This window comes from Streptococcus sp. SK140 (assembly GCF_000259525.1).
GTDB lineage: Bacteria > Bacillota > Bacilli > Lactobacillales > Streptococcaceae > Streptococcus.
The window spans coordinates 1-57,355 of the sequence record NZ_AJML01000026.1 but is presented as its reverse complement, the minus strand read 5'-3'; the positions used below and the strand labels follow the sequence as shown (position 1 = coordinate 57,355).

The following is a 57,355-nucleotide window of genomic DNA, read 5'->3' as shown; positions in this document are numbered from 1 at the left end:
TGGTTTATAATGGGCACAATATCTATAGTCCTCGTACGGATACAGTTGAATTACGTAAAGAAATTGGTATGGTCTTCCAACAACCCAATCCTTTTCCTATGTCTATCTATGAAAATGTCGTTTATGGCCTCCGTATAAATGGAGAAAAAGACAAGCAGGTCTTAGATGAAGCAGTGGAGAAGGCTTTACAACGTGCTTCAATCTGGGATGAAGTCAAGGACCGCTTGCATGATTCTGCTATTGGTCTTTCAGGTGGGCAACAACAACGTGTTTGTGTGGCACGTGTATTGGCGACTAGCCCTAAAATCATCCTTTTGGATGAACCAACTTCAGCCTTGGACCCTATTTCTGCTGGTAAGATTGAGGAAACCTTGTATGGTCTAAAAGACAAATACACCATGCTCTTGGTTACTCGTTCTATGCAGCAAGCATCTCGAATCTCTGATAAGACAGGCTTTTTCCTCAATGGAGATTTGATTGAATTTAACGATACCAAGGATATGTTCCTCTATCCTCAACATAAGGAGACAGAGGACTACATTTCAGGTAAATTTGGATAAGGAGTGAGAAGATGTTACGATCTCAATTTGAAGAAGATTTAGAGAAATTGCATAATCAGTTTTATGCTATGGGACAAGAAGTTCTTTCCCAAATCAATCGTACCGTACGTGCTTTTGTAACGCATGACCGTGACATGGCTAAAGAAGTCATTGAGGAAGATGCAGAAGTAAACGAATACGAAGTGAAACTTGAAAAGAAATCATTTGAAATGATTGCCCTACAACAGCCAGTTTCACAAGACTTACGTACAGTTTTAACAGTTCTAAAAGCTGTGTCAGACTTAGAACGTATGGGGGACCATGCAGTATCTATCGCAAAAGCAACGATTCGTATGAAGGGTGAGCAGCGTATCCCTGCAGTTGAAGAAGAAATTAAAAAAATGGGTCGTGAAGTAAAAAACTTTGTTGAAGCCGCATTAGAACTTTATTTGAATGGTTCTGTGGATCAAGCCTATGAAGTTGCAACCATGGATGAAACTATCAACCATTACTTTGATAATATTCGTGATCTTGCAACTGAAGAAATTAGAAAGAACCCAGAAGCTATCGTCACAGGTCGTGATTATTTCCAAGTCATTTCTTACTTGGAACGCATCGGTGACTATGCAAAAAATATCTGTGAATGGGTTGTTTACTTTGAAACAGGTAAGATTGTTGAATTGTAAGATTGATTAATTATGCAAAAAAAGGAGCTTGTTAGTAAGTAAAAGCTCCTTTTTTGAAACAAAAATTGAAAATTTTTCATAAAAATTTAGAATATGCTTGACAAACGAAGTAAATAGAGTTATAATTATACAAAATTAACAGAGAGGTTGTTTATTTATGAATTTTAAAAAATGGATATTTGTCTTATGTAGTTTTCTTGCAAGCTTCTTATTGGTGGCTTGCCAATCGTCTAGCTCAAGCTCGCAGTCTGCAGTGGAGGCCATCAAGCAAAAAGGAAAATTAGTGGTCGCAACTAGTCCCGACTATGCTCCCTTTGAGTTTCAAGCACTTGTGGATGGTAAAAACCAAGTCGTAGGTGCGGATATTGACATGGCGCAAGCAATCGCTGATGAACTTGGAGTGAAATTGGAAATTTCAAGTATGAGTTTTGATAATGTCTTGACCAGTCTTCAAACAGGAAAAGCAGACCTAGCAATTGCGGGAATCAGTGCAACTGAAGAAAGACAAGAAGTCTTTGATTTCTCAATTCCTTACTATGAAAATAAAATTAGCTTCCTTATCAGAAAGTCAGATCTTGAAAAATACAAGGATTTGGACTCTCTAGCAAGTACTAATATTGCAGCTCAAAAAGGGACTGTTCCTGAATCTATGGTTAAAGAGCAACTTCCAAAGGCACAGTTGACTTCTTTGACAAACATGGGCGAAGCAGTCAATGAGCTTCAATCAGGTAAGGTTGATGCTGTTCATATGGATGAACCAGTAGCACTAAGCTATGCTGCTAAGAACTCAGATTTGGCAGTAGCTACTGTAAGCTTGACTATGAAAGAAGGCGAAGCAAATGCGGTGGCTATCAAAAAAGGTAACTCAGATTTGAAGGAAGTAGTTGATAAGGTCATCCAAAAACTGAAAGATGACGGAACTTACCAAACTTATCTTGAAAAAGCTGCTAAGCTAACAGAAGTAGAACAATAAAAAATAACAGAGTTGGATTTCAGCCCAGCTCTGTTTTTAAATAGCTTAATGTTTCTTCAATATTTTCTAAAGGAACTTTTGCAAAGTGATAAGGACAGTTCGCTAGATAGGAAGATTCGAAGAAGTCAAGTTCTAGAGGACTGTGTTTAAGACTAGCGATGCTAGGATAGTTCCTGAGATCAAGTAAAAGCCCATCATGAAGTGGATAGCTTGGTAGGGAAATGGGATAGCTTTGTAAGAGCTGTTGGATGTGCTTCTGACTTTTTTCTTGCAGTGCCAATCGTGCTAGCCTGTTTTTCTCAAAGAGTTGACTATCAATATAAAGTGACAGGGCCTTTTGCATGATAAGGTTGTTGTCATAGTCGAGAATGTTTTTATAGGTTACAAAAGCTTCCTTGATAGTGTTTGGAAGAAGAAGGGCAGTGATTCGAAGGGCAGGAAATAGACTCGTAGAAAAGGACTTGATATAGATGACCAAATCATGTTGGTCCAAATAATGAAAGGTTTGTCCCATTTTAGGATCCAAGTCACCTAGATAGTCATCCTCAACGATATAAATCTGATATTTTGCAGCTAAGTCAAGGATAGCAAGTTTTTCCTCTTCAGAATAAGAATGGCCCAGAGGATAGTGGAAACGTGGAATGGTATAGAAGAACTTAATCTTTCCGCTTTTAAACTGTTCCTCAAGTTCTTTCAGGTCAATGCCGTTCACTCGACGTTCAATGGTTTGAAAGGGAAGATTTTGAGCTAGTAGCAGCTGGTTCATTCGATGATAGGTCGGTTGTTCGACCAGTATTTCCTGAGCTTGACCTGGAAAATCGATCTGAGAAAGAATAAACAGTGCCTGCTGGGTTCCAGACGTCATGACCAACTGGTCTGCCTTACTATAAATGGCTTGATCAAAGAGCAATGTCTGTACAGACTGACGTAATTCTTCTAAACCTTCTTGATGTTCATAGTAGTTGTAGAGATAATTTTCTCGCCCAATCAAGCTCTCATTGACACACAGACGAAAATCATCATAGGCAGCTGCGTGTTCATCATTGACTGAGATAATTAAGTCTTCATGACTGGTTTGTTGCTCCAAAACATAGTAACCACTTTGAGGTTTGGAGTAGATATATTTCTGGTATCGGAGTTCTAAGAGTGCGCGCTGTATAGTGTCTTTGCTACAGTGGAAATCTTGACTGAGTTTTCGGATAGATGGTAGGCGACTTCCAGTGGGAAATCTACCTGATTCTATCTCATTTTTTAGATAGTGAACGACTTGTTCATATTTGCTTTCTTGCTTCATCCCAGACCTCTCATGATTTTGTTACATTGTACCTTTTTTTTAGAAGTTTGGCAATGTTATACTCTTCGAAAATCTCTTCAAACCGCGTCAACGTCGCCTTGCCGTATATATGTTACTGACTTCGTCAGTCCTATCCACAACCTCAAAACAGTGTTTTGAGCTGACTACGTCAGTTCCATCTACAACCTCAAAACAGTTTTTTGAGCTGCCTTCGTCAGTTCTATCCACAACCTCAAAACAGTTTTTTGAGCTGCCTTCGTCAGTTCTATCCACAACCTCAAAGCAGTGCTTTGAGCTGACTACGTCAGTTCTATCCACAACCTCAAAACAGTGCTTTGAGCAACCTGCGGTTAGTTTCCTAGTTTGCTCTTTGATTTTCATTGAGTATTAAAAGGAAGTCTAGCATTCAATTCTAATCAGAAATGTGATATACTTAGTAAGTAAAATTTTCAAAGAAGAGTGAGATGATAAAGGTGCAAGAACCAGTTAAATTATTCCAATACAATACTTTGGGAGCCTTGATGGCGGGACTTTACGGTGGAACCATGACCGTTGGTGAATTGCTTGAACATGGTGATTTAGGATTAGGAACCCTGGATTCTATCGATGGAGAATTGATTGTCTTAGATGGGAAAGCATATCAGGCTAAGGGTTCAGGTGAGAAACCTGAAATCGTTGAAGTTTCACCAGATGCTTTGATCCCCTATGCAGCAGTTGTACCCCACCAGGCAGAAGTTATTTTCCGTCAGCGTTTTGAAATGACTGATCAGGAACTTGAAAAACGTATTGAATCCTATTATGATGGAGAAAATCTATTTCGTTCGATTAAGATTCATGGTGATTTTAAGCATATGCATGTTCGTATGATTCCAAAATCAACAACTGAAACAAAGTTTGCTGAGGTTGCGACTCATCAGCCTGAATATAGCTGTGACAATGTCTCAGGAACTATCGTTGGTTTCTGGACACCTGAAATTTTCCATGGAGTTAGTGTTGCTGGTTATCATTTGCACTTTATCTCAGATGACCTAACCTTTGGTGGCCACGTTATGGACTTTGTCATCAAGGAAGGGATTGTAGAGGTGGGAGCTGTTGACCAGTTGGATCAACGTTTTCCTGTTCAGGATCGTCAGTATCTATTTGCTAAGTTTAATGTTGACGAGATGAAAAAAGATATCGAACAGGCAGAATAAAAGGAGTCATATATGAAAATTCATGTAATAATAACGATGCTGGCTTTATTTGCCTTTCTCATTGCAGCAGTTTGGTATGCAAGAAAGCAATACAAGATTAATTTTGCAGTTTTGGGCCTTGGGGCAGTTGCATTTTTTGCCTCTTCTCAAGTCTTGGAGAAAATCGTTCATCTCTTGGTTCTCCACCCACAAAAGGATGGGACAGTTCCACTCATGTCAGAAAATCCTCTTCTCTATGTGATTTATGGCATTTCTATGGCTGCTTTATTTGAAGAAACAGCTCGACTTATTTTCTTTAAATGGTTGGAGAAGAAAAGAACTTTGGAAGATTCAGATGCTCTTGCTTATGGATTGGGACATGGTGGTTTAGAGTTGATTTATATCGGGATTGCAAGTTTACTCAATCTCTTCATCCTCTTTTCAGCAGTAGAATCTCAAAATCCAAACATTATGCAACTCTTGCCTGAAAGCACGCTTGCTACGATTAACAATCTAGCAGCATGGCAGATTTACCTTTTGGGACTAGAGAGAATCCTAGCCTTGCTTCTTCAAGTCGGCTTGACCTTCTGGGTTTATCAAGCAGTTCGCCAAAAGAAATGGATTTACCTAGTAGCTGCTTATGGTTTACACGCCCTATTTGATTTGGCTCCGAGCCTATCTCAAGTTGGTTGGTTGTCAAATCCCCTTCTAGTGGAGGTTATTCTTCTTGTAGAACTTCTGGCTTTTGTCTGGCTGACAAAATCTACATTTTGGAAAAAATCATCATAAAAAGAGGGAAACCTCTTTTTATTGTTCTCTGTTATCTCTGTTATTTGTCTGTTTATTAGCTCTTTGTAATTTTTTTTCGCTTACCTAAAATTTAAAGAAGTGACTACTGCAAGCAGATAGGAATTAGTTTTTACAAACTGTGCTTGGATAAGCTGCTTACTGGAAGATATACTATTTACCACCTCAACATCAACTCTGTCTAAGACCACAAAAAAATAAAATTTATTTCATTTTCCTCTTGACATGGAACGCGTTCCAGAATGTAAAATGGTATCAAAGGTTGGGAATGCGCATTTAAACCGACCTATCACACGCTAGCGGATAAAGAAGAAAAGAGGACAAGATTATGACCATCAAACGTATTTTTTCAGATATGGACGGCACCCTTCTAAATTCTGAGGGCCGCGTTTCTAGCGAGAATAGCAAGGCTATCCGTGATGCCCAAATTCCTTTAACTCTAGTTTCTGCTCGGGCTCCCATGGAAATGCGAGAGGCTATAGAGGAACTTCAGTTGACTGGACCTCAAGTTGCCTTTAACGGCGGTTTGATTTATCAACTTGTAGAGGGGAAAGTTAAGCCCCTTCATACAGATATCCTTCCTAGAAAGACAGCACAGACTATTTTACAGGCAGTTCGCAAGCATTTTCCACACATTAGTATCAGCTATTATGATATGACGTACTGGTATTGTGATACAATAGATGAAGGAATTCGTCTAGAACACAGAATCACGCGCCAAAAACCAACACTACAAACCGAGGCTGAGTTTCTTACTGCCAAAGATAATACTTTCAAGATTATGATGATTGCCCTAGATAATAATGACTTATTGTCTTTGGAAAAATATTTACAATCACTGGACTTGGGTGAGGTCAGCATTCTTCGATCTGGTCAGTATCATCTGGAAATTACCAGCAAAACCGCTAAAAAATCAAAAGGTATTGCCTATATTATCAAAAAAGAGGGGCTTGATAAGAGTCAGACTGCTGCCTTTGGTGATGGGCACAACGATATTCCAATGCTCGAGATGGTGGGTTATCCTATCGTGATGGACAATGCATTTCCTGACATCAAAGAGCTAGCTTATAAGGTTACGCGTAGTAATGATGATCACGGTGTCGGCTATGGCATACGTAAGTATCTTAAAAAATTGAACTAATCACGTGTTTGGAGGGCGTCAATCCTCCCATAGAAAGAAAACAATGACAAATATTCGAAAAATTGCCAAACTGAGTGGCTATTCTGTTTCTAGCGTATCACGGGTTATTAATAACCATCCTCATGTTTCAGAGGAAGCTCGCCAGAAAATTTTGCAAGTTATGGAGGAATTGGACTATCGTCCCAACATCCTAGCTCAGGAATTAAGTTCGGGTTCGACTCGTAGGGTTGGTGTTGTAATTCCCTACACAACACTCCATCCATATTTCAGTCAGTTACTGAATGGGCTTTTGGATGCGGCCTTGGCTCATAACCACACCCTACTCATCCTACCTTCTCGATATGATATAGATTTGGAAAAAAATTACCTGGAGCAACTTCGAGGACGGGCCTTCGACAGTCTGATTTTCACCTCTCGCAGTGTTGATATAGAAACCATTGCTTCTTACGCTAAGTATGGCAACATTGTCTGCTGCGAGGAAGTGCAGGAACACAATCTAAGCAGCGTCTATGTGAACCGGATCCATGCCTGCAAGACAGCCTTCAACTGGATTAAAGACCAGGGGAAAAGCAAGATTGCTTTGCTATTTACCCGAAAAGACTTAAAAAGTTCTACTTATCGTCTAACCATGGAAGCTTATAAGGAAGTCTTTGGTGAGAAAGAGGAACCTCTGATTTTGGACGGAATTTCCACTGGGGAGGATGCTTATGAACAAGGAGACAGCTTGATTAAGCATGATTTAGACTGTATTTTTAGCAATGGAGATGATGTAGCAACTGGTGTAGTTCGCTATTATCAGGAGAAAAATCTTGAATTACCCTTGTTGATTGGCCAAGAAAAGCAATTGACAGGAGAGGTACTGGGGATTCCTACCATTGATAACAAATCCTACCAACTCGGTCAGGAAAGTTTCAAACAAGCACTCTCGGACGAAAAACGGACCATTATCCTACAATCGGAGTTTATCATACGATGATAAAATAGGCTCAAGCGACAACCGTCACTTGAGACCTGTTTTTCTTTTATACAGTATCCGTAAACAAACTAGGATGCAGATGCTTAGGCAGGCAATTAAAACCAGACGATAAGGATCAAACTCTGAGCTAGAACTAGATAGGTGCACCAAGTTTCCAGAGAGATAAAAGACTAGTACACTAACAAGATAGGCAATTCCCTGATAAATATTCCAAATAGTAAAGGGGTTGGGGCTAGCTGCCTGGTGTTTGACTAGGGAAATGTAGAGTCCCCATAGAGCTCCGATAGCTCCATTTAATACGCCCCAACCGATGCTCCAAAAGACTGTATAGGATGTAGCATCATGAGGAAGAAAGAATATCAAGAGAATCTCGCATCCCGTCATCACTAACAATATTGTGAAAAACAAAGAACGTCTTTTCTCAAAACAAGGACCTGCAAGAGCAAGGGCCAGGACATTTCCCAACAGGCTCATACTCGAATACAAAGATACAAGTTTAGCGGATAGGTGCAATACTTGTACCATATAGAGGACATTTATGGTTAAGGTTATATATAAAATCAAGCTATCCAAAAGTAGGATACGTAGATGGTACCAGATTTGTTTTTTCAAAACTTGCCAATCCATCCGCCCTGTTTCTTGGTGATTTTGAAACAAATGATAGTCAGTCTGTAACTGTTTCAAAAGGATAAACTGCAAGATTAAACTAACAAGTGCAATCCCTAGTAGGCAACGATAATGGAATGAAGTCAGCTCCTTTCCTATATAAAAGGAAATAAGGAGAGTATAAAAGCTAGTTACCAGCTGAAATAAACCTAAGTGACTGAGAAATTTTGCACGGGATTTTTCTTCTGTTACCAATAGTATCAAAGGATTCCAAGTCAGTCCAAAGCCTAGCTCCACGGTTATCTGATACAGAACTAGAAAAACAGTGTAGATAGAAAAAGTCACCCTTTCATAGGGAATTACCACTAATATTGCTATCAAACACAGCTTAGACAGTACACTCCACCGCATTAAGTCAAGGAGATTTTTCCTTCGCATCAGATAAGACAAGGGAATGCGGACAAGGGCAATAATGGGCAGCATGGTAATCAGCCAGCTATTTTGCAAATCACTAAACCCTAAAATCTGACTCATAAAAAGAATCATGAAGTCACCTGTGATGGTGATAGAGATAATTTGATTACTGAGGCTGAGCCCTACTATACTAGATTGATACGATTTTTTCATACGTTCTCCTTTCTTGGCCCATTATAAACCAACGTTTATCGCTTTTCTAGGAGTTCATGATGAAGAAATATGCACTTATGTTGCAAGGAGAAAGTATTTATGAAACTTTGGAACTATTTTAAAGAAACATCCAAGGAATTTTATTTAGAAGAATGTGGGATTGATGATTTTTCTAACTTTCCGTTTTACGATTATACTGTTTTTCAGGATTTTGTCATTCACTGGATTTGCGAAGGGAAAGGTTACTTGGAAGTTGATGGTCAAACCTATTCTTTGGAGAAAAATGATGGTTTTATCCTAAAAAAAGGACAAAAAGTGCGCTATTGGGCTAATCAAGAAGATCCTTGGATAACCTATTGGTTGGGATTTTCTGGTGAAAAACTGACCGAATACCTCCAAAACACACAAGTATTTTCTGTGCCTGTTTGTCATTTTTGTAGTCATTTTAAAAGTCGGGAAATCATTGAAGACATTTGTCACAAAACGGCAGAAAATAAGCAAAATGAAAGCTGGTACCGTATGCAAGTGTTTACCTTCCTCTACTATCTGCAGGAAGAACTTCCAGCAGAAATGCCACTGACTTCTGCTCAACTCACTGTCGAAAAAGCTGCACAAATTTTGCTACAGCAGTACGCACAAGATATCTCCATTCAAGAGTTGGCATCCCAAGTCGGACTCAGTCGCAGTACCTTGTTTCGTCAGTTTAAGAAACATTACCATAAATCTCCTCAGCAATTTCTCCTTGAAACCCGTCTGCTAAAGGCAAGAACTCTCCTAACTGATACAGATTTGTCTATAAAAGAAATTACCATGGAAGTCGGATATCAGGATCAGCTAGTCTTTTCAAAGGCTTTTAAGAATTTTTTCTCTATAAGTCCTAAATTTTATCGTCAAGGCTGGGAAAATCATCCAACTGATTAGAATACATTCTAGATTATACATTTAGGATACTCTTATTGATTACTTCAAGTTCAAATAGATTCAATATAAAAAATCTTTTTTTAACTGCATCCCAAAAGTTAGACAGTATACATCTAATTCTTGGGATGTTTTTATTCACATCAATCATTTGAAAAAGCTAACCAAATCATCGAAAAATAGAGCTAAAAATGGTATAATGGAATGAATTTTATAAAAGGATTAGAAAAATGACCGTATTAGATAAATTAAATGAAACCTTAGAAGGAATCGATATTCGATTCGATGAACCGTTAAAAACTTATACCTATACCAAAGTTGGAGGGAAGGCAGATTATTTAGTATTTCCTCGTAATCGCTACGAGATGGCTCGTGTGGTAAAATTTGCCAATCAGGAAAACATTCCTTGGATGGTTCTTGGAAATGCAAGTAACATTATCGTCCGTGAGGGTGGCGTTCGTGGTTTTGTAATCATGTGTGACAAGCTTAATAACGTTTCTGTTGATGGCTATACCATCGAGGCAGAAGCTGGAGCTAACTTGATTGAAACCACTCGTATTGCCCTCCGTCATAGCTTGACTGGTTTTGAGTTTGCTTGTGGAATTCCAGGAAGCGTCGGTGGTGCTGTCTTTATGAATGCCGGGGCTTATGGTGGTGAGATTGCTCATGTTCTCCAGTCTTGTCAAATCTTGACTAAGGAAGGTGAAATCGAAACCTTGTCTGCTAAAGATTTGGCCTTTGGTTATCGTCATTCAGCCATTCAAGCATCTGGAGCAGTTGTCCTATCTGCTAAGTTTGCCTTAGCTCCAGGTAATCACCAAGTCATCAAGCAAGAGATGGACCGCTTGACCCACCTTCGTGAACTCAAACAACCTTTAGAGTATCCTTCTTGTGGGTCAGTCTTTAAACGTCCAGTGGGTCATTTTGCTGGACAATTGATTGCAGAAGCTGGTTTGAAGGGTTATCGTATCGGTGGCGTCGAAGTTTCAGAAAAGCATGCAGGCTTTATGGTCAATATTGCTGATGGAACTGCCAGAGATTATGAAGACTTGATTGAGTCTGTCATTGAAAAGGTTAAAGAACACTCAGGTGTTACTCTCGAGCGAGAAGTTCGTATCTTGGGTGAACATGAGTAAATACTATAAATAGCTTTGCTGCTACTAACTAGAATGTCGAGGGGGTAAAAGCCTATCGGTAGCGAAGATGCATGCAGGAGGCCTAACTCCCTGCAAGAGGTAGTGGTGGCCTGACAGAGCCCTGATCTGTTAATCTATGAAAAAGAAGGAATTTATGCCAATTGAAAAAACCAATTATCGAATTCAAAAACGTTTCTAAAGTTTTTGAAGATAGCAACACCAAGGTTCTCAAAGACATTAACTTTGAGTTGGAAGAAGGGAAGTTTTACACACTGCTAGGAGCATCTGGTTCAGGTAAATCAACCATTCTCAATATCATCGCCGGTTTGCTAGACGCAACGACTGGAGATATTTTACTGGATGGCGTGCGAATCAATGATATCCCAACTAATAAGCGCGATGTTCATACAGTCTTCCAATCATATGCCTTGTTTCCGCATATGAATGTCTTTGAGAATGTTGCCTTTCCATTGCGATTGCGTAAGGTCGATAAAAAAGAAATCGAACGACGTGTATTAGAAGTTCTCAAGATGGTACAGTTGGAAGGTTTCGAAAAACGTTCCATCCGTAAGCTTTCTGGAGGACAACGCCAGCGTGTAGCTATTGCGCGTGCGATTATCAACCAGCCTCGTGTGGTACTCTTGGATGAACCTTTGTCAGCCTTGGACTTGAAATTGCGAACAGATATGCAGTACGAACTGCGTGAACTGCAACAGCGATTGGGCATTACTTTTGTCTTTGTTACCCACGATCAAGAAGAAGCCTTGGCTATGAGTGACTGGATTTTCGTTATGAATGATGGTGAAATTGTTCAGTCAGGAACACCAGTTGACATCTACGACGAGCCAATCAACCACTTTGTTGCCACCTTCATTGGTGAATCAAATATCCTGCCTGGAACTATGATTGAGGACTACTTGGTCGAGTTTAACGGCAAACGCTTTGAAGCGGTCGACGGTGGGATGAAACCAAATGAACCAGTCGAAGTCGTGATTCGCCCAGAAGACTTGCGCATTACCCTTCCAGAAGAAGGAAAACTTCAAGTGAAGGTCGATACCCAACTTTTCCGTGGGGTTCACTATGAGATTATCGCTTATGATGAACTGGGCAATGAATGGATGATTCACTCAACTCGTAAGGCAATCGTTGGTGAGGAAATCGGTCTGGACTTTGAACCAGAAGACATCCACATCATGCGTCTTAATGAAACAGAAGAAGAGTTCGATGCACGTATCGAGGAATACGTAGAAATCGAAGAGCAAGAAGCAGGTTTGATTAACGCTATCGAGGAGGAAAGAGATGAAGAAAACAACCTCTAAACTCTTTGTAGTTCCCTACATGCTTTGGATTGCACTCTTTGTATTGGCACCCTTGGTCTTGATATTCGGGCAATCCTTTTTCAACATCGAAGGCCAGTTCAGTTTAGAAAACTATAAATCCTATTTTGCGTCACAAAATTTGACCTATCTCAAAATGAGTTTTAACTCAGTTCTCTATGCTGGGATTGTAACTCTAGTGACACTTCTTATCAGTTATCCAACAGCCCTCTTTTTGACCCGTCTGAAACACCGTCAACTTTGGCTCATGCTCATCATTTTGCCAACCTGGATAAATCTCCTTCTTAAGGCTTATGCCTTTATTGGGATTTTTGGGCAAAATGGCTCTATTAACCAATTCCTCGAATTTATCGGAATCGGTTCGCAGCAGTTGCTCTTTACGGATTTCTCATTTATCTTTGTTGCAAGCTACATCGAGCTTCCATTTATGATTTTGCCTATCTTCAATGTCTTGGATGATATGGATAATAACCTCATTAATGCTAGCTATGACCTCGGTGCAACCAAGTGGGAGACTTTCCGTCATGTCATCTTCCCTCTGTCTATGAATGGAGTGCGAAGTGGTGTCCAATCTGTCTTTATCCCGAGTTTAAGTCTCTTTATGTTGACCCGTTTGATTGGGGGGAACCGAGTGATTACCTTGGGGACTGCCATTGAGCAGAACTTCCTGACAAACGATAATTACGGTATGGGTTCAACTATCGGTGTTGTTCTTATCCTGACCATGTTTATCACCATGTGGGTGACTAAGGAAAGGAGAGAACGATGAAAAAATTATCAAATCTTTACCTAGCCTTTGTCTTTATCGTCCTCTATCTGCCAATCTTTTACTTGATTGGTTATGCCTTCAATGCTGGGGATGATATGAATAGCTTTACAGGCTTTAGTTTGTCTCACTTTGAAACCATGTTTGGCGATGGAAGACTCATGCTAATCTTGGTTCAGACCTTTTTACTAGCCTTCCTATCGGCCCTGATTGCGACTATCATTGGGACTTTTGGTGCCATTTACATCTACCAATCTCGAAAAAAATACCAAGAAGCCTTCCTATCACTCAATAACATTTTGATGGTTGCACCTGACGTTATGATTGGTGCCAGCTTCTTGATTCTCTTTACACAACTCAAGTTTTCACTTGGATTTTTGACAGTTCTGTCTAGTCACGTGGCCTTCTCCATTCCAATCGTAGTGCTTATGGTCTTGCCTCGATTAAAAGAGATGAATGGAGATATGATCCATGCAGCCTATGACCTTGGAGCTAGTCAGTTCCAGATGTTTAAGGAAATTATGCTTCCTTACCTAACGCCGTCTATTATTGCAGGTTACTTCATGGCATTCACCTATTCATTAGATGACTTTGCCGTGACCTTCTTTGTAACGGGAAATGGTTTTTCAACCCTATCAGTCGAGATCTACTCTCGAGCTCGTAAGGGAATTTCGCTAGAAATCAATGCTCTTTCAGCCTTGGTCTTTCTCTTTAGTATTATCCTAGTTGTCGGATATTACTTCATTTCACGTGAGAAGGAGGAGCAAGCATGAAACGACTCTATTCATTTTTAGCAGGAATTCTAGCCATTATCCTTGTTTTATGGGGAATTTCTTCTCATCTTGACAGTGAAATCAATAGCCGTGATAGTCAAAAATTGGTTATCTACAACTGGGGAGACTATATCGATCCTGAACTTCTGGAGAAATTTACAGAAGAAACAGGAATCCAAGTCCAGTACGAAACCTTTGACTCTAACGAAGCCATGTACACTAAAATCAAGCAGGGTGGAACAACTTATGATATTGCCATCCCAAGTGAGTACATGATCAACAAGATGAAGGATGAAGACCTTCTAGTTCCACTGGATTATAGTAAGATTGAGGGCATTGAGAATATCGGTTCTGAATTTCTCAACCAGTCCTTTGATCCCAACAACCAGTACTCTATCCCATACTTCTGGGGGACCTTGGGAATCGTCTACAATGAGACTATGGTGGAAGAAGCGCCTGAACATTGGGACGACCTTTGGAAGCCAGAGTATAAGAACTCCATTATGCTTTTTGATGGGGCGCGTGAAGTACTTGGTTTAGGTCTTAACTCACTAGGCTATAGCCTCAACTCTAAAGATCCACAGCAGTTGGAAGAAACGGTAGATAAGCTCTATAAGCTAACACCTAATATCAAGGCTATTGTTGCGGATGAGATGAAGGGGTACATGATTCAGAATAACGCTGCCATCGGTGTGACCTTCTCAGGAGAAGCCAGTCAGATGCTAGAGAAAAATGAAAATCTTCGCTATGTCGTACCGACAGAAGCAAGTAACCTCTGGTTTGACAATATGGTCATTCCCAAAACAGTCAAAAACCAAGACGCAGCCTATGCCTTTATCAACTTTATGCTGAAGCCCGAAAATGCTCTCAAGAATGCTGAGTATGTCGGCTATTCAACACCAAACAATGTTGCTAAAGAAATGCTCCCTGAGGAGACAAAAGAGGACAAGTCCTTCTATCCTGATGCAGATACTATGAAACACCTAGAAGTTTATGAGAAGTTTGACCATAAATGGACAGGAATCTACAGCGATCTCTTCCTGCAATTTAAGATGTATCGGAAGTAGGAGATTATCTGCTATCGGAAATAATTTCAATCAGACAAAAAAATAAAACCTAGCCATAGATAATTAACTATTTTATGGCTAGGTTATTTATTAAAATAGATTATGAATTAGTAGAAAAATATAGTTAACTATGCTATAATTTCGATAGAGTTAAAGGCTTTTTAATTTATGATTGAGGTAGTAGTTATGATTAAAAAAGCTATTTTTAGAGGAATGATTCCTTTTGTCATAATGACCAGTTTGGCAATTTTTATGAGACTTCAAGGGACTGATATTTTTCATGTTAAAAGTACATTTTTGGTTGGCATTATTGCTACCTCGATAGCATCAGCCTCGGTAATTTATGAAATTGAAAAATGGTCGCTATTTAAACAATCTATTATACATTTTATCATTATGCTTTTTACAGTTCTTCCCTGTCTTCTATTTAGTGGATGGTATAAGTTGATCTCAATTTTGGATTATCTCATTGTTTTAGGTCAATTCTTATTGGTTGGATGTTTATTGTGGTCTATCGCCTATATAATATTTGGTAAACTGTTAAAAAAATGAGTTTTACTTCATAGTTATTAAGCTTGACGAACCTCTTCAAAAACGATATAATAAGAAAGTTGAGAATTGATTTTCTCCCCATCTTAGTTCAGAGAATTGGCGGTGCTGCGAGCCATCTAAGATAGAAAATCATGCTACTCAATCTAACAATTGCATAAGAATCAAAGAATGACAAGTTCATTGAATGAAGGTGGTACCGCGGTTTTTCGCCCTTCGTGATATGGATTTGTCTTTTATTTTTGGAGGTGTTTATGAGAACATTTCTTGTCAAACAAAAATTTCGCCTAGGTGGTGAACGCTTTGATATCAAGGATGAAATGGGCAATGTCGCCTATCAGGTTGAAGGTTCATTTTTTAAGATTCCTAAAACCTTTACCATCTATGATGTTGCTGGTGAACAGGTCAGTGAGATTAGTAAGGAAGTCTTAACTTTCCTACCTCGTTTTGAGATTCAACTCAGTAATGGAGATCATTTTTATATCCGAAAGAAGTTGACTTTCTTCAGAGATAAGTATGAGTTTGACAATCTCGGCCTTCGCATCGAAGGAAATGTCTGGGATTTAAATTTTAAATTGCTGGACGACCGTGACCAAGTGATTGCTGAGATTACCAAGGAACTCTTCCATTTAACCTCTACCTATACCGTAACCGTCTATGACGAATCTTATGCAGACCTAGTCATTTCCCTCTGTGTCGCTATCGACTATGTGGAAATGCTAGAAAGCCAATCAAATTAGTAAAAAGGAGATACATATGAAACAATTATCTAGTGCACAAGTCCGCCAAATGTGGCTTGATTTCTGGGCTACAAAAGGCCACTCAGTAGAACCATCCGTTAGCTTGGTTCCAGTAAACGACCCAACACTTTTGTGGATCAACTCAGGGGTTGCTACTCTTAAAAAATACTTTGATGGAACTATCATTCCTGAAAATCCACGTATTACCAATGCTCAAAAGGCTATCCGTACCAACGATATCGAAAACGTAGGTAAGACTGCCCGTCACCATACTATGTTTGAAATGTTGGGGAACTTCTCAATCGGGGATTACTTCCGTGACGAAGCAATTACATGGGCTTATGAGCTTTTGACAAGTCCTGAGTGGTTTGACTTCCCTAAAGACAAACTTTACATGACTTATTATCCAGATGATAAGGATTCATACAACCGCTGGATTGAAGTGGGAGTAGATCCAAGTCATTTGATCCCAATCGAAGACAACTTCTGGGAAATCGGTGCGGGACCTTCTGGACCTGATACAGAAATCTTCTTCGACCGTGGAGAAGCTTTTGACCCAGAAAATATCGGTCTTCGTCTTCTTGCAGAAGATATCGAAAACGACCGTTATATCGAAATCTGGAACATTGTATTGTCACAATTTAACGCTGACCCTGCTGTTCCTCGTAGCGAGTACAAAGAATTGCCACACAAAAACATTGATACGGGCGCTGGTTTGGAGCGTTTGGTGGCGGTTATCCAAGGGGCTAAGACAAACTTTGAAACAGACCTCTTCATGCCAATCATTCGTGAAGTTGAGAAATTATCTGGTAAGGTTTACGACCAAGATGGCGACAACATGAGCTTCAAGGTTATTGCAGACCATATCCGTTCTCTTTCATTTGCGATTGGTGATGGTGCCCTTCCTGGAAATGAAGGTCGTGGTTATGTCCTCCGTCGTCTTCTTCGTCGTGCCTCTATGCATGGTCAAAAATTGGGTATCAATGAGCCTTTCCTTTACAAACTCGTTCCAACTGTTGGAAAAATCATGGAAAGCTACTACCCAGAAGTGCTTGAAAAACGTGACTTTATTGAGAAAATCGTTAAGAGCGAAGAAGAGTCATTTGCTCGTACTCTTCACTCAGGTCAACACTTTGCCCAAGGTATCGTAGCAGACTTGAAAGAAAAAGGTCAATCTGTCATCGCCGGTCAAGATGTCTTTAAACTCTATGATACATACGGATTCCCAGTGGAATTGACAGAAGAAATCGCTGAAGAAGCTGGTATGACTGTAGACCGTGAAGGCTTCGAAGCAGCCATGAAGGAACAACAAGAACGTGCGCGTGCCTCTGCAGTCAAAGGTGGATCTATGGGTATGCAAAACGAAACCCTTCAAAACATCACTGTAGAAAGTGTCTTCAACTACAATGCTAGTCAATTGTCTTCTAAGTTGGTTGCTATCGTAGCTGATAATGCTGAAGTAGAAGCTGTATCAGAAGGAACTGCGTCACTTATCTTTGCAGAAACTCCATTCTACGCTGAAATGGGTGGACAAGTTGCGGACCATGGTCAAATCTTGGATGCTGCAGGAAATGTCGTAGCGATTGTAACAGACGTTCAAAAAGCACCAAACGGACAAGCATTGCACACCGTTGAAGTTCTTGCTCCTCTTGCTTTGAACCAAGAATACACTTTGGCCATCGATAGCAATCGTCGTCATCGTGTCATGAAGAACCACACAGCCACTCACTTGCTCCATGCAGCTCTTCATAATATCCTTGGCCACCATGCTACTCAAGCAGGTTCACTTAATGAAGTAGAATTCCTTCGCTTTGACTTCACTCACTTCCAAGCCGTGACTCCTGAAGAATTGCGTGCTATTGAGCAACAAGTCAATGAGAAGATTTGGGAAGCCATCGCAGTGGAAACAGTTGAGACTGATATTGACACAGCTAAAGAAATGGGAGCTATGGCCCTCTTTGGTGAGAAATATGGTAAGGAAGTTCGCGTAGTCACTATCGGGGACTATTCAGTAGAGCTTTGTGGTGGTACTCACGTTGGCAATACTTCTGAAATCGGTCTCTTCAAGATTGTCAAAGAAGAAGGGATCGGATCAGGAACTCGTCGTATCTTGGCAGTGACTGGTAAAGAGGCCTTTGAAGCTTATCGTGACCAAGAAGATGCACTGAAAGCAGTCGCAGCAACCTTGAAAGCTCCTCAACTCAAAGAAGTACCTCACAAGGTGGAAGGACTTCAAGAGCAACTCCGTCAATTGCAAAAAGAAAATGCAGAATTGAAGGAAAAAGCAGCAGCAGCGGCGGCAGGTGATGTCTTCAAGAATGTTCAAGAAGCAAACGGCCACCGTTACATTGCCAGCCAAGTATCTGTATCAGATGCAGGTGCCCTTCGTACCTTTGCGGATAACTGGAAACAAAAAGATTACTCTGATGTTCTTGTTCTTGTCGCAGCTATCGGTGATAAGGTCAATGTCCTTGTAGCCAGCAAGACAAAAGAGGTGCATGCAGGTAATGTGATTAAAGAATTAGCTCCAATCGTTGATGGACGTGGTGGTGGTAAACCAGACATGGCCATGGCAGGAGGAAGCAATCAAGCGAAAATCCAAGAATTGTTGGATGCAGTAGCAGGTAAATTGTAAGAAAATAAAGATCTATCCAGTAGGGTAGGTCTTTTTGTTTAAAAATCATAGAGCAGTTGATTTCTTTGAAGAATAAGCGTATAATATATAAAAATTAATTGAGTGCTCACTCAATTTTGTTAGGGATTAGGAGAATTAGATAATGGTTATTAAAGCAATACAGTATAATCGTTTTGGTGATGAAAAAGTTCTAGATTTAGTAAATATTATATCTGAATCATTAGGAATGAATCAAGTTAGAGTAAAAGTATTTGCTGTTGGTCTAAATCCTATTGATTACAAAACTTTCGAGGGGGCGAAGCCACTTCGTTTTTTGAGTTTTTTGACAAAATTAAAACAACCAGGTCGTTGGTTTGAATCAAAATCATCTTTATTTCCAAGAGGTATCGCTAGGGATTTTGCTGGTGTTATCACAGAAATTGGTGATGGAGTGAGTCGATTTTCAGTAGGTGATAAGGTTTTTGGAACAATAATAAGTGATCCTGGACTTGGTACTAAGAGGGGTGCGTTAGCAACAGAAATTTGTGTTAGCGAATCAGAAATTGCATTGAAACCAGACAATATTGATATGTATCATGCTGCTACTATGGGGGTGGCTTCTTTAACAGTCGGTGGTGCTTTTAGAAGAATTAATTTAAATTCTAAAGATGTTGTAGTTATTTCAGCAGCTTCAGGTGGCATTGGTAGCATTGCAGTACAGTATGCGGTTGCTAAGGGCGCAACTGTTATTGGTATTGCGAGCAAGAAAAATTCAGAATATCTAGAATCATTAGGTGCTATACCAGTATCTTATGAAGGGGATGTCCAAAAGTCTCTTTTATCAGTAGCTCCAAAACCTATTACAAAATTCTTGGATTGCTATGGTGGTGATTACGTTAAATTAGCTTTCCATCTTGGATTGAACGGAACTGATATTGGAACTTTAGTACCTTCACCATATGTTTTAATAAGAGGAGCTCAGTTCACAGGTCCGAGACATTCCACTTATGATGATTTTAAAATTCTAGAGGAGATGGTCTCAGATGGAAAAGTTCAGCTGAATATTGAGAAAGAGTATAGTTTTTCTCTGGAGTCAGTTAGAGAGGCATATCGTAGTCTAAAATTAGGACATACCCGTGGTAAAAGAATTATTAAAATAAGAGAGTAGATAGAGGGGGCAGGAATGGAAAGTATAGAATATAAGTTTGCTGAGACATTAAAAAGCAGTGAATTAAGTTTAAAACAAAGTCAAGTATTAATATCCAGTTTAAAATTATTTTCCGAGATTGGTTTTGAAAATACAACATCTAATCTTATTGCTGAACATGCTGGCGTCTCAGAAGGAACCGTTTTTAGTTATTTTAAAACCAAGGAAGGTATCCTAGATGCTATTTTATCTACATTTCTAGAGCAAGTTATTCCAGAAGTGATTGCTGATTTTTCAGATAAGAGATTTACAATAGAGCAAAAATCTTTTTCACTTTTTCTAAGAAGCATCGTTCGGGATAGGTTAATTTTTATTCATAACAATAAAATGCAAGTTAAAATTCTTTTGAGTCGTTCACTTATTGATAAAACTATTTCTGAAGAGTTAGGGAATATCATTGTACACTCTATCATTAATCCGATTAGTCCTGTTTTGAATCAATTTAAAGAAAATGGTGTTATCCGAGATTGGTCAAATGAAAGGATCGTTCGCTATATTTTAGCTTTAAGTCTTTCTTATATTGTTCCTATGATTATAAATGACAAAGAAGATATAAACATTGATAAAGTAACAAATGAAATTGTCGAATGTCTTTCTTTTTCCTTAGTTATCGTAAAATAACTATTAATTTTAAGTTCACTAAAAAATTAAGAGAGCTCTTTTTAAAACCAAAATAAAAATCCCCAATCATAATGATTGAGGATTGAGCAAATGAATTTTAAACAATACCTTTACTATCATAGCATTGGCTACATTAGTATACTGCCATCTATTCATCTGATAAGAGGGATTTTATCATCCAGATATTCATAGCTGGGTGGCCGGCGGCGTTAGAAAGTGGTTGTTGCAATGTTGTAAAACCATAGTGTTGATAGATGGCCACAGCCGTAGCCAGTTCAGTAGAGGTCTCTAGATAAAGCTGTTCATAACCAGCTATGCGGGCTTCCTGGAATATCCGCTTTATCAACCTGCTGGAATAACCTTTGCCACGGCTATTTTTAGTGACATACAGTTTTTGTAATTCAGCAATCTTATCGGACACAGGTGCAAAGCCACCGCAGCCAACCAGCTGACCTTCATCTTCCAGAACAAAGTAAGCTGCTCTCTCTTGCTGTTGATAATAGTCGGCCAAATGATCTAGATGAAAATCAAAGTAGACAGTTCCTGGTTTGTCAAGCCCGAATTCTTCTAGGCTAGCTCGAATGAGCTGCGCTACAGCTGAATTGTCTCTTACTTCCATCGGCCGTAAGTTCATCATTTGTCCTCCGATAGGATGTATCGACTAATTAAACAATCCCTTGTGCAATCATAGCGTTTGCTACGTTTTCAAAGGCAGCGATATTTGCACCTGCAAGGTAGTCAGTTCCAAGACCGTAAGTTTCTGCAGTTGTTTTAGCAGTGTTGAAGATGTTAGTCATGATATCTTTCAAACGACCGTCAACTTCTTCACGTGTCCATGAAAGACGAAGGCTATTTTGGCTCATTTCGAGAGCAGATACAGCTACACCACCAGCATTGGCAGCTTTGGCAGGTCCGTAAAGGATTCCATTTTCCTTGTAAACTTTGATAGCTTCAAGGTCGCTAGGCATGTTAGCACCTTCAGATACACAGATAACTCCTTGAGCAACCAAGCGTTTCGCAGCTTCACCGTTGATCTCGTTTTGAGTCGCACATGGAAGAGCGATATCGTAGTTACCGGCGTAAGTCCATACAGAACCTTCGTAGTAGGTAGCAGTTGGTTTTTCTGCAGCGTACTCAGTCAAACGAGCACGGCGTTTTTCTTTAACGTCTGTAAGAAGGTCGAAGTCGATACCATTTTCATCGATAACATAACCATTTGAGTCAGATACTGAGATAACAGTTGCACCAAGTTCAGTTGCTTTTTGAAGAGCGTATTGAGCTACGTTACCAGAACCTGAAATCACAACTTTCTTACCAGCAAAGCTGTTTCCGTTAGCTTTAAGCATTTCTTCAGTGTAGTAAACCAATCCATAACCAGTTGCTTCCGGACGGATCAAGCTACCACCAAATCCAAGAGGTTTACCAGTCAAGACACCAGCATCAAATTGGTTGAGGCGTTTGTACTGTCCGTAAAGGTAACCAATTTCACGTCCACCTACACCGATATCACCAGCAGGTACGTCAAGAGATGGTCCAATGTATTTTTGCAATTCAGTCATGAAGCTTTGGCAGAAGCGCATCACTTCAGCATCGGTCTTCCCTTTAGGATCAAAGTCTGACCCACCTTTACCTCCACCGATTGGAAGTCCAGTCAAAACGTTTTTAAAAATTTGTTCGAATCCGAGGAATTTCAAGATTCCTTGGTTAACAGTTGGGTGGAAACGAAGTCCGCCTTTGTATGGTCCAACAGCTGAGTTGAATTGAACACGGTAACCACGGTTAACTTGAACTTTTCCATCACGGTCAACCCATGGAACACGGAAAGAAATTACGCGTTCAGGCTCAGTGATACGTGCCAAGATATTTTCTTCAATATACTCAGGGTGTTTTTCAAAGACAGGCTCCAAAGTGCTGAAGAATTCTTCAACCGCCTGGAGAAATTCAGCCTCATGCCCGTTACGAGCTTTTACAGTTTCAAACACGCTTTGGATATATTCTTTAGCAGATGTCATATCGTTCTCCTTTTTGTTGTCATATTTTATTACATGAGTCATTATAGCAGAAAATTTTTTCAGTGTAAAGAAAAAAACACAAATTTTCTAAAAATTCTTTCAATTTGACACAACTGATTCAGAACTTGCTAAAAAACGAACCTTTTCTATGGAAATGGTTTTATTGAAAAGCAAAAGTCAAAGTATGGTATAATATTAAACATAAAAAGGAATCTGGAGGAACAGAATCATGGTATCAACTAAAACACAGATTGCTGGTTTTGAGTTTGACAATTGCTTGATGAATGCGGCAGGAGTTGCTTGTATGACAATTGAGGAGTTAGAAGGTGTCAAAAATTCAGCAGCAGGAACCTTTGTCACTAAGACAGCAACCTTGGAATTTCGTCAGGGGAATCCTGAACCACGTTATCAAGATGTTCCACTCGGTTCAATCAACTCTATGGGTCTACCAAATAATGGTTTAGACTATTACTTAAACTATCTATTGGAATTGCAAGACAAGGAACCAAACCGTACCTTCTTTCTATCATTAGTTGGAATGTCTCCAGAGGAAACTCACACTATTTTAAAGAAGGTTCAAGAGAGTGATTTTCGTGGGTTGACTGAGCTCAATCTCTCATGTCCAAATGTACCTTGTAAACCTCAGATTGCCTATGACTTTGAAACTACTGATCGTATCTTATCAGAAGTCTTTGAGTATTTTACAAAACCATTAGGAATTAAGCTTCCACCTTATTTTGATATTGTACATTTTGATCAAGCAGCAACTATTTTCAACAAATATCCACTTAAGTTTGTCAATTGTGTCAACTCTATCGGAAATGGTCTTTATATTGAAGATGAGTCAGTCGTGATTCGTCCTAAGAATGGCTTTGGTGGAATCGGTGGAGAATACATCAAACCAACAGCTCTTGCTAATGTCCATGCTTTTTATCAACGCTTGAATCCAGAAATTCAAATCATCGGAACAGGTGGGGTATTAACAGGACGTGATGCCTTTGAACATATCCTATGTGGTGCCAGCATGGTGCAGGTAGGAACTACCCTGCACAAAGAAGGTGTAGGTGCTTTTGATCGCATTACAAACGAACTCAAAGAAATTATGACGGAAAAAGGTTATGAAAACCTTGAAGATTTCCGTGGTAAATTGAATTATATTGATTAAATAAAAGAGAAACTAAAAAGAAAGGAGAAATGATGCTAGCAATAGAAGAAAGCCAAAAGCTATCTTTATCAAATTTACCTAGTTTGACCTTGTTTACAGGCCCTGATCAAGGACAGTATGAAATCATGAAAACTCAGGTGCTAAAGCAAATCGGCTACGATTCTGCTGATTTGAACTTTGCTTATTTTGATATGAAAGAAGTAGACTACAAAAGCTTGGAACTAGAGCTGGTCAGTCTTCCTTTCTTTGCGGATGAAAAAATTGTTATTTTAGATCATTTTCTCGATATAACAACAGCTAAAAAACGCTATCTATCTGATGACGAGCTTAAGGCTTTTGAAGAATATTTGGAAAATCCATCTCCGACGAGTAAATTAGTTATTTTTGCTGAAGGGAAGCTGGATAGTAAGAGACGTTTAGTCAAATTACTCAAGAGGGATGCCAAGATTTTTGAAGCCCTTGAACCAAAAGAGCAAGAGATGCGAGCTTATTTTCAAAAGTGGTCTCAGGAACAAGGACTTTCCTTTGATGGAAAATCCTTCGAACAGTTACTTATCAAATCAGGTTTTCAATTCAGTGAAATTCAGAAAAATCTACTCTTCTTACAGTCTTATAAGGATGATGACCGAATTACCGAAGAAGACATTGTTGAGGCCATACCAAAGACTTTGCAGGATAATATCTTTGATTTAACTCAGTTAATATTGACTAAGAAGATTGATCAGGCACGTGATTTAGTAAAAGATTTGACTTTGCAGGGAGAAGATGAGATTAAACTGATTGCCATTATGTTGGGGCAGTTCAGACTCTATACACAAGTGAAAATTTTGCAAGAGTCTGGTCAGTCAGAGTCCCAGATGGTCAGCAGTTTAGGTCACTATCTTGGTCGCAATCCTAATCCCTACCAAATCAAATTTGCCCTTCGTGATTCTCGAAGACTATCCCTTGATTTTCTCCAGAATTCTATTCGTTATCTCATCCAAGCTGATTACCAAATTAAGACAGGAGTTTATGAGAAAGGTTACCTGTTTGAGAAGGCTCTATTGCAGATTGCTAGCCAGTCAAATTGAGCAAATAACTTGAAAAAATAGGATGATTGCGTTATCATCTTTATATAGAAAGAAAAAGAGGTATTACAGATGGCTATTATCTTACCAGATCTTCCATACGCTTACGATGCATTGGAACCATACATCGATGCTGAAACAATGCACTTGCACCATGACAAACACCACCAAACTTACGTTAACAATGCAAATGCAGCTCTTGAAAAACACCCTGAAATCGGTGAAGACCTTGAAGCTTTGCTTACTGATGTAGAATCTATCCCAGCTGATATCCGTCAAGCGCTTATCAACAACGGTGGTGGACACTTGAACCACGCTCTTTTCTGGGAATTGATGACTCCTGAAAAAACAGCTCCTTCAGCAGAACTTGCAGCAGCAATCGATGAAACTTTCGGTTCATTCGAAGAATTCCAAGCAGCCTTCACTGCAGCAGCAACAACTCGTTTTGGTTCTGGATGGGCATGGTTGGTTGTTAATAAAGAAGGTAAACTTGAGGTAACTTCAACAGCAAACCAAGACACACCAATTTCAGAAGGTAAAAAACCAATCTTGGGCTTGGACGTTTGGGAACATGCTTACTACGTGAAATACCGTAACGTTCGTCCTGACTACATCAAAGCTTTCTTCTCAGTTATCAACTGGAATAAAGTAGATGAACTTTACGCAGCAGCGAAATAATCTTAAGAACGACACCTTTGGGTTAGAATTACATCTAACTGGAGAGGTGTTTTTTAGTTGCTTTTCTTAGAAGTAACTGTCTTATGATTTTCCTTTGTTGGATAGGCTTGATTTATGGTATAATGATAAGATAGAAATCGAAGGAGAAATCATGAATATTCAACAATTACGCTACGTTGTAGCTATTGCTAATAGTGGTACTTTTCGTGAAGCGGCTGAGAAGATGTACGTTAGTCAGCCTAGTCTATCTATTTCTGTAAGAGACTTGGAAAAAGAACTTGGCTTTAAGATTTTCCGCAGAACCAGTTCAGGAACTTTTCTTACACGTCGTGGGATGGAATTTTATGAAAAGGCACAAGAATTGGTTAAAGGATTTGATGTTTTCCAAAATCAGTATGCCAATCCTGAAGAGGAGAAAGATGAGTTTTCAATAGCCAGCCAGCACTATGATTTCTTGCCACCAACCATTACAGCTTTTTCGCAACAATATCCTGACTATAAGAATTTCCGTATTTTTGAATCAACAACTGTTCAGATTTTGGATGAAGTAGCTCAAGGACATAGTGAGATTGGAATTATCTACCTCAACAATCAAAACCAAAAGGGAATTATGCAACGGGTTGAAAAGTTAGGACTTGAAGTGATTGAGTTGATTCCTTTCCAGACGCATATCTATCTGCGTGAAGGGCATCCTTTAGCCAAGAAAAAAGAGTTGGTCATGGAGGATTTGGCTGATTTACCAACAGTTCGATTCACACAGGAAAAGGATGAGTATCTTTATTACTCAGAGAACTTTGTGGATACAAGTGCTAGCTCTCAAATGTTTAACGTAACTGACCGCGCTACCTTAAATGGGATTCTTGAAAGAACAAATGCTTATGCGACTGGATCTGGATTCTTAGATAGCGATAGTGTGAACGGGATCACCGTTATTCCGCTAAATGATAATCTCAATAATCGCATGGTTTATGTGAAACGTGAAGAAGTAGACTTGAGCCAAGCAGGGGCTTTATTTGTAGAGGTTATGCAAGAGTATTTTGATCAGAAGAGGAAAGCATGAAAAAAAGAGGAATAATTGCAGGGATTATAGGAGCCTTGATTGTCTTAGATCAATTTGTAAAGGCGTACGTCGTTCAGAATATTGCTCTTGGTGAAGTTAAATCCTGGATCCCAAATCTAGTTAGTTTAACCTATCTGCAAAATAGAGGAGCAGCCTTTTCTATGCTCCAAGATCAACAGTGGTTTTTTGCAGTGATTACCCTGGTAGTCATGGTTGGAGCTATCTGGTATCTTCATAAGCATATAGAGGATTCCTTCTGGACAGTCTTTGGATTGGTTTTGATTATTGCAGGTGGTCTGGGAAACTTTATCGATCGCATCAGTCAAGGATTTGTCGTGGATATGTTTCACTTAGACTTTGTTAATTTTGCCATATTCAATGTGGCTGATAGCTATCTGACGGTCGGAGTGATTGTATTATTGCTTGCAATGCTAAAAGAGGAAATGAATGGAAATTAAAATTGAAACAGGTGGACTACGCTTAGATAAGGCTTTGTCAGATTTAACAGAACTGTCGCGAAGTCTCGCCAATGAACAAATCAAATCAGGTCAAGTCTTGGTTAATGGTCAGGTCAAAAAAGCCAAGTATACGGTTCAAGAGGGCGATATCGTTACTTATCAGGTGCCAGAACCAGAAGTTTTGGAGTATGTAGCTGAAGATATTCCTCTAGAAATCATTTATCAAGATGAGGATGTAGCAGTAGTCAATAAACCTCAAGGGATGGTTGTTCATCCAAGTGCTGGACATACCAGTGGTACCTTGGTTAACGCCCTTATGTACCACATCAAAGACCTATCAGGCATCAATGGTGTCTTGCGTCCAGGGATTGTCCATCGTATTGATAAGGATACTTCAGGTCTCTTGATGATTGCTAAAAACGATGATGCCCATTTAGCACTAGCTCAAGAATTGAAGGACAAGAAGTCTCTTCGTAAATATTGGACCATCGTTCATGGAAATCTTCCAAATGACCGTGGTGTGATTGAAGCACCAATCGGACGTAGCGAAAAAGACCGTAAGAAACAAGCTGTGACTGCAAAAGGGAAACCAGCAGTGACACGTTTCCAAGTCTTGGAGCGCTTTGGTGATTATACCTTGCTGGAATTGCAACTGGAAACTGGAAGAACTCACCAAATCCGTGTACACATGGCTTATATCGGTCATCCTGTCGCTGGCGATGAGGTCTATGGCCCTCGTAAAACCTTGAAAGGACATGGGCAATTTCTCCATGCCAAGACACTTGGATTTACCCATCCAAGAACAGGGGAAACTATGGAATTTACTTCCGAAATCCCAGATATCTTTAAAGAGACTTTGGAAAAACTTCGAAATAACTAGACAGAAAAAGGACTCAAGCGAGTCCCTTTTTATTTGCGTTTTTTCTTAGCTTTTTTCATTTTATTAGCCATGCGTTTCATGGATTGCTTCATAGCAAATTCCCCGATTTTGCCCTTGAGACCTCCACCAAACATCTGGCTCATATCTGGCATTCCTGCTCCACCAAGAGCTGAAAGGTCAGGCATTCCACCTTGTCCCATCATACCTTCAAGGGCTGACATATCCATACCCCCAGGCATATTTTTAGGAAGATTGTTAGGGTTGATGCCCATCTGTTTCATCATCTTGTTCATGTCACCAGACATGACACCTTGCATGAGTTGTTTAGCTTGGTTGAAGTCCTTGATGAACTTGTTGACTTCGATAAAGGTATTACCAGAACCGGCAGCGATACGACGACGGCGACTTGGAGTAAGCAAGTCTGGGTTTTCACGTTCTTCAGGAGTCATAGAAGAGACGATGGCACGTTTGCGAGCAATTTGTTTTTCATCCACCTTCATATTTTGAAGGGCAGGATTGTTGGCCATACCTGGAATCATCTTGAGCAAATCTTCCATTGGGCCCATATTTTGCACCTGATCCAACTGATCGATGAAATCGTTGAAATCAAAGGTATTTTCTCGCATCTTTTCAGCCATTTCAAGGGCTTTTTGCTCGTCGTATTCTTGGGAAGCTTTCTCAATCAGAGTCAGCATATCCCCCATACCGAGAATACGGCTAGCCATACGGTCTGGGTGGAAGGTTTCGATGTCTGTAATTTTTTCACCAGTACCAGTGAACTTGATTGGTTTTCCAGTGATGTGACGAACAGAAAGGGCTGCACCACCACGAGTATCCCCATCAATCTTTGTAAGGATAACACCAGTGACTTCTAATTGAGCGTTAAATTCACGCGCAACGTTGGCAGCTTCCTGACCAATCATGGCATCGATGACCAAGAGAATCTCATTTGGTTGAGCAAGGGCTTTAACGTCACGAAGCTCATTCATGAGAAGTTCGTCAATTTGCAAACGACCGGCCGTATCGATCAAGACATAGTCGTTATGGTTGGCTTTTGCTTGCTCCAAACCTTGGCGAACAATCTCAACTGCAGGAACTTCAGTACCAAGAGCAAATACCGGAACATCAATTTGTTGTCCGAGTGTCTTGAGCTGGTCAATAGCAGCAGGACGATAGATATCAGCTGCGATCATTAAAGGACGAGCATCCTCTTCCTTTTTGAGTTTATTGGCAAGCTTTCCAGCGAAGGTTGTTTTACCAGCACCCTGCAAACCGACCATCATGATAATGGTTGGGATTTTTGGTGACTTGATAATCTCAGCTGTGTCTGAACCAAGGACTTCTGTCAATTCTTCATTGACAATCTTGATGATTTGTTGGGCTGGATTGAGGGTATCAATCACTTCATGTCCGACGGCACGTTCACGAACCTTCTTGATAAAGTCCTTGACAACTGGTAAAGCAACGTCGGCTTCTAAAAGAGCTAGACGAATTTCCTTGGTTGCTTCTTGGATATCGCTCTCTGTAATTTTTCCTTTTTTACGTAGGTTTTTAAAGACGTTCTGCAAACGTTCTGTTAAATTTTCAAATGCCATTATTTTCTCCTATTTTTTCAATTCAGTGGAAATCGTCCGAAATGTTGCAAACTCTCTAGTTCTTCGGTTGTGATTTCTTTCATGATTTCATTTGGATATCCCCAACAGCTAAATCCTTCTTTAAGGGCTTGAGGAATAGAATCAGGTGAGAGAATCTGTAGCCTTGTAGGAAATGGTTTCTCTGCAGCTAATAGTTTGCAAGGTATTCCTTTATAGACAACAAGATTTTCCATGATTACTCCCTATTATCAATACTGGTCAAAATCTCAATTTGCTCTTGCAGAAAAGTATCCTCTGGATAACGCTCCAAAATCTGATCAAAAATCTGACTGCGAACAATGTAGTCAGAGTACATATGGAGTTTCATCTCATAGTCTTCCAGAATCTTTTCAGTTCGTTTGATATTATCATAAACGGCCTGGCGACTGACACCGAATTCTTCAGCAATTTCAGCCAAACTATAGTCGTCTGCATAGTAGAGTTCGATATAGTTCATCTGCTTATCAGTCAAAAGGGCTGCATAAAATTCAAACAGAGCATTCATTCGATTGGTTTTTTCAATTTCCATAAGATTTATTATACCAAAAAAAAGCCTAATTCGCTAGCTGGGGGCTGATTTTAGCGAGAAGTTAGAAAATAAGCTTTTCACTGTTCTTTTCTGACTATGAAGGCTTTTTTTGATATAATGGATAGGATTATAATGATTTAGAAAGAGGTAGTCATGAAAGAATTAGAATCAGTGTTACAAGACCGTTTTGAACTTGTTTTTACAGATAAAAGCTTACTTGAAACAGCTTTTACCCATACCAGTTATGCCAATGAGCACCGCCTCTTAAAAATTTCACACAACGAACGCTTGGAATTTTTAGGAGACGCTGTTCTGCAATTATTGATTTCAGAATATCTGTTTAAAAAATACCCTAAAAAACCAGAAGGGGACCTGTCTAAACTCCGTGCTATGATTGTACGAGAAGAAAGTTTGGCTGGTTTTGCCCGTGATTGTCAGTTTGACCAGTTTATCAAGCTTGGTAAAGGAGAGGAAAAATCAGGAGGCCGTAATCGTGATACCATCTTGGGTGATGCCTTCGAAGCCTTTTTAGGTGCTCTCCTTTTAGATAAGGATATAAAGACTGTTAAAACCTTTATCTATCAAGTCATGATCCCTAAGGTTGAGGCTGGTGATTTTGAGATGATTAAAGATTACAAGACTCATCTGCAAGAATTGCTCCAAGTTAATGGAGATGTTGATATTCGTTATCAGGTGATTTCAGAGATTGGGCCAGCCCATGATAAGATGTTTGAGGTTGAAGTCCTTGTTGAGGGGCAAAGTCTAGGTTCAGGTAAAGGACGCTCTAAAAAATTGGCCGAGCAGGAAGCCGCTAAAAATGCAGTTGAGAAAGGGCTGGATTCATGTATTTAAAGGAAATTGAGATCCAAGGGTTTAAGTCCTTTGCTGACAAGACCAAGGTTGTTTTTGACCAAGGGGTGACGGCGGTTGTAGGACCAAATGGTTCTGGGAAATCAAATATCACTGAAAGCCTCCGTTGGGCACTTGGTGAATCTAGTGTCAAGAGTCTGCGTGGTGGGAAGATGCCTGATGTCATCTTTGCAGGAACAGAAAGTCGGAAGTCTCTAAACTACGCTTCTGTTATTGTTACTTTGGATAACCAAGATGGCTTTATCAAGGATGCAGGCCAGGAAATCAAAGTTGAACGTCATATCTATCGGAGTGGAGATAGTGAGTACAAGATTGACGGCAAAAAAGTTCGTCTCCGTGATATTCATGATCTTTTCTTAGATACTGGACTCGGGCGCGATTCCTTCTCTATTATTTCCCAAGGGAAGGTCGAAGAAATCTTCAATTCTAAACCTGAAGAACGTCGGGCTATTTTTGAAGAAGCTGCCGGAGTTTTAAAGTATAAAACTCGTCGTAAAGAGACGGAAAGTAAACTCCAACAAACCCAAGATAACTTGGATCGTTTAGAAGACATCATCTATGAGCTGGACAATCAAATCAAGCCCTTGGAAAAACAAGCAGCAACAGCTCGTAAATTTATTGAACTAGATAGTCAACGTAAAGCTATCTACTTGGATGTTTTGGTTGCTCAGATTCAAAACAATAAGGCTGAATTGGATCTAACAGAAGAAGAATTAAACCAAGTCCAAGAACTTTTAACCGGTTATTATCAAAAACGTCAAGACTTAGAAGAAGAAAATCAAGCTCTCAAAAAGAAACGTCATGATTTGCAGGCTGAGATGGCAAAAGATCAGTCAAGCTTGATGGATTTAACTAGTTTAATCAGTGATTTAGAACGTAAGTTAGCTTTATCTAAACTAGAAACTGAGCAAGTTGCCCTCAATCAACAAGAAGCGCAGACCCGTTTGGCTAGTTTGGATGAAAAGAGAAATGCTCTCATTCAGGAGAAGGAAGAAAAAGAAGCAAATCTCAGTCAGTTAGAAGAAAATTTAGCGGTCAATACGAAGGAACTCAATCGTTTAGAAGCTGAGTTATTAGCTTTTTCTGATGATCCAGATCAAATGATTGAGCAATTGCGTGAACGCTTCGTTGCCTTTCTGCAAGAAGAAGCTGATGTGTCTAACCAATTGACAAGGATTGAAAATGATCTTGAGAATAGTCGCCAACAGACTCAAAAGCAAGAAGAACAATTAGAATCCTTGAAGGAACAATTGGCTTCTGCCAAGTCCAAGGCTAGTGAGCAAGAAGTTGCCCTTAAATCAGCTAAAGAAGAAGTACAGAACTTACTCTCTGACTATCAAACCAGTGCCAAAGAAGAAGAAGCACAAAAGCAGGCTTATCAAAGTCAGCAAAATCAACTCTTCGACCGTTTAGATAGTTTGAAAAACAAGCAGGCCAAGGCACAAAGTTTGGAAAATATTCTTAAAAACCATAGCAATTTTTATGCAGGTGTTAAGAGTGTACTACAAGAAAAAAATCGCTTGGGCGGTATTATTGGAGCAGTCAGTGAACATTTAACCTTTGATGTTCGTTATCAGACAGCACTTGAAATTGCTCTCGGCGCAAGTAGCCAACACATTATCGTTGAAGATGAACAGGCAGCTACTAAGGCCATCGATTTTCTTAAGAGAAATCGAGCGGGTCGCGCTACCTTCCTACCCTTGACAACTATCAAAGCTCGTAGCATTACAGGTCAAAACCAAGATGTGATTGCCTCAAGTTCAGGCTTTCTTGGCATGGCAGATGAACTGGTTACCTTTGATGCTAAGCATGAAGCCATCTTTAAAAACCTGCTAGCTACGACAGCTATCTTTGATACAGTCGAGCATGCGCGTGATGCGGCTCGTAAAGTACGCTATCAAGTTCGCATGGTAACCCTAGATGGTACAGAATTGCGAACAGGTGGGTCTTATGCTGGTGGTGCCAATCGTCAAAATAACAGTATTTTCATCAAGCCTGAATTGGAGCAGTTGCAAAAAGAGATTGCTCAAGAAGAAAAGCTTCTGCATCAAGAGGAAGAAAATCTGAAGTCAGTTCAAGAATCCTTGAACGAACTTAGTCAAACTTTGGAGACCATTAAGTCCCAAGGAGAGCAGGCTCGTATTCAGGAACAAGGCTTGTATCTTGCTTATCAACAAACTTGCCAGCAAGTCGAAGAACTCGAAACACTCTTAAAACTTCAGGAGCAAGAATTAACTAATCTCAGAGGTGGAGATTGGCAAGCTGAAAAAGAAAAATGCCAAGAACGTCTCGCAGTTATTGCAACCGAAAAGCAAAAGCTGGAATCTGAGATTGAAGAAATCAAGTCCAATAAAAATGCTATTCAGGAGCGCTATCAAAACTTACAGGAAAAACTTTCCCAAGAGCGTCTTCGTAAAACAGAAATGTTAGGTCAAAAGCGTTATGAAGTTTCAGATATTGAACGGATCAACAAAGAACTTGAGAACCTCAATATCGAACAAGAAGAGATTGAACGTCTTTTGCAAGAAAAAGTAGACAATCTTGAAAAAGTTGATACAGAACTTTTGGCTAAGCAGGAATCAGAAGCTAAGAGTCAAAAGGAAGAAATTCAACAAGGATTGATTCGTAAGCAGTTTGAACTAGATGATATTGAAGGTCAATTGGATGATATTGCTAGTCATTTAGAACAAGCTCGTCAGCAAAATGAAGAATGGATTCGTAAGCAAACACGTGCAGAAGCGACTAAAGAGAAGATTACAGACCGCCTTCGCTATCTTCAAGGTCAACTGACTGAAGAATACCAGATTAGTTATACTGAAGCATTAGAACAAGCCAACCAATTGGAAGACTTGGCTGTCGCTGAACAAAAGGTTAAGGATTTGGAAAAATCCATTCGTTCACTTGGTCCAGTCAATTTGGATGCCATTGAACAGTTTGACGAAGTACACGAACGCTTGGAGTTCTTGAATAGTCAGCGCGACGATATTCTTTCTGCTAAAAATCTTCTTCTTGAGACCATTACAGAGATGAATGATGAAGTGAAGGAACGATTTAAATCAACCTTTGAAGCTATTCGTGAATCCTTCAAAGTAACCTTCAAGCAGATGTTTGGTGGTGGTCAAGCGGACCTAATCCTGACCGAGGGAGATTTATTGACAGCAGGTGTTGAAATCTCTGTTCAACCGCCAGGAAAGAAAATCCAATCACTCAACCTCATGAGTGGTGGCGAGAAAGCCTTGTCAGCTCTAGCTCTTCTTTTCTCAATCATCCGTGTTAAGACCATTCCATTTGTAATCCTAGATGAGGTAGAAGCTGCACTTGACGAGGCAAACGTTAAACGATTTGGGGATTATCTCAATCGATTTGATAAGGACAGCCAATTTATCGTCGTTACCCACCGTAAGGGAACCATGGCAGCAGCAGACTCTATCTATGGGGTTACCATGCAAGAATCTGGTGTATCTAAGATTGTCTCTGTAAAACTAAAAGATTTAGAGAATATGGATGCTTAGTTAGTGCTCGTTACAAATTTTTAAGCTAAGCATTTAAATAACCTTCAAGAAGTCGGAAGGGTTACAAAATAATTTGAGGAGCTTATATGGATTTTGATCTATTCCTAATGATCTGTAATTATATTGGGACTATAGCCTTTGCTGCTTCAGGAGCCATCAAAGGATTTGGTAAACGTTTAGATATTTTTGGAATCAGTTTATTGGCAATTGTAACTGCAGTAGGCGGAGGAATCCTAAGAGATTCCATTATTAGTCGCTTTCCAGCTTCTCTAGCAGATCCTAGCCCCATTTATGTCTCTATCCTAGTAGCTGTTATCATGTATGTCTTTGTGACTTCAAAACAGGCCAATGCCAGTCATGATAAAAAGTTCTATAAGTGGTTGAGGGAAGCCTATCTCATCTTTGACTCCATTGGGCTGATTATCTTCTCCTTGATTGGAGCGACAGCCTTAGTGGATAGCAAGCTAAATTTGATGTCTGCAGGGATTTTGGCTTGTCTAACAGGAGCCGGTGGTGGTATTATCCGAGACCTCTTAATCAACGAAGTTCCAAGTGTTCTAAAAGAAGACATTTATGCCCTTCTATCTTTCGTAATTGGAGTTATTTATTACTGGTTGGCCTTTGTTCTTCATTTTCCTAGAATTACTGCCTTTATCATTCTCTCGATAGTTGGCTTTGTGATTCGACTTTGTATTATTAAGTTCAAGCTCTCTTTGCCAAATATGGACAAGAGAACCTTGAATTGATGAATAAGCGAGAGTTATTTTATCAGCGTCTAATCTCATGTGGATTAGGCGTTATTTTTTTGCAAATACGGGAAATTAATGATGTAAAGATTAATTTTTGCTATTATATTTGTAATTTCGAATAAGGTAGGAATAGCAATGAGTAATTTGAAACATTCAATTGATTTTATTAAAGAAATAGAGAAATTAAAGGCAGTAAGAAGATTTAATAGAACTCTTGATGGCAGATTTGAAAATAGTGCCGAGCATTCCTGGCAGGGTGCCATAGCTGCGATGGTTCTTCAAGATTATTATCCTGAAAAATTGGATATGGAAAAAGTCACTTCTATGTTATTGATTCATGATTTAGGTGAGATTTATGCCGGTGATACTTGGGTGTTTGATGATGAAAAAAAGCTTCATTCTCATGATAGAGAACGAGCATCTATAGAAAAAACAATGAGCCTCCTTCCAGAAGAGAAATATTTGAATATGAAAAATTTGTGGTTGGAATTTGAAAAAGGGCAGAGTTCTGAAGCAAGATATGCAAGAGTTATCGACGCCTTGGTACCGCTGATAAATCACTTGGAAGTGTCAGAATTCAATTATAATCCTGATAATATCAGTGCAGACATGGTATTAGATAAGAAAAAGTTCGTAAAAAGTGAATCAGAAGAATTATGGAAACTGACGGAAGAGTTAATTCAGGAAAGTGTGGAAAAGGGCTTATATTTTTAATAGCAATTGGCCCAATAGAAGATAGATTTTTAACTGGAGAATGGAAATAAACTTGTCACAACTGAAATTGGAATAAGGAAATTGATACAGTAAAATACAAAGAAAGCCTTGGAATAAGCTGTTTCCAAGGCTTTTTATCTATCTATCTATCTATAGATACAAGGAAAAAGTTGTTAGAGTAGATGATTTTTATTAGATACCCTTGTTTTGTATAACATTAAATTATATGTTATTAAAGACAGATTGTGTTGAGTATTGAATTATACAAAAATTACTAATGTACTGAGATTTTTGCATTTGATTATACTGTAGAGAATATTAGTCAAATAAAATTGTTTTGTTTTCACTAATGCATTTCTTATTATCATCCCAATAGTTAATACTTTCAAAGCTTCCTTTTCTTAAATAAAGCGGTAGCCTTTTTCTTATTTCATCTTGCATTGGTATTTTATCAATATCTTTTAGATTCCACCATTTTGGCTCACCTTCAGCAGATGTGCTTAGTTCACCAGTAAACTGAGTACATAAAAAGTCATAGAAGACAAATCTCTCATTACCAATTGAATTAGTAAAACCTGAAATTCCTTTTAATTCAAGATTTAATGCAGTAAGTCCAGTTTCTTCCTTAAGTTCCCGTAATGCAGCTTCAAAAAAACTTTCAGGGAATTCAACTTTTCCGCCCGGTGGAATCCAGCCAGGAAAATTATCGTGCTGTCTATTAAGTAATAAAATTTCTTGATTTTTCAAAACGCAAATATTAACCCAGTTTTTGATTTTTTCAGTCATATGATCAACCTCCAACAATTATTTTTTCATATGCAAGATTATATGTCAAGAACTATATGCTATTTATGATTATGATATCTCAGCCAAAGATTGATAATTTTTACTCAATAGTTGATTAACTCTCAGAAGAGACTTCAATCAAGAACTTTAGAAGAAAAGTGTTGAGAGGTTGGATATAAAAGAAAGTAAGCAAATCAGCCTCGCCTTAAATTAGCCCTACAGGATTATTTATAGAAGGCAAGGACGTGTCAATTCAGCACGTCTTTTTTTACTTTTTCTATGGTATAATAGAAGGTAGATTTATTAATTGGAGTATGAAGAACTTATGATTAAATTAGTAGCAACGGATATGGACGGTACTTTTTTGGATGGTGCCGGTCAATTCGATATGGAGCGTCTGAAAAAGTTGCTCCATTCTTATCAAGAAAAAGGAATCTACTTTGCTGTTGCCTCTGGTCGTGGGCTTTTGTCACTTGAAAAGCATTTTGCGGATGTTAAAGATGAGATTATTTTCATTGCTGAAAATGGGAGTCTCGTTCGTTTCCATGGAGAGGACCTCTATGAAGCAACCATGCCTCGTGATTTTTACCTATCAACATTTGAAAAGCTAAAGACTTCACCATATTTTGATGAGAAAAAGATGCTCTTGACTGGTAAAGAGGCTTGCTATGTCTTAGATACAGTAGATGAAACCTATCTAATGTTTAGTCATCATTACAATGAAAATATCAAAAAAGTAGCCAGTCTTGAAGAGATTACCGATGAGATTTTCAAATTCACAACTAACTTCACTGAAGAAACGGTTGACGCTGGAGAATCTTGGGTCAATGAACATGTTCCTGGGGTCAAGGCTATGACGACAGGCTTTGAATCCATTGATATCGTTTTAGACCATGTTGATAAGGGAGTCGCTATTGTCGAATTGGCTAAGAAATTAAATCTGGATATGGATCAAGTGATGGCCTTTGGTGATAATCTAAATGATCTTCACATGATGCAAGTCGTTGGGCATCCAGTAGCACCTGAAAATGCTCGTCCAGAGATTTTAGAACTTGCTGAAACAATTATTGGACACCACAAGGACCAATCAGTTATTGCTTATATGGAGGAATTGTAATGGCAGATATTAAATTAATTGCTTTGGACTTAGATGGAACCTTGTTGACGACAGACAAGAAATTGACGGATCGTACCAAGGCAACTTTAAAGGCTGCGCGTGATCAGGGAGTCAAAGTGGTATTGACAACTGGACGTCCCCTTAAGGCCATGGATTTCTTCCTCAAAGAGCTTGGAACAGAGGGCCATGATGATGAGTATACTATCACATTTAATGGTGGATTGGTTCAGAAAAATACGGGTGAAATCCTTGATAAGACAGTTTTTTCGATTGATGATGTGACACGCATTTATGAGGAAACTGAAAAACTAGGCATTCCTTTAGACGCTATTTCAGAAGGTACCGTTTACCAAATCCAATCAGATCAAGAAAGTCTGTATGCTAAATTTAATCCTGCTCTGACTTTTGTTCCAATTGACTTTGAAGATTTGTCTAGTCAAATGACTTATAATAAATGTGTGACAGCTTTTGCCCAAGAACCGCTGGATGCAGCAATTGCTAACATTTCATCAGACTTGTTTAACAATTATGAAATTTTTAAATCTCGCGACATGCTTTTGGAATGGTCACCAAAGAACGTTCATAAGGCTACTGGATTAGCTAAATTGATTGACCACCTAGGAATTGACCAAAGTCAGGTGATGGCATGTGGAGATGAGGCCAATGACCTTTCTATGATAGAATGGGCAGGACTAGGTGTTGCTATGCAAAATGCTGTGCCTGAGGTCAAGGAAGTTGCAAATGTAGTCACCCCTATGACCAATGACGAGGAAGCTGTTGCCTGGGCCATTGAAAAATATGTACTGAAGGAGAACTAAAGTATGGGATTATTTGACCGTTTATTTGGTAGAAAAGAAGAACCAAAAATCGAAGAAGTTGTTAAAGAAGCTTTGGAAAACTTGGATCTGACAGAACCTGGCGAGGAAGTTGAAGCACTTGGAACTGAAGAAGTTGAAGTGAAAAATACTGAGGAAATCGACCAAAGTTCAGAAGTTGAGGAAACTTATTCTAAAGAAGCTAGTGAGTCGGAAGAACCAGTAGCAGAAACTACTACAGAAACAGTTGAACCAATAGCAACCCCTCAGGAAGAAGAGACTCGGTTTGAAGAGGAAACTGAGTGTCACTGTTGTCAGGAAGAGTCAGAGTCAACAGAAGTTGAAGAAACTGAAGCCAGCTCTCAAGAAGTAGTGGAGTTTGTTGCAGAAGAACCTGAGTCACCAGTCGAAGAAGTACCTTCAAGTGATAGTGACGAGGAAGAATCTGATCAAGTTCAACCAGACGAAACGGAAGCAGACACTTCTCAAGAAGTGGAAGAAGATCTAGTAATCGAAGAAATTTCTCAAGTTCAAGAGACTGTACAGGAAAAATATGACCGTAGTCTCAAGAAAACTCGTACGGGATTTGGTGCTCGTTTGAATGCCTTCTTTGCTAACTTCCGCTCTGTTGATGAAGAATTCTTCGAAGAACTAGAAGAACTCTTAATCATGAGTGACGTTGGTGTACAGGTAGCTTCAAATCTTACTGAAGAATTGCGCTATGAAGCCAAGCTTGAAAATGCTAAGAAACCTGATGCCCTCCGTCGTGTCATCATCGAAAAATTGGTAGAGTTGTATGAGAAGGATGGACAATACAATGAAAGCATTAACTTCCAAGATGGTTTGACAGTTATGCTCTTTGTAGGTGTTAATGGTGTCGGAAAAACAACATCTATTGGTAAGCTTGCTCACCGTTACAAACAAGCTGGCAAGAAAGTCATGCTGGTTGCTGCAGATACCTTCCGTGCTGGTGCAGTTGCTCAGTTAGCGGAATGGGGTCGCCGTGTAGATGTTCCTGTGGTTACTGGGCCTGAAAAAGCTGATCCTGCCAGTGTGGTCTTTGATGGGATGGAACGTGCAGTAGCAGAAGGTGTTGATATTTTGATGATTGATACAGCTGGCCGTTTACAAAACAAGGAAAACTTAATGGCTGAGTTGGAAAAGATTGGTCGTATCATCAAACGTGTCGTACCAGAAGCGCCTCATGAAACCTTCCTAGCTCTGGATGCCTCAACAGGTCAAAATGCTCTTGTACAAGCCAAAGAGTTCTCAAAAATTACTCCTGTTACAGGAATTGTCTTAACCAAAATTGATGGAACTGCCCGAGGTGGTGTCGTTCTTGCTATCCGTGAAGAACTGAATATTCCTGTTAAGTTGATTGGATTTGGTGAAAAAATCGATGATATCGGTGAGTTTAACTCAGAAAACTTTATGAAGGGCCTTCTAGAAGGTTTGATATAAAAGAAAATCCTGCAAGAATTCTTGCAGGATTGTTTTTGATTATTCTAAACGACCATCTTTACGATAGGCGATATCTGGTTGCCAAGTCCACTCAGCTCCGTATTTTTCTAGTAAATCAAAGCTAGCTTGAGGTCCCATGCTACCAGCTTTGTAGTCATGGAGTGGAGCACCGTTTTCAGCCCAAAGATTTTCAATACGGTCAATCAATTTCCATGAGGCACTCACTTCATCCCAATGGCTAAAGTTAGTTGAATTATTGTTCAAAACATCATAGATAAGTTTTTCATAGGGATCTGGCGAAGCACCTGTTGCAGTCGCATCTGTTCGATAGTCAAGAGAATTTGGCGCAAGGCTAAACTCTTCACCCACCTTCTTACCGTTAAGGCTAAGAGAGAATCCTTCAGTTGGTTGGATATAGATAGTAAGAACATTTGGCGCTAGAGGTTCACCAAAAATGGAATCCATCTGTTTGAAGACAATGTTTACGTGTGTTCCTTTTTCAGTTAGGCGTTTACCTGTACGGAAGAAGAAAGGTACACCACGGAAGCGATCAGTATTTACAAAGAAGGCACCTGAAGCAAAGGTTTCTGTCATAGATTCAGGGTTAACATTTGGTTCACTACGGTAAGAGATGTATTTCATGCCATCAACTTTACCAGAACGATATTGACCACGGATGAATTGTTCTTTAAGTTCCTCATCTGTAGGGTGGTAAAGATTTTTAAAGACTTTGATTTTCTCTGCGCGAATGTCATCCTTGGTAAAGCTTGCTGGCTTGTCCATAGCAAGGAGTGACAGAAGTTGGAGGGTATGGTTTTGAACCATGTCTCGAAGGGCACCAGACTCATCATAGTAGCCACCACGTTCTTCAACACCGAGACGCTCTGCAAATGTAATCTGAACATTATCGATGTGCTCACGATTCCAAACATTTTCAAAAATCATATTGGCAAAGCGAATGGCAAAAATACTTTGAATCATTTCTTTACCGAGATAGTGGTCGATACGATAGATTTGCTCTTCGTTAAAAGTAGCTAGGAGTTCTTCATTTAGTTTGCTTGCAGTCTCATAGTCTGTTCCAAAAGGTTTCTCAACGATCAAACGTTCAAAGCCTTTACCATCAACAATTTGCTCTGATTTGAGGTGTTTGGCGATGGTACCAAAGAACTGAGGTGCCATTGAGAGGAAGAAGAGTTTGTTGTGCTCAGTCTGATATTTTTCGTTTAATTCAGCTTGAAGCTTGCGTAATTCGATATAGTGCTCAGTGTCATTAACATCGTGGCTTTGATAGTAAAAATGACTCGCAAATGCTTGAGCTTCTTCCACACTATCTGCCAAGTCTAAAATAGATTCGACAACGACAGATTCGAAATACTCCTTACTCCAAGGTCTACGAGCAGTACCAATAACAGCAAAATGATCAGAAAGATTACCTGATTTATAAAGTCTAAAAAGTGAAGGGTAGAGCTTACGTTTGGCCAAATCCCCACTTGCACCGAAAATTGTAACAATAACTTTTGATGACATCTAGCTACCTAATTTCTATTTTGTTTCCTAGTCAAGCTAGGTATGGGAAAACCCCATTTTCATACCCTTTATTTTATCATAATTTTCTAAAAAATCCAAAAATCCAATACAAGTAAGAAAAAACTGCAAGGTTTCCCTTGCAGTTTTTTAAGCGTTGAGAACCTTGTCCAAAAATTCTTTAAGACGCGGATGTTGTGGGTTATCAAAGATTTGGTCAGGTGTACCGTCCTCAAGGAATTCACCATCTGCAGTAAAGATAACTCGATTGGCAACCTTGCGAGCAAATCCCATTTCGTGGGTTACGATGATCATGGTCATGCCTTGTTCGGCCAATTCCTTCATAACGTTAAGAACGTCTCCAACCATCTCAGGGTCGAGGGCAGAAGTTGGTTCGTCAAAGAGCATGATATCAGGGTTCATGGCTAGACCGCGAGCGATAGCCACACGCTGTTTTTGACCACCTGATAGGCTTTCAGGATTTGCATTAGCCTTATCAGCGAGTCCAACTTTTTCAAGAAGTTCCATTCCCAATTTTTCAGCTTCGGCCTTAGTCATCAACTTATGCTCTACTGGTGCGAAAGTGATATTTTCCAATACCGTCATGTGTGGGAAAAGATTGAAGTGCTGGAACACCATTCCGATATTTTCACGAACGTGGTCCACGTTGGTTGCTTTATCCGTCAAATCATAGCCATTAACTGTGATATGACCTTTTGTACCTTCCTCAAGGAGATTCAAGCTACGCAAGAAAGTTGATTTACCTGAACCAGAAGGTCCAATGATACAAACAACATCTCCTTCATAGAATTTTGCTGAAATTCCTTTAAGGACTTTGTTTTTACCATATTGCTTATGTAAATTATCGACATCGATTTTTAATTTAGCCATTATTGAATCCTCTTTTCTAAGCGTTTTGCAAGTCTAGTAAGAAGAGTGATAATCACAAGATAGAAGACTGCGAGAATTGCATACATTTTGAAACTTTGGTAGTTACGAGCAATGATAATCTTACCAGTCTGGAAGAGTTCGACCAAACCGATTGCAGATACGATAGTTGTATCTTTAAGTGCGATAACAAATTGGTTGACGAAGTTTGGAAGCATAAGTTTGGTTGCTTGTGGCAAGACAATCTTACGCATGGTTTTACTGTATGAGATACCAAGGCTTCGACTAGCTTCCATTTGTCCGATAGGAACTGCCTTAATACCACCACGAACAATTTCAGCGATATAAGCGGCTGAGTTTAGGGAGAGGGCGATTGTACCAGCGACAAAGTCATTGATTGGACTCTGTTGGCCTGTAAGGGATTCGATAAAGTTAGGAACTCCCCAGAAGATAAAGGCAGCAAGAATCATCAATGGAATACCACGAATCACATCGACAAAGATTTCTGAAATAAGACGAAGTGATTTATAAGGACTAACGCTAAACATACCAAAGATAATCCCGATAACAATCGCAATTGCAAAGGAAATCAAAGCTAGAGAAAGGGTAATTCCAAGTCCGCTGAGGAGTTGTTTGTAGTTGTTTTTCAACAAGCCCAAGATAGTAGTTTCGTCAACAGTTGATGATTCACTTGTTGAATCAGTTGCAAGGTATTTATCAAGAATCTTTTGGAATTCACCACTTGCTTTAAGATTTGCAAGACCATTGTTGAACATTTCAATCAATTCAGGATTGCTTCCCTTTTTAACTGCAAAAGCAGTTTCACCGATTGGAGTACCTTCGATTGGTGTTTTTAATTTTTGCCCTTGACTGATAGAGTATTTAAGAACTGGTTCGTCATCCATCACAGCGTCAATTGAACCAGTGTTCAAGCTATCATACATAGATGAACCGTCTGCAAAGGTTTTAATTTTATAACCATATTGGCTTTGATTTTCAGTTAGGAAGGTTTGAGAAGCAGTACCGTTTTTAACACCAACGGTTTTACCCTTCAAATCTTCATAAGAAGAAATGGTACTTGATTCCTTAACTCCAAGAATAGTATTAGCTGTATAGTAAGAATCAGAGAAATCAAAGGTTTCTTTACGAGCGTCTGTAACAGACATACCAGCAATCATACCATCAGCTTGACCAGATTGAACCGCGTTAATAGCAGCGTCAAAACCTGAGTTGGTGATTTCAATTTCAAAACCTTGGTCTTCGGCAATAGCCTTGATCAAGTCCATATCAATACCAGTGTACTGGTTGCTTGAGTTTTGGAAAACAAATGGTGCAAATGAAGAATCACTTGCGATAACGTATTTTGATTTGACTGGAGTAGCTTTTTGACCTGCGCTTGTAGTAGAAGTGAGAGAAGTTACTTGTGAACTAGTTTTAGAAGAACTTGTCCATTTATTGATAATTTTGTCCAAGCTACCATCTTTTTTCATCTGGGCTAAAGCTTCGTTAAATTCTGTAACTAGGTATTCGTACTTGCTACCTTTTTTAACTCCAAAAGCAAAGCTTCCAACGGCTTCTCCGTCCATGTTGATACTGAGATCTTGCCCTTGGTTAATAGCGTACTCGATGACTGGTTTGTCATCCATGATGGCATTTACAGCACCTGTACTGAGACTGTTATTCATCAAATCACCAGTATCAAAGGTTTTGATAGTGAAACCATATTTATCTTTGATACTTTCTAGGAAACGTTGTGCGGCAGTACCGTTTTTAACACCAACAGTTTTACCACTGAGTTCTTCATACTTAGTGATTTTGTTAGACTTAGTCGTTGCGATGACAACTTTTGTATCATAGTATGTATCAGACATGGTAAAGACGTTTTCACGTTCTTTGGTTTTTGTCATACCAGCCATGATTGCATCTGCTTGCCCTGCTTGGACCGCATTGACAGCAGCATCAAATCCTGGATAAGACATTTGGATATTCCATCCTTTTATCTCAGCGACTTTATTGATGATGTCGACATCAATTCCTTTATAAGTCTGGTCTGTATCTTTAAACTCAAAGGGTGCATAAGCAGTATCACTAACAATCTTGATAGTGTCCGCATTAACATAGCCTAAAGAGAATAAGGGAAATAAAAATAATAAAAATGCAAGGATTTTTTTCTTCATGTTTAGTCTCCTTTTTAGAATATTTACCCATTATAGCAGAAAATAAAAAAGTTGGCAAATATTTAGCATTTTGATGTGAGAAGATGTGACATGTAGTTTCTTGTAATACTGATTTTTTTGATGTAAAATTAAAAGAAGCCGAACACATAATGATGAGTTCGGCTTGTTCTATATAATAGGAATGATTAGCTTGACTTGTGCACCATTATTGCTATTTTCTAAGTGCATAGTTCCATTATGAAGTTTCATGACACGTTTGACGAAAGATAAACCAAGTCCATAGTGACTTTCTTGAGAGGGAGTTCTTGCTTGGTCATCTTTATAGAAAAGATTTCCAGCATTTTGTAATATGTTTTTTGAAAAACTAGATTGGTTATTCCATATAGTTAGAACTAATTGACTATTTTCTTGTGAAATTGTTAGGTGGATTTGTGCATCATTTTCTTTTTGATGTTGTATTGCATTATTAATAATATTTGTGATTGCTCGGAAAAATAGATTGGAATGAATTGTGATTTGTGTCGATGGATTTATTGTGTTTGTAAATACAAAGTGTGTATTTCTAGGAACTAAAGGTGTGATATGTTCCTTTAATTGATGAGTTACTTGTTGAATTGAGATCTTTTCAAGTTGAATATCATGGTCATAAAAAGTTTTGGAGTATTGGATGAAGTGGTTGAAATAATCGTTTAACTGAATACTTGCTTGCTCCAGATCTTTTAGACATTCCATTACTTGGGGTGTTTGTTTGGTAGATTGTAGGAATTCAGCATTTCCTCTTATGACAGTTAGAGGAGTTCGAAGATCATGCGCAGCGCTAGATACTTGAAACATGAGTTCTTTTTTTTGTTCTTTTTCATTTTCAATCCTATTTTTTATATCAGATTGCATTTTTTCTATTAGATCATTTGTTTCAATAAACTCTTTAATCTGTAAATGCTGATTTTCATTTTTTGTGAAATATAGACCACTATGATAAACCATGTTCATTTCTTTTTGAATCTTGGTTAATAATTGTCGAATATTTGTTACAATGATAAGAATTAAAATGATGCAAAGATAAATCCAAGAACTGACGCTAAAAAATAAAGCAAAGAGATTGGCATTTTTCTCATTGATTCCAGATACAGAAGATAGAAGAGCGGGAAGTATGTAGAAAAGTATAAGACATAGAAGAAATTGCCTAATGATTTTAAGGTAGGTATGCTGAATGAGTTGTTTGATTGTCATTTCTTTTGCCATTTGTATCCTCCTCCCCAAACCGTTTTGATAGGATCAATTTGATAAGCCTTAAACTTTTGTCTGATTTGATAGATGTATTCGGTGATTGAACGTAGCTGTACATCAGAGCTTACAGGATAGAGGTAATCGTAAAGTTCATCTGCGCTAAATATTCGGTTCTCATTTTTAGCTAAAAGGTAAAGTAAATCAAATTCTCGCTTAGTTAGAGAAATGCTTTTTGATTGATAATAAACCTCTTGACTATCTCGATAAAAAGTTATATCTGAAATCAATTCTTCTTTAGAGGTTTGGCACAATCTTTCCTCTCTACGAAGATGCATTTGAATTCTTGCAATCAATTCCTTTATGCTAAATGGTTTTGTGATGTAATCATCTGCTCCAGCTTGTATCCCCTTTAGTAAATCTTCTTCAAAATCTTTAGCAGTTAGAAACAGGATTGGAGTAGTAATTTGTGAACGAATGGAGTGACAAATCTCTAAACCAGAAATAGGCATCATGACATCAAGTAAAATCAGATCGAATCCAGTAAAGTCACAAATATCGATCTCTTCTATATTTGACCGAGTTTCTACGTTAAAATTGTTTGCTTCTAATGCATTTCCAATTAATCGTAAGATTTTTTCATCATCGTCAATTGCTAAAATTTTATACTTCATAATCCCTCCAATTACTTGTGTATATTATAGCAAACATAGAAAGTAATTTGTTAGAAATGAAAAAATAATTATAAAAATGTTTATTCTGATTTTTTTCTGATATTCTCCTGATATACTTGCTCCAAGTGAAGGTGAAATTTCACAAAAAGTCAGAAGGGAAAAAGAATGAATGATAACAATTCAAAATCTACATAAGGAATATAATAATAAAATTGTCCTTCAAAACGTGTCTTTCAAAGCTAAGAAAGGTGAAGTCACTGGTTTGATTGGACCAAACGGTTCTGGGAAATCAACTTTGATCAGAATTTTACTCGGTTTAGAAAATAGTCAGACGGGAATGGCATTGATCAATGGCAAAAAATACTCTCAATTGGGAGATAATCCTTTTTGTGTTGTTGGATCATTCCTCGATAGTTGCCAACCTTATCCAACAAGAACAGGATTTCAGCATCTTCGGTGGATTAGCTTGGCTTGTGGTGTTGATAGAAATAGGTGTAACGAATGTTTAGAATTGGTAGGGTTAAGTGAAGCTAAAAATAAAAAAGTAAAAGACTATTCATTAGGAATGAAGCAACGTCTTGGTTTAGCAACAGCCTTATTAGCAAATCCTGACATTTTAATTTTAGATGAGCCAATCAATGGACTAGATCCAGAAGGTATACGCTGGGTACGTAATTTTTTACAATCTTTTGTCAGTGAAGGTAAAACTGTATTAATGACAAGTCATTATATGAGTGAGTTAGAATTAACTGTAGATCATTTGGTTGGTATTTCTAATGGGAAGATCGTTATTGATGGTCCTACCAAAGACATTTTGAAACAGTTTGGCTCTTTTGAGGAAGCATATTTTAAGGCACTCGAAGGGAAAGAAGGTGAATAATATGTTGAAGCGTTCCTTTTTTAGTGACCTTTATAAATATAGTAGTTTACCTACTTTTAAATTTACTTTTTTTCTTATTTTGGGAGTCAGCATATTTTTTACAATTCAAAATATCCAGGTGATAAATGCTTTAGTGGAAGGAAATAGCCAAGCAGTTAATCTTGATCCGTCTATGTTATCATCGAATCCAGTCTATACAGTCAGGGATGCTCTCTTATCCTCCCCCTACCAAGCAAGTGTTATTTTCTTGCCAATCTTGGTTTCACTTGTTTATTCAGCACATTATCAATTTGGTGATGATAATTTTACTCAGTTATTGATTCCTAACTGGAAAGTTGGTCTTACTGGTTTTATTGCTAGTTCGATTGTCCTATCGTTACTTTCTACTTTAATAATTTCTATAGTAAATGCTGTTATCTTACTCATTTTTCTAGATTCAACTTTAAAGAATTATATAGAATTGACTTTGTTCTTAGATGTTACGGTAAGAGTTATGATATTTGCAATCGTTCTTACTTTATTAGCTTTACTTTTCGTAATAGTAACGAAAAAATCAATGACTTCATTAATTGCAGATGTTTTATTATTGGTAATCAGTTTATCAGGTATTCTAAGAGGAATTTCCTCTAAAATAGAAAATCTATTGCCTTTGATTGGAGCAAAGTCATTTGCTTTTGGCCGAGTTGAAGGGACTCAAACGAGCCAATTGTATGGATTTATTCTTTTAGTAGTTGAAGGTGTTGTATTCTTAGTATTGATAATTGTTGTAGAAAAGATGCGAATGGGGAGGAAGAATGGCAAGAATATTTATCAGTCTTATCGTCAAAAAATATAGCTTAAAACCCGTAAAGTACCAGATAGCTATACAGTCGCTTCTGATAGGTTTTGTGTGCCTACTAAGTGTGTTACCAGTTGCAATCAATGGTAGAATTGTAGAATTATCTTTAAAGCAAGCTCTTGTTTTTACATCAATGCTCTCTGTTAGTATTGGGTGTGTTAATGCATTTGTAGACTTACAATCACACGAAACAAAACTAGTTTATTTGGTTAGTGGAAAAAAGATCTTAAGTTCAATGAGGATCCTGTTCGTAGAGTTATGTGATGTGTTACTACAATCAACTTTATATTTCATTGTACTGCATATATGGTTTCATTTTTTAAGTAGCGAAAATGGTGTCGGTTTAGAAATTTTCAGTTTCTATTTGATTGGCTCCATCCAATACTTTTTAATTTCTTACTTTTTAAGTTATTTTTTCAAAAGTCCAATGAGTAGTTTAGCTATTTTGTTGCTATTTCCTATTTTGTTACAACCTTTCATAGAAAGAGTAGTGGAACCAATGACTAGTTATCTATTTTACAATATTATTGCGGATACAATACTAGGGAGAGCTTCCTATTTGCAACTATGTGTTTATGCTATGGAATTGATGTTTTCACTTGGAGCCACTCTTTACCTTTTGATAAGGAATCAAGAAGTTAAGTAGTAAAGTAGTCTCATAAAAATGATGCTGATGAACAAGCTTTGCTACTTCTGTAAGTCATTGATGTTGATGTTTATTACGTATTGCATTGTTTCAAATAAAAGACAAGACTTTCGAAGTAATATCGAGAGTCTTGTTTAGTTTTTACTTCTAATATGAGTCCATTTAATTATATTGTCATTTAAACATGTACTGATTTACGGGATTATTTTGTTACTTCTTGTATTTCCCTTTTATTCCCCAACTCAGAGAATTCTGGTGATTTATGGTAAAATAAGGTATATATATGTGAGGACAAAGAGATGATCAATAGAATTACAGACAACAAATTTAAACTTGTATCCAAATACCAACCATCTGGCGACCAACCGCAGGCCATTGAACAGTTGGTGGATAACATTGAGGGTGGAGAAAAGGCTCAAATCCTGATGGGGGCGACTGGTACAGGAAAGACCTATACCATGAGTCAGGTGATTTCCAAAGTTAATAAACCAACCCTAGTCATCGCCCACAATAAGACCCTAGCAGGCCAGCTCTATGGGGAGTTTAAGGAATTTTTCCCTGAGAATGCCGTCGAGTACTTCGTGTCCTATTACGATTACTACCAGCCAGAAGCCTATGTTCCCTCTAGTGATACTTATATCGAAAAAGATAGTTCAGTCAACGATGAGATTGATAAACTTCGTCACTCCGCTACATCAGCGCTCTTGGAGCGTAACGATGTCATCGTTGTAGCATCTGTATCTTGTATTTATGGTTTGGGTTCCCCTAAAGAATATGCTGACAGCGTGGTAAGTTTACGCCCAGGACTTGAAATTTCTCGTGATAAACTCCTGAATGAATTGGTCGATATTCAATTTGAACGTAACGACATTGATTTCCAACGGGGAAGATTCCGTGTACGTGGGGATGTGGTGGAGATTTTCCCAGCATCTCGTGACGAGCATGCCTTTCGTGTTGAGTTCTTCGGAGATGAGATTGATCGCATCCGGGAGGTTGAAGCTTTAACTGGTCAAGTCCTCGGTGAAGTGGACCATTTGGCGATTTTCCCAGCCACTCACTTTGTGACCAATGACGACCATATGGAAGTAGCCATTGCTAAGATTCAGGCTGAGTTGGAGGAGCAGTTAGCTATCTTTGAAAAAGAAGGCAAACTCCTTGAAGCGCAACGCTTGAAACAACGGACAGAGTACGATATCGAGATGCTACGTGAGATGGGTTATACCAATGGTGTCGAAAACTACTCACGTCACATGGATGGACGAAGCGAAGGAGAGCCTCCTTATACACTTCTTGATTTCTTCCCAGATGATTTCCTGATTATGATTGACGAGAGTCATATGACTATGGGGCAGATCAAAGGAATGTATAATGGAGACCGTTCACGTAAGGAAATGTTGGTTAACTACGGTTTCCGTTTGCCGTCTGCCTTGGATAACCGTCCCCTTCGTCGTGAAGAGTTTGAAAGTCATGTCCACCAGATTGTCTATGTTTCAGCGACGCCAGGTGATTACGAAATGGAACAAACGGACACTGTTATTGAGCAAATTATTCGTCCGACGGGTCTTTTGGATCCAGAAGTGGAAGTGCGCCCAACCATGGGACAGATTGATGATTTGCTTGGTGAAATCAATGCCCGTGTTGAAAAGAATGAACGCACCTTTATCACAACCTTGACCAAGAAAATGGCAGAAGACTTGACAGACTACTTCAAGGAAATGGGGATCAAGGTCAAGTACATGCACTCGGATATCAAGACTTTAGAGCGGACAGAGATTATCCGAGATTTACGATTAGGAGTCTTTGATGTCTTGGTTGGAATCAATCTCCTTCGTGAAGGGATTGACGTTCCTGAAGTAAGTCTGGTTGCAATTCTCGATGCCGATAAGGAAGGCTTCCTCCGAAATGAACGTGGTCTGATCCAAACCATCGGTCGTGCAGCCCGTAATAGTGAAGGTCATGTCATTATGTATGCGGACACCATAACTCAGTCTATGCAAAAAGCCATTGATGAAACAGCTCGTCGTCGTAAAATTCAGATGGCCTATAATGAAGAACACGGCATTGTCCCACAAACTATTAAGAAGGAAATCCGAGACCTTATCTCTGTCACAAAAACTGTGGCTAAAGAAGAGGACAAGGAAGTCGATATCAATAGCCTCAATAAACAAGAACGCAAAGAACTAGTCAAGAAACTGGAAAAACAAATGCAAGAAGCCGTCGAAGTGCTTGATTTCGAGTTAGCTGCTCAAATCCGTGACATGATGTTGGAAGTCAAGGCGTTGGATTAGATAGGGGAAGTATGAAATGGAAAAGTTAAATTATTTTACAGGTGAATTTAGTAAACCCGGATTAGAGAATTATTTTGATTTCTTGAATGAAGAAAAACTGGAATACGAACTTGAAAATTTTATTAATCAATATCTAAATTTATCTGAAGAAGAACAATTGAAATATACTGAAACTGTTCTTTATCTATGTAGTAATTTTTTAGAGAAAATTGATAAAACTATCCAGAAGAAGATTTTAGAAACAATAAATAAAATACTATCAACAAAAATACTATCAACAAAAATACAAATATATAGTTGGGCTGATATATCTTATTATTTAGATACTCTTTATTTATATTTATTTGAAATCGAAAGATATGAAGAATATTCTAAACTGTTTGAAAATGATAGTTATTTCTTTAAAATCCTTGATTTAATATTAAAAGAAAATTTAGAGGAAGGAGAATTCTTTTCTTCAGAATTACTTTCAGTTTTTGTTCAACTATTTAGACAAAATAGTTTACCAGAAGAAAGAAGAATCTATTTTCAGAGGAAATATGAATCATTTATCAACTTTTTATTTGAAAATAATTGTTTTGAGGATACTCTATATTGGTATTTTCAATCAGATGAGCGTGTTTCACTTTTTCAATTTGAGCATTTAAAGTTAATAAATAACTATTTCATGGAGAATCCTCAATCTGGAGATGTTGATGACTACCTATATTTTGTATCTAGGCATTTTGATGATATAATTAAAGATTCAATAGAAGTTATTCGAAAGATAGCAGAAGAAAATGATTCCGATATTATCCGCAACCAAGCAATTAAGTTAATTGAGAAGTATGATAATGATTATTTAAATGAGAAAAGTGATCCAGAATCTATTTCGTCATTAGATGCTGAACAACTTTTAGAACAAGCGGATAAGATTATATACTATATACGTTCTAAATTGACTGTTGATGCAACTGAGTTGAAAGAAATAGGTTCCTTTGGACATTATACTAGGATTGACACATTAACAAATTATCTTATAAAAGCAGACTGGAAAAATGAAAATAATTCTGAAATTCAACCTCCATTTTTACGACTTACTAATCTAAAACAGTTAAACGATCCGATGGAAGGAAGAGTAATATATGATTATTTGGGTATAGATAATACGTTTTTCAAACAATATCAAACTTCCAATGTTTTTATATCTTCTCTAACCACGGTATCTGATAGTTTACCTATGTGGAAAGAATACGCAGATTCATCTCAGGGAGCATTTCTTGAATATGATCTGTCTTATCTTGAAGATATAGTTGCTCATAAATCGATTGAGTTTGTTAAAGTTCATTATTTAGATTTAATGTCAGAGAATAAAGATGAAACAGATGTTGGTAAATATCTTGATGATTTAAAACATCTATTTGAAAAATTGCAGGATCTTAAAGCTGAAAAAGAATTGATAAGTTTTGCTGAGAAATTGAAGAAGATTTCTTACCTTTTCAAAGTTAAAGACTATGAGTATGAAATGGAGTATCGTATTTTAATTAATTTAGATGATACAGCTATACAAAATATTATTAAAAGAGATGCTAATGATTCATCAAATGAGAAGTACTTTAAGAAAGAAGAAATTGGGTTAGAAGTTTTTGATAAAGTTAACTATAATGATTTTAGGAAGTATATTGTATTAAGTCCGAAAGATAATGGTAGATATGATTTATTTGTATACATCAATCTACTACCTTTGAAATACTCAAAAGTAATTCTGGGTCCAAAGGTTACGGATGCAGACTATATTGCTCCTTATCTAAAACTTGCTAATCCTGAAATAGAGATTGAAAGTTCAAAAATTCCTTATCGGGGAGCTTAGAGATTTACATTTTTTAAAATTTTGTTGAAGAATGAGTAATTCCACTCTTGAGTAAAAAATGAAAAAGAACAAAAGAAAGTCAAATACAAAAAAGAATCTATCAAGTAAAGAAAGTTTTCATCTTTGGCTAGATTCTCATAAATTTTTAGGATTCTTCTTGATCCTCGGTCTTATCCTAGCAATAGGACTAAGTTTGAATCTAATTTTTGAAAGTCTTCCTATTCCGTCTCCATACAGAGATATCAACTATAGTTTTCCAATATATATAAATCTTTTTTGTCTGGTGTATCGATTATTTGACTATTGGTTCCTAGACTTGTCTAAGACAAGGATGACAATAAAAAGATATGCAGATTTATTTATCTATCTTAATAGTATCGGTTTAGTAGTCCATCTCTTTATTGGAATTGGCGGGAAAAATAGTAAAGGAATTTTGCCGTCTCTCTTGTCCCTAGATCACCGTTACATTTGGTTTCCAATAGCAACTTATCTGATCTTTTTCAGTTTGGCATGTATTATAACTATAGCGATGAAATATATTGAAAAGAAAAGGAGTCAATCATGATGAAACATCTAACTGTATTTAGGTTTATTTATCTTTTGTGCCTAGTATTTGTACTGATTCATTTTATCTTAGGCCTCTTTGGTTTAGCCTTTACACCAGTCTTGTGGAATCTCTGGTTCTTTGGTCTTTGCTTGACCTTATTTATCCAACCATGGACCATCTTTTATAAAACGAGAATTTTTCAGTGGCATCATCTAATTTTTCAGACTCTCAGCGGCTTCATTGCACTCTTGATCTGGTTTATGACATTTTTCTTCTTTTCCATTGTCCCAGATTCATCTATGCCTATCAATATAGACTATCAGGTGAATAGTAAAGAAAAGGAAATTAGAATCATTAGAGGATCTTTGCTCCATGAAATTCATGAATATCACGACTTGATTAATCCTTTGATTATGAAGTCTAAAGTTAAGTATGTAGAAAATTAAACATTAGAAAGTGAGTCTATGTATGTCTCGTGCACAATTAACGATTTTAACCAATATTTGCTTGATTGAAGACCTTGAAAAGCAGCGCGTGGTTATGCAGTATCGATCGCCTGAAACCAATCGCTGGTCTGGCTATGCTTTCCCAGGAGGTCATGTTGAAAATGGAGAAGCATTCGCTGAATCTGTCATTCGTGAGATATACGAGGAGACAGGTCTGACGATAAAAAATCCTCAACTGGTCGGTATAAAGAATTGGCCTTTAGACTCAGGTGAGCGCTACATTGTCTTTTGTTATAAAGCGACTGAGTTCACTGGTACTCTCCAATCATCTGAAGAAGGAGAAGTGTCCTGGGTGCAAAAAGACCAGATTCCAAATTTGGATCTGGCCTATGATATGCTACCCTTGATGGAGATGATGGAAGCTCCTGATAAATCAGAATTTTTTTACCGTCACCGTACAGAAGATGGATGGGAAAAGAAAACCTTCTAATCCTTTACTAAATAACCAAACTTATCCAAGGCCTTCTCGATATAGAGGAGGTCTTGTTCATTTTCAGCTTCGACTAGGTGATAATGGACGCCATCTGTTAATTCAGAAAGTGGTCTAAAATCAGACCTTTCGACTTGCTCTAAAAAATGCTGAACGTCCCGGCGACAAGAGAGTTTGAGCAAGGTTTCAATTTCTCCGTAGACAGGATGATCAATCAAGGTATTCTGAACACGTCCCCCATTATCGACGATAGCTAGAAGTTCTTGACCAATTTCTTCCATCTCGTGCTTAACTTTAAACAGTTTGTGAACATAAGGATTGGTCTTGCTTTCTTTATAAATATAGCCGCGATTGGTTGATAAGATCGGAGCACCATCAGCACGTAGAACAGCAATGTCCTGAACGATAATCTGACGGGTTACATGAAAACGGTCTGCTAATGTTTGACCATTTAGAGGTTTTTGAGACTCCTTTAACAGTTGTAAAAGTGCTTCTTTTCGATTTTTTGTCATATTCTTCTCTCTTAACGCTTAACGGCGTTTTCTCAATGCTTTATAAACAGCCAAGGCTAAGTAATAGTCTACCATACTATGGATAATAGTACCAAATCCAACTAATACAAACAAGACATAGAACATATTTTTTAAGTCAGTTCCAGTACTAGCATAAAAAATCATACAAGCCAAAACTTCAGCAATTGCATGAACTAAACCAAGTACAAAATTGAAAATCAATGAAGATTTCTTATTGTCCAAGGTTTGAGGATGTTTTTGAAGATAGAAAGCACCCAGACTTCCAAAGAATATGTGGGAAAAGGCGCGAAGTACAATGACAATCGGATACCCAGCCATGAGAAATCCTAAACTAGAAGCTATAATAACAAAGATAGCCATCCATGGCGAGAGAAACATAGCGATAAAAATTGCAACGTGACTTCCTAAAGTGTAGGAAGCGGGAGGAATGACAATTTTAAAGGGCATCACCAAAGGAATCAAAATAGCGATAGCTGTTAGTAATGCGGTCAAGGTCATGAATTGTGTTTTCTTTTGTGTATTCATAATAACTCCTTTTAACTGTATATACTGTTGTATAGTACAATAAAAAATCAAACAAGTCAAGAACTAAAATTGATTTTTGATGAGATTATCTTGAAATAAGGTTAAAAAATAAATAAATTTTTTAAAAAATAAGAAAAAAACTCTTGCACTAAACAAAGTAGTATGGTATACTTATATACGGTTTGAAAAAACTGCCTAAGACAGTAGGGGAGTTCGACTCATAAATATCCTACCGAGGACAAAACGTATCATGTAAAAAGAAGCGTATTGTACTTTCGTGTCTAGGTTTGGGCGCGTTTTTCTTTTGGAAAAATTCCCCAAGCAAAATAATTACGGAGGTGAACACACTAATGAGTGAAGCAATTATTGCTAAAAAAGCGGAACTAGTTGACGTAGTAGCTGAAAAAATGAAAGCTGCTGCATCAATCGTCGTTGTAGACGCTCGTGGTTTGACAGTTGAACAAGATACAGTTCTTCGTCGTGAGCTTCGTGGAAGCGAAGTTGAGTATAAAGTTATTAAAAACTCAATCTTACGTCGTGCAGCTGAAAAAGCTGGACTTGCAGAACTTGCATCTGTATTTGTTGGACCATCTGCTGTAGCATTTTCTAACGAAGATGTTATCGCTCCAGCGAAAATCTTGAACGACTTTGCTAAAAACGCTGACGCACTTGAAATCAAAGGTGGTGCAATCGAAGGCGCTGTCGCATCAAAAGAAGAAATCGTTGCTCTTGCAACTCTTCCAAACCGCGAAGGACTTCTTTCTATGCTCCTTTCTGTACTTCAAGCGCCAGTGCGCAACGTTGCTCTTGCAGTCAAAGCGGTTGCAGACAACAAAGAAGACGCAGCTTAATCTTAAGCTACGCAGCGTAGCCTAGCTACAAAAATATAAACATAAAATATAAACTTATTTGGAGGAAATAACAATGGCATTGAACATTGAAAACATTATTGCTGAAATTAAAGAAGCTTCAATCCTTGAATTGAACGACCTTGTAAAAGCTATCGAAGAAGAATTTGGTGTAACTGCAGCTGCTCCTGTAGCTGTAGCTGCTGCTGGTGGTGCTGAAGAAGCTGCTAAAGATTCATTTGACGTTGAATTGACAGCTGCAGGCGACAAGAAAGTCGGCGTTATCAAAGTTGTACGTGAAATCACAGGTCTTGGTCTTAAAGAAGCTAAAGAACTTGTTGATGGTGCACCAGGTGTCATCAAAGAAGGCGTTGCAGCTGCAGAAGCTGAAGAAATCAAAGCTAAATTGGAAGAAGCTGGAGCTTCAGTTACTCTTAAATAATCAATACAAGATTGTTTAAGGCTGAAAGCCTAGTATTATAGCCTTTTCGCTCTTGCAAAAGGTGATAAAAAGGGAGTTGTTTCAATTGAAACACCCCCATAGACACCCCCACAAATATTTGTGGGGGTGTTGTTTTATCGATAGAAAAAATCATCTTAGCAATATTCTTACTAAGATGATTTTTTTATACATCAAAACCTCTTAAACGAGCTGTTTTAATTTCTTCGCTATTGGTTCTATAATATTCTTCCTCCCTAATTTCACTTTCGATAAATTGCTCTTCTTCATACATCTGAAAGGCTAGCAAAGCAAATGATTTAGAAAGTTCATTAAGATACCCTTTACTATTATTTATCGCATTTGTAATAGCAGTAGCCAGGTGAGGAAATTTTTGAAAAGCTAAAGCTCCCATTTGTAAAGCTGTTCTGATTTGAGTTAATTTTTCAATATTTTTGTAATGGATAGAATTCTTATCCCTCA

At 38.3% G+C, this 57,355-nt stretch carries 56 protein-coding genes and 1 other annotated feature (1 of these 57 cut by a window edge); of the genes, 40 read left to right on the top strand and 16 right to left on the bottom strand.

Annotated elements, in window-relative coordinates; genetic code table 11:
- The 3 genes from pstB to HMPREF1116_RS07450 all read left to right on the top strand — a co-directional run.
- Window positions 1–560, top strand: partial view of a phosphate ABC transporter ATP-binding protein PstB gene (gene pstB / locus HMPREF1116_RS07460; protein WP_000138672.1) — the 3' portion only. It extends 199 nt beyond the left edge of the window; 560 of the gene's 759 nt are visible here — the last part of the coding sequence; its start codon lies beyond the left edge, outside the window; the stop codon is at window positions 558–560.
- Between the two features lie 11 nt (window positions 561–571).
- Window positions 572–1,225 carry a phosphate signaling complex protein PhoU gene (phoU, locus tag HMPREF1116_RS07455; protein WP_000946478.1) on the top strand — a complete coding sequence of 218 codons (654 nt, stop codon included), beginning with the start codon at window positions 572–574 and terminating at the stop codon, window positions 1,223–1,225.
- Window positions 1,226–1,382: 157 nt separating this feature from the next.
- Complete coding sequence (locus HMPREF1116_RS07450; RefSeq protein ID WP_007555305.1) at window positions 1,383–2,198, top strand: ABC transporter substrate-binding protein; 816 nt, start codon at window positions 1,383–1,385, stop codon at window positions 2,196–2,198.
- Between the two features lie 19 nt (window positions 2,199–2,217).
- On the opposite strand, the gene HMPREF1116_RS07445 is transcribed toward HMPREF1116_RS07450, so the two are convergent.
- A complete protein-coding gene (locus HMPREF1116_RS07445; protein WP_000808265.1) occupies window positions 2,218–3,492 on the bottom strand; it encodes an aminotransferase-like domain-containing protein in 1,275 nt (424 codons plus the stop codon).
- Window positions 3,493–3,956: 464 nt separating this feature from the next.
- On the opposite strand from HMPREF1116_RS07445, the gene budA reads away from it, so the two are divergent.
- The 4 genes from budA to HMPREF1116_RS07425 all read left to right on the top strand — a co-directional run bounded on the left by budA (window position 3,957) and on the right by HMPREF1116_RS07425 (window position 7,588).
- A complete protein-coding gene (gene budA / locus HMPREF1116_RS07440) occupies window positions 3,957–4,685 on the top strand; it encodes an acetolactate decarboxylase (RefSeq protein ID WP_000598746.1) in 729 nt (242 codons plus the stop codon).
- A 12-nt stretch (window positions 4,686–4,697) separates the two neighbouring features.
- Window positions 4,698–5,453 carry a YhfC family intramembrane metalloprotease gene (locus HMPREF1116_RS07435; protein WP_007555319.1) on the top strand — a complete coding sequence of 252 codons (756 nt, stop codon included), beginning with the start codon at window positions 4,698–4,700 and terminating at the stop codon, window positions 5,451–5,453.
- 346 nt (window positions 5,454–5,799) lie between these two features.
- Window positions 5,800–6,612, top strand: coding sequence for a Cof-type HAD-IIB family hydrolase (locus tag HMPREF1116_RS07430; protein WP_000153222.1), 813 nt, complete (start codon window positions 5,800–5,802; stop codon window positions 6,610–6,612).
- Between the two features lie 43 nt (window positions 6,613–6,655).
- On the top strand, window positions 6,656–7,588 hold the full coding sequence (locus tag HMPREF1116_RS07425; protein ID WP_000182000.1) for a LacI family DNA-binding transcriptional regulator: 933 nt from the start codon (window positions 6,656–6,658) through the stop codon (window positions 7,586–7,588).
- A gap of 24 nt (window positions 7,589–7,612) precedes the next feature.
- On the opposite strand, the gene HMPREF1116_RS07420 is transcribed toward HMPREF1116_RS07425, so the two are convergent.
- Window positions 7,613–8,821 carry a hypothetical protein gene (locus tag HMPREF1116_RS07420; RefSeq protein WP_000750387.1) on the bottom strand — a complete coding sequence of 403 codons (1,209 nt, stop codon included), beginning with the start codon at window positions 8,819–8,821 and terminating at the stop codon, window positions 7,613–7,615.
- Window positions 8,822–8,920: 99 nt separating this feature from the next.
- On the opposite strand from HMPREF1116_RS07420, the gene HMPREF1116_RS07415 reads away from it, so the two are divergent.
- The 11 genes from HMPREF1116_RS07415 (at window position 8,921) to HMPREF1116_RS07370 (ending at window position 20,549) form a co-directional block, all read left to right on the top strand.
- Window positions 8,921–9,742: an AraC family transcriptional regulator gene (locus HMPREF1116_RS07415; RefSeq protein WP_000780533.1), complete on the top strand. Its 822-nt coding sequence runs from the start codon at window positions 8,921–8,923 to the stop codon at window positions 9,740–9,742.
- A gap of 227 nt (window positions 9,743–9,969) precedes the next feature.
- Window positions 9,970–10,875, top strand: a complete 906-nt coding sequence (gene murB, locus HMPREF1116_RS07410) for a UDP-N-acetylmuramate dehydrogenase (protein WP_000217068.1) — start codon at window positions 9,970–9,972, stop codon at window positions 10,873–10,875.
- Between the two features lie 161 nt (window positions 10,876–11,036).
- Window positions 11,037–12,194, top strand: coding sequence for an ABC transporter ATP-binding protein (locus HMPREF1116_RS07405; RefSeq protein WP_000742906.1), 1,158 nt, complete (start codon window positions 11,037–11,039; stop codon window positions 12,192–12,194).
- Window positions 12,175–12,981 (top strand): ABC transporter permease, encoded by an 807-nt coding sequence (locus tag HMPREF1116_RS07400; RefSeq protein WP_000754116.1) that lies wholly within the window; start codon window positions 12,175–12,177, stop codon window positions 12,979–12,981. The genes HMPREF1116_RS07405 and HMPREF1116_RS07400 overlap by 20 nt, the downstream gene beginning before the upstream one ends.
- Window positions 12,978–13,751, top strand: a complete 774-nt coding sequence (locus HMPREF1116_RS07395) for an ABC transporter permease (protein WP_000736631.1) — start codon at window positions 12,978–12,980, stop codon at window positions 13,749–13,751. The genes HMPREF1116_RS07400 and HMPREF1116_RS07395 overlap by 4 nt, the downstream gene beginning before the upstream one ends.
- Entirely contained in the window at window positions 13,748–14,818 is a 1,071-nt protein-coding gene (locus HMPREF1116_RS07390) for an ABC transporter substrate-binding protein (RefSeq protein WP_000827084.1), read from the top strand. The genes HMPREF1116_RS07395 and HMPREF1116_RS07390 overlap by 4 nt, the downstream gene beginning before the upstream one ends.
- A 186-nt stretch (window positions 14,819–15,004) precedes the next feature.
- On the top strand, window positions 15,005–15,370 hold the full coding sequence (locus HMPREF1116_RS0102270) for a DUF3021 family protein (protein WP_000591174.1): 366 nt from the start codon (window positions 15,005–15,007) through the stop codon (window positions 15,368–15,370).
- A gap of 251 nt (window positions 15,371–15,621) precedes the next feature.
- Entirely contained in the window at window positions 15,622–16,107 is a 486-nt protein-coding gene (locus HMPREF1116_RS07385) for an LURP-one-related/scramblase family protein (RefSeq protein ID WP_001258742.1), read from the top strand.
- Between the two features lie 16 nt (window positions 16,108–16,123).
- Complete coding sequence (alaS, locus tag HMPREF1116_RS07380; RefSeq protein ID WP_000811783.1) at window positions 16,124–18,742, top strand: alanine--tRNA ligase; 2,619 nt, start codon at window positions 16,124–16,126, stop codon at window positions 18,740–18,742.
- 142 nt (window positions 18,743–18,884) lie between these two features.
- On the top strand, window positions 18,885–19,889 hold the full coding sequence (locus HMPREF1116_RS07375) for an NADP-dependent oxidoreductase (protein WP_000234814.1): 1,005 nt from the start codon (window positions 18,885–18,887) through the stop codon (window positions 19,887–19,889).
- A 15-nt stretch (window positions 19,890–19,904) separates the two neighbouring features.
- Window positions 19,905–20,549 carry a TetR/AcrR family transcriptional regulator gene (locus tag HMPREF1116_RS07370; protein ID WP_000443724.1) on the top strand — a complete coding sequence of 215 codons (645 nt, stop codon included), beginning with the start codon at window positions 19,905–19,907 and terminating at the stop codon, window positions 20,547–20,549.
- A gap of 148 nt (window positions 20,550–20,697) precedes the next feature.
- Here the strand turns inward: HMPREF1116_RS07370 and HMPREF1116_RS07365 are convergent, their stop codons facing one another.
- Window positions 20,698–21,183 carry a GNAT family N-acetyltransferase gene (locus HMPREF1116_RS07365; RefSeq protein WP_001053567.1) on the bottom strand — a complete coding sequence of 162 codons (486 nt, stop codon included), beginning with the start codon at window positions 21,181–21,183 and terminating at the stop codon, window positions 20,698–20,700.
- A gap of 31 nt (window positions 21,184–21,214) precedes the next feature.
- Window positions 21,215–22,561 (bottom strand): NADP-specific glutamate dehydrogenase, encoded by a 1,347-nt coding sequence (gene gdhA, locus HMPREF1116_RS07360; protein ID WP_000199572.1) that lies wholly within the window; start codon window positions 22,559–22,561, stop codon window positions 21,215–21,217.
- Between the two features lie 229 nt (window positions 22,562–22,790).
- Here gdhA and HMPREF1116_RS07355 point away from each other — a divergent pair, with 229 nt between their 5' ends.
- The 6 genes from HMPREF1116_RS07355 to HMPREF1116_RS07330 all read left to right on the top strand — a co-directional run bounded on the left by HMPREF1116_RS07355 (window position 22,791) and on the right by HMPREF1116_RS07330 (window position 27,869).
- Window positions 22,791–23,726, top strand: a complete 936-nt coding sequence (locus tag HMPREF1116_RS07355; RefSeq protein ID WP_000255182.1) for a dihydroorotate oxidase — start codon at window positions 22,791–22,793, stop codon at window positions 23,724–23,726.
- A gap of 32 nt (window positions 23,727–23,758) precedes the next feature.
- Entirely contained in the window at window positions 23,759–24,796 is a 1,038-nt protein-coding gene (holA, locus tag HMPREF1116_RS07350) for a DNA polymerase III subunit delta (RefSeq protein WP_000879629.1), read from the top strand.
- 69 nt (window positions 24,797–24,865) lie between these two features.
- The gene (gene sodA, locus HMPREF1116_RS07345; protein ID WP_000974738.1) at window positions 24,866–25,471 is read left to right on the top strand and encodes a superoxide dismutase SodA; all 606 of its coding nucleotides are present in this window, start codon (window positions 24,866–24,868) and stop codon (window positions 25,469–25,471) included.
- Between the two features lie 151 nt (window positions 25,472–25,622).
- Window positions 25,623–26,531 carry a LysR family transcriptional regulator gene (locus tag HMPREF1116_RS07340; protein WP_001025726.1) on the top strand — a complete coding sequence of 303 codons (909 nt, stop codon included), beginning with the start codon at window positions 25,623–25,625 and terminating at the stop codon, window positions 26,529–26,531.
- A complete protein-coding gene (gene lspA / locus HMPREF1116_RS07335; RefSeq protein ID WP_000745668.1) occupies window positions 26,528–26,989 on the top strand; it encodes a signal peptidase II in 462 nt (153 codons plus the stop codon). The genes HMPREF1116_RS07340 and lspA overlap by 4 nt, the downstream gene beginning before the upstream one ends.
- On the top strand, window positions 26,979–27,869 hold the full coding sequence (locus tag HMPREF1116_RS07330) for an RluA family pseudouridine synthase (RefSeq protein ID WP_000403209.1): 891 nt from the start codon (window positions 26,979–26,981) through the stop codon (window positions 27,867–27,869). Before lspA ends, HMPREF1116_RS07330 begins: the two co-directional genes overlap by 11 nt.
- A gap of 29 nt (window positions 27,870–27,898) precedes the next feature.
- On the opposite strand, the gene ffh is transcribed toward HMPREF1116_RS07330, so the two are convergent.
- From ffh to HMPREF1116_RS07315, 3 genes are read right to left on the bottom strand one after another with little or no spacing between them, the layout of a single operon-like run.
- Window positions 27,899–29,464 (bottom strand): signal recognition particle protein, encoded by a 1,566-nt coding sequence (gene ffh / locus HMPREF1116_RS07325; protein ID WP_000863579.1) that lies wholly within the window; start codon window positions 29,462–29,464, stop codon window positions 27,899–27,901.
- Window positions 29,465–29,481: 17 nt separating this feature from the next.
- Window positions 29,482–29,697 (bottom strand): hypothetical protein, encoded by a 216-nt coding sequence (locus tag HMPREF1116_RS07320; RefSeq protein ID WP_000429538.1) that lies wholly within the window; start codon window positions 29,695–29,697, stop codon window positions 29,482–29,484.
- A gap of 2 nt (window positions 29,698–29,699) precedes the next feature.
- Window positions 29,700–30,032 (bottom strand): putative DNA-binding protein, encoded by a 333-nt coding sequence (locus HMPREF1116_RS07315; protein ID WP_000402065.1) that lies wholly within the window; start codon window positions 30,030–30,032, stop codon window positions 29,700–29,702.
- Between the two features lie 153 nt (window positions 30,033–30,185).
- Between HMPREF1116_RS07315 and rnc the strand changes: the two genes are divergently transcribed.
- From rnc to HMPREF1116_RS07295, 4 genes are all read left to right on the top strand, one after another.
- Window positions 30,186–30,884 (top strand): ribonuclease III, encoded by a 699-nt coding sequence (rnc, locus tag HMPREF1116_RS07310; protein WP_000661075.1) that lies wholly within the window; start codon window positions 30,186–30,188, stop codon window positions 30,882–30,884.
- Window positions 30,875–34,414 (top strand): chromosome segregation protein SMC, encoded by a 3,540-nt coding sequence (smc, locus tag HMPREF1116_RS07305; protein WP_000280972.1) that lies wholly within the window; start codon window positions 30,875–30,877, stop codon window positions 34,412–34,414. Before rnc ends, smc begins: the two co-directional genes overlap by 10 nt.
- An 86-nt stretch (window positions 34,415–34,500) precedes the next feature.
- Entirely contained in the window at window positions 34,501–35,160 is a 660-nt protein-coding gene (locus tag HMPREF1116_RS07300; RefSeq protein ID WP_000344917.1) for a trimeric intracellular cation channel family protein, read from the top strand.
- Window positions 35,161–35,298: 138 nt separating this feature from the next.
- A complete protein-coding gene (locus HMPREF1116_RS07295) occupies window positions 35,299–35,877 on the top strand; it encodes an HD domain-containing protein (RefSeq protein WP_000067281.1) in 579 nt (192 codons plus the stop codon).
- A 318-nt stretch (window positions 35,878–36,195) separates the two neighbouring features.
- Here HMPREF1116_RS07295 and HMPREF1116_RS07290 read toward each other — a convergent pair whose 3' ends face one another.
- Complete coding sequence (locus HMPREF1116_RS07290; protein ID WP_000136624.1) at window positions 36,196–36,663, bottom strand: 8-oxo-dGTP diphosphatase; 468 nt, start codon at window positions 36,661–36,663, stop codon at window positions 36,196–36,198.
- Between the two features lie 325 nt (window positions 36,664–36,988).
- Between HMPREF1116_RS07290 and HMPREF1116_RS07285 the strand changes: the two genes are divergently transcribed.
- Genes HMPREF1116_RS07285 through ftsY form a run of 3 tightly spaced genes read left to right on the top strand, consistent with a single transcriptional unit; the run spans window position 36,989 to window position 40,056 of the window.
- Window positions 36,989–37,780: a Cof-type HAD-IIB family hydrolase gene (locus HMPREF1116_RS07285; protein WP_000594105.1), complete on the top strand. Its 792-nt coding sequence runs from the start codon at window positions 36,989–36,991 to the stop codon at window positions 37,778–37,780.
- A complete protein-coding gene (locus HMPREF1116_RS07280; protein ID WP_000763410.1) occupies window positions 37,780–38,598 on the top strand; it encodes a Cof-type HAD-IIB family hydrolase in 819 nt (272 codons plus the stop codon). The genes HMPREF1116_RS07285 and HMPREF1116_RS07280 overlap by 1 nt, the downstream gene beginning before the upstream one ends.
- 3 nt (window positions 38,599–38,601) lie before the next feature.
- Entirely contained in the window at window positions 38,602–40,056 is a 1,455-nt protein-coding gene (gene ftsY / locus HMPREF1116_RS07275; protein ID WP_000522349.1) for a signal recognition particle-docking protein FtsY, read from the top strand.
- 39 nt (window positions 40,057–40,095) lie between these two features.
- On the opposite strand, the gene zwf is transcribed toward ftsY, so the two are convergent.
- The 5 genes from zwf to HMPREF1116_RS07250 form a co-directional block, all read right to left on the bottom strand.
- Complete coding sequence (gene zwf, locus HMPREF1116_RS07270; RefSeq protein ID WP_000096095.1) at window positions 40,096–41,583, bottom strand: glucose-6-phosphate dehydrogenase; 1,488 nt, start codon at window positions 41,581–41,583, stop codon at window positions 40,096–40,098.
- A 147-nt stretch (window positions 41,584–41,730) separates the two neighbouring features.
- Window positions 41,731–42,471, bottom strand: a complete 741-nt coding sequence (locus tag HMPREF1116_RS07265) for an amino acid ABC transporter ATP-binding protein (protein ID WP_001096308.1) — start codon at window positions 42,469–42,471, stop codon at window positions 41,731–41,733.
- The gene (locus HMPREF1116_RS07260) at window positions 42,471–44,645 is read right to left on the bottom strand and encodes an ABC transporter substrate-binding protein/permease (RefSeq protein ID WP_000726979.1); all 2,175 of its coding nucleotides are present in this window, start codon (window positions 44,643–44,645) and stop codon (window positions 42,471–42,473) included. Before HMPREF1116_RS07260 ends, HMPREF1116_RS07265 begins: the two co-directional genes overlap by 1 nt.
- Before the next feature lie 168 nt (window positions 44,646–44,813).
- Window positions 44,814–45,887 carry a sensor histidine kinase gene (locus HMPREF1116_RS07255; RefSeq protein ID WP_001040757.1) on the bottom strand — a complete coding sequence of 358 codons (1,074 nt, stop codon included), beginning with the start codon at window positions 45,885–45,887 and terminating at the stop codon, window positions 44,814–44,816.
- Complete coding sequence (locus HMPREF1116_RS07250; protein ID WP_000875576.1) at window positions 45,872–46,543, bottom strand: response regulator transcription factor; 672 nt, start codon at window positions 46,541–46,543, stop codon at window positions 45,872–45,874. The genes HMPREF1116_RS07255 and HMPREF1116_RS07250 overlap by 16 nt, the downstream gene beginning before the upstream one ends.
- Window positions 46,544–46,712: 169 nt before the next feature.
- Here HMPREF1116_RS07250 and HMPREF1116_RS07245 point away from each other — a divergent pair, with 169 nt between their 5' ends.
- From HMPREF1116_RS07245 to HMPREF1116_RS07215, 7 genes are all read left to right on the top strand, one after another.
- Window positions 46,713–47,423, top strand: coding sequence for an ABC transporter ATP-binding protein (locus HMPREF1116_RS07245; RefSeq protein WP_000628615.1), 711 nt, complete (start codon window positions 46,713–46,715; stop codon window positions 47,421–47,423).
- A gap of 1 nt (window position 47,424) precedes the next feature.
- The gene (locus HMPREF1116_RS07240) at window positions 47,425–48,258 is read left to right on the top strand and encodes a hypothetical protein (protein WP_000920001.1); all 834 of its coding nucleotides are present in this window, start codon (window positions 47,425–47,427) and stop codon (window positions 48,256–48,258) included.
- Window positions 48,218–48,907 carry a hypothetical protein gene (locus HMPREF1116_RS07235; protein WP_000090974.1) on the top strand — a complete coding sequence of 230 codons (690 nt, stop codon included), beginning with the start codon at window positions 48,218–48,220 and terminating at the stop codon, window positions 48,905–48,907. The genes HMPREF1116_RS07240 and HMPREF1116_RS07235 overlap by 41 nt, the downstream gene beginning before the upstream one ends.
- Window positions 48,908–49,206: 299 nt before the next feature.
- Window positions 49,207–51,195, top strand: a complete 1,989-nt coding sequence (uvrB, locus tag HMPREF1116_RS07230; RefSeq protein WP_000610411.1) for an excinuclease ABC subunit UvrB — start codon at window positions 49,207–49,209, stop codon at window positions 51,193–51,195.
- Between the two features lie 16 nt (window positions 51,196–51,211).
- Window positions 51,212–53,044, top strand: a complete 1,833-nt coding sequence (locus HMPREF1116_RS07225; RefSeq protein ID WP_000413447.1) for a DUF2971 domain-containing protein — start codon at window positions 51,212–51,214, stop codon at window positions 53,042–53,044.
- A gap of 561 nt (window positions 53,045–53,605) precedes the next feature.
- Window positions 53,606–54,037, top strand: coding sequence for a hypothetical protein (locus HMPREF1116_RS07220; RefSeq protein ID WP_000975444.1), 432 nt, complete (start codon window positions 53,606–53,608; stop codon window positions 54,035–54,037).
- Window positions 54,038–54,059: 22 nt separating this feature from the next.
- A complete protein-coding gene (locus HMPREF1116_RS07215) occupies window positions 54,060–54,527 on the top strand; it encodes an 8-oxo-dGTP diphosphatase (RefSeq protein WP_000085595.1) in 468 nt (155 codons plus the stop codon).
- Here the strand turns inward: HMPREF1116_RS07215 and HMPREF1116_RS07210 are convergent.
- Together HMPREF1116_RS07210 and HMPREF1116_RS07205 are read right to left on the bottom strand one after the other, a co-directional pair.
- Complete coding sequence (locus HMPREF1116_RS07210; RefSeq protein ID WP_000164964.1) at window positions 54,524–55,039, bottom strand: transcription repressor NadR; 516 nt, start codon at window positions 55,037–55,039, stop codon at window positions 54,524–54,526. The genes HMPREF1116_RS07215 and HMPREF1116_RS07210 overlap by 4 nt on opposite strands.
- Before the next feature lie 18 nt (window positions 55,040–55,057).
- Entirely contained in the window at window positions 55,058–55,585 is a 528-nt protein-coding gene (locus HMPREF1116_RS07205) for an ECF transporter S component (protein WP_001095969.1), read from the bottom strand.
- A 176-nt stretch (window positions 55,586–55,761) separates the two neighbouring features.
- Window positions 55,762–55,897: a sequence feature (ribosomal protein L10 leader region), on the top strand.
- 38 nt (window positions 55,898–55,935) lie between these two features.
- Here HMPREF1116_RS07205 and rplJ point away from each other — a divergent pair.
- Window positions 55,936–56,436 (top strand): 50S ribosomal protein L10, encoded by a 501-nt coding sequence (gene rplJ, locus HMPREF1116_RS07200; RefSeq protein WP_001287269.1) that lies wholly within the window; start codon window positions 55,936–55,938, stop codon window positions 56,434–56,436.
- Between the two features lie 73 nt (window positions 56,437–56,509).
- The gene (gene rplL, locus HMPREF1116_RS07195) at window positions 56,510–56,875 is read left to right on the top strand and encodes a 50S ribosomal protein L7/L12 (RefSeq protein ID WP_001196968.1); all 366 of its coding nucleotides are present in this window, start codon (window positions 56,510–56,512) and stop codon (window positions 56,873–56,875) included.
- 184 nt (window positions 56,876–57,059) lie between these two features.
- On the opposite strand, the gene HMPREF1116_RS12260 is transcribed toward rplL, so the two are convergent.
- A partial coding sequence (locus HMPREF1116_RS12260; protein WP_000304910.1) for a hypothetical protein occupies window positions 57,060–57,355 on the bottom strand: 296 nt, incomplete at its 5' end.

Coding starts and splice junctions, on each gene's coding strand:
- HMPREF1116_RS07300 (WP_000344917.1), top strand. CDS start 34,501: ATGGATTTTGATCTATTCCTAATGATCTGTAATTATATTGGGACTATA.
- uvrB (WP_000610411.1), top strand. CDS start 49,207: ATGATCAATAGAATTACAGACAACAAATTTAAACTTGTATCCAAATAC.
- HMPREF1116_RS07450 (WP_007555305.1), top strand. CDS start 1,383: ATGAATTTTAAAAAATGGATATTTGTCTTATGTAGTTTTCTTGCAAGC.
- HMPREF1116_RS07265 (WP_001096308.1), bottom strand. CDS start 42,471: ATGGCTAAATTAAAAATCGATGTCGATAATTTACATAAGCAATATGGT.
- HMPREF1116_RS07370 (WP_000443724.1), top strand. CDS start 19,905: ATGGAAAGTATAGAATATAAGTTTGCTGAGACATTAAAAAGCAGTGAA.
- ffh (WP_000863579.1), bottom strand. CDS start 29,464: ATGGCATTTGAAAATTTAACAGAACGTTTGCAGAACGTCTTTAAAAAC.
- HMPREF1116_RS07425 (WP_000182000.1), top strand. CDS start 6,656: ATGACAAATATTCGAAAAATTGCCAAACTGAGTGGCTATTCTGTTTCT.
- HMPREF1116_RS07225 (WP_000413447.1), top strand. CDS start 51,212: ATGGAAAAGTTAAATTATTTTACAGGTGAATTTAGTAAACCCGGATTA.
- rnc (WP_000661075.1), top strand. CDS start 30,186: ATGAAAGAATTAGAATCAGTGTTACAAGACCGTTTTGAACTTGTTTTT.
- HMPREF1116_RS07290 (WP_000136624.1), bottom strand. CDS start 36,663: ATGACTGAAAAAATCAAAAACTGGGTTAATATTTGCGTTTTGAAAAAT.
- HMPREF1116_RS07315 (WP_000402065.1), bottom strand. CDS start 30,032: ATGGAAATTGAAAAAACCAATCGAATGAATGCTCTGTTTGAATTTTAT.
- budA (WP_000598746.1), top strand. CDS start 3,957: ATGATAAAGGTGCAAGAACCAGTTAAATTATTCCAATACAATACTTTG.
- smc (WP_000280972.1), top strand. CDS start 30,875: ATGTATTTAAAGGAAATTGAGATCCAAGGGTTTAAGTCCTTTGCTGAC.
- HMPREF1116_RS07400 (WP_000754116.1), top strand. CDS start 12,175: ATGAAGAAAACAACCTCTAAACTCTTTGTAGTTCCCTACATGCTTTGG.
- HMPREF1116_RS07330 (WP_000403209.1), top strand. CDS start 26,979: ATGGAAATTAAAATTGAAACAGGTGGACTACGCTTAGATAAGGCTTTG.
- HMPREF1116_RS07285 (WP_000594105.1), top strand. CDS start 36,989: ATGATTAAATTAGTAGCAACGGATATGGACGGTACTTTTTTGGATGGT.
- HMPREF1116_RS07445 (WP_000808265.1), bottom strand. CDS start 3,492: ATGAAGCAAGAAAGCAAATATGAACAAGTCGTTCACTATCTAAAAAAT.
- sodA (WP_000974738.1), top strand. CDS start 24,866: ATGGCTATTATCTTACCAGATCTTCCATACGCTTACGATGCATTGGAA.
- HMPREF1116_RS07215 (WP_000085595.1), top strand. CDS start 54,060: ATGTCTCGTGCACAATTAACGATTTTAACCAATATTTGCTTGATTGAA.
- HMPREF1116_RS07240 (WP_000920001.1), top strand. CDS start 47,425: ATGTTGAAGCGTTCCTTTTTTAGTGACCTTTATAAATATAGTAGTTTA.
- HMPREF1116_RS07375 (WP_000234814.1), top strand. CDS start 18,885: ATGGTTATTAAAGCAATACAGTATAATCGTTTTGGTGATGAAAAAGTT.
- HMPREF1116_RS07355 (WP_000255182.1), top strand. CDS start 22,791: ATGGTATCAACTAAAACACAGATTGCTGGTTTTGAGTTTGACAATTGC.
- rplJ (WP_001287269.1), top strand. CDS start 55,936: ATGAGTGAAGCAATTATTGCTAAAAAAGCGGAACTAGTTGACGTAGTA.
- HMPREF1116_RS07205 (WP_001095969.1), bottom strand. CDS start 55,585: ATGAATACACAAAAGAAAACACAATTCATGACCTTGACCGCATTACTA.
- HMPREF1116_RS0102270 (WP_000591174.1), top strand. CDS start 15,005: ATGATTAAAAAAGCTATTTTTAGAGGAATGATTCCTTTTGTCATAATG.
- alaS (WP_000811783.1), top strand. CDS start 16,124: ATGAAACAATTATCTAGTGCACAAGTCCGCCAAATGTGGCTTGATTTC.
- HMPREF1116_RS07435 (WP_007555319.1), top strand. CDS start 4,698: ATGAAAATTCATGTAATAATAACGATGCTGGCTTTATTTGCCTTTCTC.
- holA (WP_000879629.1), top strand. CDS start 23,759: ATGCTAGCAATAGAAGAAAGCCAAAAGCTATCTTTATCAAATTTACCT.
- HMPREF1116_RS07250 (WP_000875576.1), bottom strand. CDS start 46,543: ATGAAGTATAAAATTTTAGCAATTGACGATGATGAAAAAATCTTACGA.
- HMPREF1116_RS07430 (WP_000153222.1), top strand. CDS start 5,800: ATGACCATCAAACGTATTTTTTCAGATATGGACGGCACCCTTCTAAAT.
- HMPREF1116_RS07395 (WP_000736631.1), top strand. CDS start 12,978: ATGAAAAAATTATCAAATCTTTACCTAGCCTTTGTCTTTATCGTCCTC.
- HMPREF1116_RS07210 (WP_000164964.1), bottom strand. CDS start 55,039: ATGACAAAAAATCGAAAAGAAGCACTTTTACAACTGTTAAAGGAGTCT.
- HMPREF1116_RS07260 (WP_000726979.1), bottom strand. CDS start 44,645: ATGAAGAAAAAAATCCTTGCATTTTTATTATTTTTATTTCCCTTATTC.
- HMPREF1116_RS07245 (WP_000628615.1), top strand. CDS start 46,713: ATGATAACAATTCAAAATCTACATAAGGAATATAATAATAAAATTGTC.
- HMPREF1116_RS07295 (WP_000067281.1), top strand. CDS start 35,299: ATGAGTAATTTGAAACATTCAATTGATTTTATTAAAGAAATAGAGAAA.
- rplL (WP_001196968.1), top strand. CDS start 56,510: ATGGCATTGAACATTGAAAACATTATTGCTGAAATTAAAGAAGCTTCA.
- HMPREF1116_RS07365 (WP_001053567.1), bottom strand. CDS start 21,183: ATGAACTTACGGCCGATGGAAGTAAGAGACAATTCAGCTGTAGCGCAG.
- gdhA (WP_000199572.1), bottom strand. CDS start 22,561: ATGACATCTGCTAAAGAATATATCCAAAGCGTGTTTGAAACTGTAAAA.
- HMPREF1116_RS07220 (WP_000975444.1), top strand. CDS start 53,606: ATGATGAAACATCTAACTGTATTTAGGTTTATTTATCTTTTGTGCCTA.
- ftsY (WP_000522349.1), top strand. CDS start 38,602: ATGGGATTATTTGACCGTTTATTTGGTAGAAAAGAAGAACCAAAAATC.
- zwf (WP_000096095.1), bottom strand. CDS start 41,583: ATGTCATCAAAAGTTATTGTTACAATTTTCGGTGCAAGTGGGGATTTG.
- HMPREF1116_RS07390 (WP_000827084.1), top strand. CDS start 13,748: ATGAAACGACTCTATTCATTTTTAGCAGGAATTCTAGCCATTATCCTT.
- HMPREF1116_RS07340 (WP_001025726.1), top strand. CDS start 25,623: ATGAATATTCAACAATTACGCTACGTTGTAGCTATTGCTAATAGTGGT.
- HMPREF1116_RS07385 (WP_001258742.1), top strand. CDS start 15,622: ATGAGAACATTTCTTGTCAAACAAAAATTTCGCCTAGGTGGTGAACGC.
- HMPREF1116_RS07280 (WP_000763410.1), top strand. CDS start 37,780: ATGGCAGATATTAAATTAATTGCTTTGGACTTAGATGGAACCTTGTTG.
- lspA (WP_000745668.1), top strand. CDS start 26,528: ATGAAAAAAAGAGGAATAATTGCAGGGATTATAGGAGCCTTGATTGTC.
- HMPREF1116_RS07255 (WP_001040757.1), bottom strand. CDS start 45,887: ATGGCAAAAGAAATGACAATCAAACAACTCATTCAGCATACCTACCTT.
- HMPREF1116_RS07420 (WP_000750387.1), bottom strand. CDS start 8,821: ATGAAAAAATCGTATCAATCTAGTATAGTAGGGCTCAGCCTCAGTAAT.
- HMPREF1116_RS07320 (WP_000429538.1), bottom strand. CDS start 29,697: ATGGAAAATCTTGTTGTCTATAAAGGAATACCTTGCAAACTATTAGCT.
- phoU (WP_000946478.1), top strand. CDS start 572: ATGTTACGATCTCAATTTGAAGAAGATTTAGAGAAATTGCATAATCAG.
- HMPREF1116_RS07415 (WP_000780533.1), top strand. CDS start 8,921: ATGAAACTTTGGAACTATTTTAAAGAAACATCCAAGGAATTTTATTTA.
- murB (WP_000217068.1), top strand. CDS start 9,970: ATGACCGTATTAGATAAATTAAATGAAACCTTAGAAGGAATCGATATT.
- HMPREF1116_RS07235 (WP_000090974.1), top strand. CDS start 48,218: ATGGCAAGAATATTTATCAGTCTTATCGTCAAAAAATATAGCTTAAAA.